48 protein-coding genes and 2 pseudogenes (1 of these 50 cut by a window edge) are annotated in these 57,322 nt (G+C 75.2%); 17 read left to right on the top strand and 33 right to left on the bottom strand.

Annotated elements, in window-relative coordinates; translation table 11 throughout:
* A protein-coding gene (locus tag AB0L74_RS27500) for a flavoprotein (RefSeq protein ID WP_365657840.1) crosses the window boundary here: on the top strand, window positions 1-10 show its 3' end. Its footprint begins 536 nt before the window's first position; 10 of the gene's 546 nt are visible here — the last part of the coding sequence; the start codon falls outside the window, past its left edge; the stop codon is at window positions 8-10.
* Window positions 11-83: 73 nt separating this feature from the next.
* Here AB0L74_RS27500 and AB0L74_RS27495 read toward each other — a convergent pair whose 3' ends face one another.
* Window positions 84-725 carry an HAD family hydrolase gene (locus AB0L74_RS27495; RefSeq protein ID WP_365657836.1) on the bottom strand — a complete coding sequence of 214 codons (642 nt, stop codon included), beginning with the start codon at window positions 723-725 and terminating at the stop codon, window positions 84-86.
* 369 nt (window positions 726-1,094) lie between these two features.
* Here AB0L74_RS27495 and ettA point away from each other — a divergent pair, with 369 nt between their 5' ends.
* The 3 genes from ettA to AB0L74_RS27480 are packed head-to-tail and all read left to right on the top strand — an operon-like array spanning window position 1,095 to window position 3,852.
* Window positions 1,095-2,759 carry an energy-dependent translational throttle protein EttA gene (gene ettA, locus AB0L74_RS27490; protein ID WP_365657833.1) on the top strand — a complete coding sequence of 555 codons (1,665 nt, stop codon included), beginning with the start codon at window positions 1,095-1,097 and terminating at the stop codon, window positions 2,757-2,759.
* A gap of 2 nt (window positions 2,760-2,761) precedes the next feature.
* Window positions 2,762-3,175: a thioesterase family protein gene (locus tag AB0L74_RS27485; protein WP_365657830.1), complete on the top strand. Its 414-nt coding sequence runs from the start codon at window positions 2,762-2,764 to the stop codon at window positions 3,173-3,175.
* The gene (locus AB0L74_RS27480; protein WP_365657827.1) at window positions 3,172-3,852 is read left to right on the top strand and encodes a hypothetical protein; all 681 of its coding nucleotides are present in this window, start codon (window positions 3,172-3,174) and stop codon (window positions 3,850-3,852) included. Before AB0L74_RS27485 ends, AB0L74_RS27480 begins: the two co-directional genes overlap by 4 nt.
* Before the next feature lie 73 nt (window positions 3,853-3,925).
* Here AB0L74_RS27480 and AB0L74_RS27475 read toward each other — a convergent pair whose 3' ends face one another.
* A complete protein-coding gene (locus tag AB0L74_RS27475) occupies window positions 3,926-4,339 on the bottom strand; it encodes a globin (protein WP_365657824.1) in 414 nt (137 codons plus the stop codon).
* A 70-nt stretch (window positions 4,340-4,409) separates the two neighbouring features.
* Between AB0L74_RS27475 and AB0L74_RS27470 the strand changes: the two genes are divergently transcribed.
* Entirely contained in the window at window positions 4,410-5,429 is a 1,020-nt protein-coding gene (locus AB0L74_RS27470) for a methyltransferase domain-containing protein (RefSeq protein WP_365657822.1), read from the top strand.
* A 37-nt stretch (window positions 5,430-5,466) separates the two neighbouring features.
* Here AB0L74_RS27470 and AB0L74_RS27465 read toward each other — a convergent pair whose 3' ends face one another.
* The 8 genes from AB0L74_RS27465 to AB0L74_RS27430 form a co-directional block, all read right to left on the bottom strand.
* Window positions 5,467-6,966: an FHA domain-containing protein gene (locus AB0L74_RS27465; protein WP_365657818.1), complete on the bottom strand. Its 1,500-nt coding sequence runs from the start codon at window positions 6,964-6,966 to the stop codon at window positions 5,467-5,469.
* Between the two features lie 53 nt (window positions 6,967-7,019).
* On the bottom strand, window positions 7,020-8,399 hold the full coding sequence (locus tag AB0L74_RS27460) for a VWA domain-containing protein (RefSeq protein WP_365657815.1): 1,380 nt from the start codon (window positions 8,397-8,399) through the stop codon (window positions 7,020-7,022).
* 113 nt (window positions 8,400-8,512) lie between these two features.
* Window positions 8,513-10,000: a PP2C family serine/threonine-protein phosphatase gene (locus tag AB0L74_RS27455; protein ID WP_365657812.1), complete on the bottom strand. Its 1,488-nt coding sequence runs from the start codon at window positions 9,998-10,000 to the stop codon at window positions 8,513-8,515.
* Between the two features lie 3 nt (window positions 10,001-10,003).
* Window positions 10,004-12,721 carry a tetratricopeptide repeat protein gene (locus tag AB0L74_RS27450; RefSeq protein ID WP_365657809.1) on the bottom strand — a complete coding sequence of 906 codons (2,718 nt, stop codon included), beginning with the start codon at window positions 12,719-12,721 and terminating at the stop codon, window positions 10,004-10,006.
* A gap of 22 nt (window positions 12,722-12,743) precedes the next feature.
* Window positions 12,744-14,078, bottom strand: coding sequence for a hypothetical protein (locus AB0L74_RS27445; RefSeq protein ID WP_365657806.1), 1,335 nt, complete (start codon window positions 14,076-14,078; stop codon window positions 12,744-12,746).
* Between the two features lie 52 nt (window positions 14,079-14,130).
* The gene (locus tag AB0L74_RS27440; protein ID WP_365657803.1) at window positions 14,131-15,174 is read right to left on the bottom strand and encodes a glutamate ABC transporter substrate-binding protein; all 1,044 of its coding nucleotides are present in this window, start codon (window positions 15,172-15,174) and stop codon (window positions 14,131-14,133) included.
* Window positions 15,175-15,242: 68 nt separating this feature from the next.
* A complete protein-coding gene (locus AB0L74_RS27435) occupies window positions 15,243-16,598 on the bottom strand; it encodes a hypothetical protein (RefSeq protein WP_365657800.1) in 1,356 nt (451 codons plus the stop codon).
* Window positions 16,599-16,851: 253 nt separating this feature from the next.
* Complete coding sequence (locus AB0L74_RS27430) at window positions 16,852-17,946, bottom strand: mechanosensitive ion channel family protein (protein WP_365657797.1); 1,095 nt, start codon at window positions 17,944-17,946, stop codon at window positions 16,852-16,854.
* 298 nt (window positions 17,947-18,244) lie between these two features.
* Between AB0L74_RS27430 and AB0L74_RS27425 the strand changes: the two genes are divergently transcribed.
* Window positions 18,245-18,781, top strand: coding sequence for an HNH endonuclease (locus AB0L74_RS27425; RefSeq protein ID WP_217127748.1), 537 nt, complete (start codon window positions 18,245-18,247; stop codon window positions 18,779-18,781).
* A 68-nt stretch (window positions 18,782-18,849) separates the two neighbouring features.
* Here the strand turns inward: AB0L74_RS27425 and AB0L74_RS27420 are convergent, their stop codons facing one another.
* From AB0L74_RS27420 to AB0L74_RS27390, 7 genes are all read right to left on the bottom strand, one after another.
* Window positions 18,850-19,434 (bottom strand): Uma2 family endonuclease, encoded by a 585-nt coding sequence (locus AB0L74_RS27420; protein WP_365657793.1) that lies wholly within the window; start codon window positions 19,432-19,434, stop codon window positions 18,850-18,852.
* Between the two features lie 100 nt (window positions 19,435-19,534).
* A complete protein-coding gene (locus tag AB0L74_RS27415; protein WP_365657790.1) occupies window positions 19,535-20,140 on the bottom strand; it encodes a hypothetical protein in 606 nt (201 codons plus the stop codon).
* The gene (locus AB0L74_RS27410) at window positions 20,137-21,480 is read right to left on the bottom strand and encodes a hypothetical protein (RefSeq protein WP_365657787.1); all 1,344 of its coding nucleotides are present in this window, start codon (window positions 21,478-21,480) and stop codon (window positions 20,137-20,139) included. Before AB0L74_RS27410 ends, AB0L74_RS27415 begins: the two co-directional genes overlap by 4 nt.
* Entirely contained in the window at window positions 21,477-22,298 is an 822-nt protein-coding gene (locus AB0L74_RS27405) for an ABC transporter ATP-binding protein (protein WP_365657785.1), read from the bottom strand. Before AB0L74_RS27405 ends, AB0L74_RS27410 begins: the two co-directional genes overlap by 4 nt.
* Window positions 22,295-23,182 (bottom strand): zf-HC2 domain-containing protein, encoded by an 888-nt coding sequence (locus AB0L74_RS27400; protein WP_365657782.1) that lies wholly within the window; start codon window positions 23,180-23,182, stop codon window positions 22,295-22,297. Before AB0L74_RS27400 ends, AB0L74_RS27405 begins: the two co-directional genes overlap by 4 nt.
* Complete coding sequence (locus AB0L74_RS27395) at window positions 23,179-23,793, bottom strand: RNA polymerase sigma factor (RefSeq protein ID WP_365657779.1); 615 nt, start codon at window positions 23,791-23,793, stop codon at window positions 23,179-23,181. Before AB0L74_RS27395 ends, AB0L74_RS27400 begins: the two co-directional genes overlap by 4 nt.
* A gap of 82 nt (window positions 23,794-23,875) precedes the next feature.
* A complete protein-coding gene (locus AB0L74_RS27390; RefSeq protein WP_365657776.1) occupies window positions 23,876-26,788 on the bottom strand; it encodes a beta-N-acetylglucosaminidase domain-containing protein in 2,913 nt (970 codons plus the stop codon).
* Window positions 26,789-27,107: 319 nt separating this feature from the next.
* Here AB0L74_RS27390 and AB0L74_RS27385 point away from each other — a divergent pair, with 319 nt between their 5' ends.
* The 3 genes from AB0L74_RS27385 (at window position 27,108) to AB0L74_RS27375 (ending at window position 29,957) form a co-directional block, all read left to right on the top strand.
* A complete protein-coding gene (locus AB0L74_RS27385) occupies window positions 27,108-27,392 on the top strand; it encodes a hypothetical protein (RefSeq protein WP_365657773.1) in 285 nt (94 codons plus the stop codon).
* A complete protein-coding gene (gene malQ / locus AB0L74_RS27380; RefSeq protein ID WP_365657770.1) occupies window positions 27,393-29,507 on the top strand; it encodes a 4-alpha-glucanotransferase in 2,115 nt (704 codons plus the stop codon).
* Between the two features lie 174 nt (window positions 29,508-29,681).
* The gene (locus AB0L74_RS27375) at window positions 29,682-29,957 is read left to right on the top strand and encodes a hypothetical protein (RefSeq protein WP_365657767.1); all 276 of its coding nucleotides are present in this window, start codon (window positions 29,682-29,684) and stop codon (window positions 29,955-29,957) included.
* A 156-nt stretch (window positions 29,958-30,113) separates the two neighbouring features.
* On the opposite strand, the gene AB0L74_RS27370 is transcribed toward AB0L74_RS27375, so the two are convergent.
* Window positions 30,114-30,692 (bottom strand): TetR family transcriptional regulator, encoded by a 579-nt coding sequence (locus AB0L74_RS27370; RefSeq protein WP_365657764.1) that lies wholly within the window; start codon window positions 30,690-30,692, stop codon window positions 30,114-30,116.
* A gap of 143 nt (window positions 30,693-30,835) precedes the next feature.
* Between AB0L74_RS27370 and AB0L74_RS27365 the strand changes: the two genes are divergently transcribed.
* The gene (locus AB0L74_RS27365) at window positions 30,836-32,281 is read left to right on the top strand and encodes an FAD-dependent monooxygenase (protein ID WP_365657761.1); all 1,446 of its coding nucleotides are present in this window, start codon (window positions 30,836-30,838) and stop codon (window positions 32,279-32,281) included.
* 10 nt (window positions 32,282-32,291) lie between these two features.
* Here the strand turns inward: AB0L74_RS27365 and AB0L74_RS27360 are convergent, their stop codons facing one another.
* Window positions 32,292-32,804, bottom strand: coding sequence for a MarR family transcriptional regulator (locus AB0L74_RS27360; RefSeq protein ID WP_365657758.1), 513 nt, complete (start codon window positions 32,802-32,804; stop codon window positions 32,292-32,294).
* 138 nt (window positions 32,805-32,942) lie between these two features.
* Here AB0L74_RS27360 and AB0L74_RS27355 point away from each other — a divergent pair, with 138 nt between their 5' ends.
* From AB0L74_RS27355 to AB0L74_RS27345, 3 genes are read left to right on the top strand one after another with little or no spacing between them, the layout of a single operon-like run.
* A complete protein-coding gene (locus AB0L74_RS27355; RefSeq protein ID WP_365657756.1) occupies window positions 32,943-33,902 on the top strand; it encodes an EamA family transporter in 960 nt (319 codons plus the stop codon).
* 37 nt (window positions 33,903-33,939) lie between these two features.
* Entirely contained in the window at window positions 33,940-34,887 is a 948-nt protein-coding gene (locus AB0L74_RS27350) for a DMT family transporter (RefSeq protein ID WP_365657753.1), read from the top strand.
* Window positions 34,888-34,915: 28 nt separating this feature from the next.
* Window positions 34,916-35,848, top strand: coding sequence for a LysR family transcriptional regulator (locus AB0L74_RS27345; RefSeq protein WP_365657749.1), 933 nt, complete (start codon window positions 34,916-34,918; stop codon window positions 35,846-35,848).
* Here the strand turns inward: AB0L74_RS27345 and AB0L74_RS27340 are convergent.
* On the bottom strand, window positions 35,824-36,150 hold the full coding sequence (locus AB0L74_RS27340; RefSeq protein ID WP_365657745.1) for a putative quinol monooxygenase: 327 nt from the start codon (window positions 36,148-36,150) through the stop codon (window positions 35,824-35,826). The two genes, AB0L74_RS27345 and AB0L74_RS27340, sit on opposite strands and share 25 nt — an antisense overlap.
* Window positions 36,151-36,213: 63 nt before the next feature.
* Between AB0L74_RS27340 and AB0L74_RS27335 the strand changes: the two genes are divergently transcribed.
* Window positions 36,214-36,585, top strand: coding sequence for a MerR family transcriptional regulator (locus AB0L74_RS27335; protein ID WP_365657742.1), 372 nt, complete (start codon window positions 36,214-36,216; stop codon window positions 36,583-36,585).
* 82 nt (window positions 36,586-36,667) lie between these two features.
* Here AB0L74_RS27335 and pepN read toward each other — a convergent pair whose 3' ends face one another.
* On the bottom strand, window positions 36,668-39,253 hold the full coding sequence (gene pepN / locus AB0L74_RS27330) for an aminopeptidase N (RefSeq protein ID WP_365657739.1): 2,586 nt from the start codon (window positions 39,251-39,253) through the stop codon (window positions 36,668-36,670).
* Window positions 39,254-39,355: 102 nt separating this feature from the next.
* Window positions 39,356-40,558, bottom strand: coding sequence for a transposase (locus AB0L74_RS27325; protein WP_365657736.1), 1,203 nt, complete (start codon window positions 40,556-40,558; stop codon window positions 39,356-39,358).
* Between the two features lie 232 nt (window positions 40,559-40,790).
* Between AB0L74_RS27325 and AB0L74_RS27320 the strand changes: the two genes are divergently transcribed.
* Window positions 40,791-41,417: a TetR/AcrR family transcriptional regulator gene (locus AB0L74_RS27320; RefSeq protein WP_365657733.1), complete on the top strand. Its 627-nt coding sequence runs from the start codon at window positions 40,791-40,793 to the stop codon at window positions 41,415-41,417.
* 151 nt (window positions 41,418-41,568) lie between these two features.
* Here AB0L74_RS27320 and AB0L74_RS27315 read toward each other — a convergent pair whose 3' ends face one another.
* The 11 genes and pseudogenes from AB0L74_RS27315 to AB0L74_RS27265 all read right to left on the bottom strand — a co-directional run bounded on the left by AB0L74_RS27315 (window position 41,569) and on the right by AB0L74_RS27265 (window position 55,704).
* Window positions 41,569-42,960: an MFS transporter gene (locus AB0L74_RS27315; RefSeq protein ID WP_365657730.1), complete on the bottom strand. Its 1,392-nt coding sequence runs from the start codon at window positions 42,958-42,960 to the stop codon at window positions 41,569-41,571.
* Between the two features lie 105 nt (window positions 42,961-43,065).
* On the bottom strand, window positions 43,066-44,412 hold the full coding sequence (locus tag AB0L74_RS27310; RefSeq protein ID WP_365657877.1) for a dihydrolipoamide acetyltransferase family protein: 1,347 nt from the start codon (window positions 44,410-44,412) through the stop codon (window positions 43,066-43,068).
* Between the two features lie 6 nt (window positions 44,413-44,418).
* A complete protein-coding gene (locus AB0L74_RS27305) occupies window positions 44,419-45,411 on the bottom strand; it encodes an alpha-ketoacid dehydrogenase subunit beta (protein WP_365657727.1) in 993 nt (330 codons plus the stop codon).
* Between the two features lie 3 nt (window positions 45,412-45,414).
* Window positions 45,415-46,617: a pyruvate dehydrogenase (acetyl-transferring) E1 component subunit alpha gene (pdhA, locus tag AB0L74_RS27300; RefSeq protein ID WP_365657724.1), complete on the bottom strand. Its 1,203-nt coding sequence runs from the start codon at window positions 46,615-46,617 to the stop codon at window positions 45,415-45,417.
* Window positions 46,602-47,681, bottom strand: a pseudogene (locus AB0L74_RS27295) (serine hydrolase domain-containing protein); the annotation flags it as partial. The pseudogene AB0L74_RS27295 and the gene pdhA, both read right to left, overlap by 16 nt.
* Before the next feature lie 141 nt (window positions 47,682-47,822).
* A complete protein-coding gene (locus AB0L74_RS27290; RefSeq protein WP_365657721.1) occupies window positions 47,823-48,497 on the bottom strand; it encodes an HAD-IA family hydrolase in 675 nt (224 codons plus the stop codon).
* Window positions 48,494-49,363 (bottom strand): TIM barrel protein, encoded by an 870-nt coding sequence (locus tag AB0L74_RS27285; RefSeq protein WP_365657718.1) that lies wholly within the window; start codon window positions 49,361-49,363, stop codon window positions 48,494-48,496. The genes AB0L74_RS27290 and AB0L74_RS27285 overlap by 4 nt, the downstream gene beginning before the upstream one ends.
* A complete protein-coding gene (locus AB0L74_RS27280; RefSeq protein ID WP_365657715.1) occupies window positions 49,360-51,570 on the bottom strand; it encodes an ROK family protein in 2,211 nt (736 codons plus the stop codon). The genes AB0L74_RS27285 and AB0L74_RS27280 overlap by 4 nt, the downstream gene beginning before the upstream one ends.
* Window positions 51,567-52,778, bottom strand: coding sequence for a sedoheptulose 7-phosphate cyclase (locus AB0L74_RS27275; RefSeq protein WP_365657712.1), 1,212 nt, complete (start codon window positions 52,776-52,778; stop codon window positions 51,567-51,569). The genes AB0L74_RS27280 and AB0L74_RS27275 overlap by 4 nt, the downstream gene beginning before the upstream one ends.
* A gap of 282 nt (window positions 52,779-53,060) precedes the next feature.
* On the bottom strand, window positions 53,061-54,011 hold the full coding sequence (locus AB0L74_RS27270) for an aldo/keto reductase (RefSeq protein ID WP_365657709.1): 951 nt from the start codon (window positions 54,009-54,011) through the stop codon (window positions 53,061-53,063).
* 49 nt (window positions 54,012-54,060) lie between these two features.
* Complete coding sequence (locus AB0L74_RS27265; protein WP_365657706.1) at window positions 54,061-55,704, bottom strand: FAD-binding protein; 1,644 nt, start codon at window positions 55,702-55,704, stop codon at window positions 54,061-54,063.
* 410 nt (window positions 55,705-56,114) lie between these two features.
* Between AB0L74_RS27265 and AB0L74_RS27260 the strand changes: the two genes are divergently transcribed.
* Both AB0L74_RS27260 and AB0L74_RS27255 read left to right on the top strand, forming a co-directional pair.
* Complete coding sequence (locus AB0L74_RS27260) at window positions 56,115-57,137, top strand: nitroreductase/quinone reductase family protein (protein WP_365657703.1); 1,023 nt, start codon at window positions 56,115-56,117, stop codon at window positions 57,135-57,137.
* A pseudogene (locus AB0L74_RS27255) lies at window positions 57,134-57,322 on the top strand (AMP-dependent synthetase); the annotation flags it as partial. The gene AB0L74_RS27260 and the pseudogene AB0L74_RS27255, both read left to right, overlap by 4 nt.

The raw sequence follows: 57,322 nt of genomic DNA, 5'->3' as shown, positions 1-57,322 counted from the left end.
CCGCCCGTAGGCGTGATCCGCGTCCCCCGAGCCTGTTGCATGGCAGGGGCCCGCCCGGCCCCGGGTGCCGGTGCCGTTCGTGCTTACGCGGTGAGGATGTCCATGAGCTGGGTGAGACTGTTGATCCGCCAGTCCGCGGCTGCGACCACCTCTGGCGCGTCCGCCCACAGGTGGCCCCACGGCCCGCGGCGCAGATGCGCGGTCCGCAGACCCGCGGCCTTCGCTGGGAACAGGTCGTTGCCGGGGTGGTCGCCGACATACACCGTCTCATCCTGGTCGGCTTGAGCAACCTCGCGTACCCGCTGGAAGAACTCGGGCTGCGGCTTGGCCACGCCCCAGTCCCCGGAAGTCACGATCAGGTCTGCGGGCAGGTCCAGGCCGCGGAGCAGTTCGCCAGCCCGGGAGGTCTGATTCCCGGCGACGATGACGCGGGCACCGAGTTGACGCATGGCGGAAAGCGCCGGGCGGACGTCGTCGTACAGGTCGCCATTGTCGAGGTACTCGCCACGGCCGGCGGCGGCGCGGGCGTGGTACTCGGCGGGGATGTCGATACCGGGGCGGGCCAGGCGTAGGGCGTCGGCGTTGTCGCGGCCTTGCGCGACGACGGCTCCGACGAGGGCGGAGAGGGTGTGGCGGGGGATGTTGAGCCAGTCGGCCCAGGATGCCCAGTAACGGTCGTCTCGGGTGATGGTTTCGCCGACGTCGAGGACAACTGTTTTGATCACGCTGGGAAGGCTAGAGGTCGTGGGCTGACGTTATGAGCCGGTGTCGATCCCGCGGCCTATCGGCGTCCGTAAGCAGGAGGGGGGAGACGTCAGGCGCCCTGTGCACGCGTCGATGTCCACCAGGCCGCGGCAGGACCTCATGCCCGCCGAGTGATCGATCCCGGACCGTCCCCGGGCCGTGCGGGGGCGGCCGAGGCCCGCCGGTGCCGACCGACAGTGACACGACGGTGACGGGAGGGGCTCCGGTGCCATCCGGGAAAGGCCAGGTCAGAGCCCTCGGACGGAACGCGTTTCCTCCCAGGGGTGGCGGTCAGGCAAGATGGGGTGTATCTGCCCACTGCCAGATCTCAAGTTGCCGGACGGTTTCTCTTGGCTGAGTACATCTACACCATGCGCAAGGCGCGCAAGGCACACGGCGACAAGGTCATCCTTGACGACGTCTCCCTGAACTTCCTGCCTGGCGCAAAGATCGGTGTTGTCGGCCCGAACGGCGCCGGTAAGTCGACGATCCTGAAGATCATGGCGGGGCTGGAGCAGCCGTCGAACGGCGATGCCTTCCTCGCGCCCGGCTACAGCGCCGGCATCCTGCTTCAGGAGCCCCCGCTGACCGAGGACAAGACGGTCCTGGAGAACGTCCAGGAGGGCGTCGCCGAGATCAAGGGCAAGCTCGACCGGTTCAACGAGATCGCCGAGCTGATGGCCACCGACTACTCCGACGCGCTGCTGGAGGAGATGGGCAAGCTCCAGGAGGAGCTGGACCACGCCGAGGCGTGGGACCTGGACGCCCAGCTGGAGCAGGCCATGGACGCGCTGGGCTGCCCGCCCGGCGACTGGCCCGTCACCAACCTCTCCGGTGGTGAGCGCCGCCGTGTCGCGCTGTGCAAGCTGCTGCTGGAGCAGCCCGACCTGCTGCTGCTCGACGAGCCGACCAACCACCTCGACGCCGAGTCGGTGAACTGGCTGGAGCAGCACCTGGCCAAGTACCCGGGCACCGTCGTGGCCGTCACCCACGACCGGTACTTCCTGGACAACGTCGCCGGGTGGATCTGCGAGGTCGACCGCGGCCGGCTGCACGGCTACGAGGGCAACTACTCGAAGTACCTGGAGACCAAGCAGGCCCGCCTGAAGGTCGAGGGACAGAAGGACGCCAAGCGCCAGAAGCGGCTCAAGGAAGAGCTGGAGTGGGTGCGGTCCAACGCCAAGGGGCGGCAGGCCAAGTCCAAGGCGCGTCTGGCCCGCTACGAGGAGATGGCCGCCGAGGCCGAGAAGATGCGGAAGCTGGACTTCGAGGAGATCCAGATCCCGCCGGGCCCGCGGCTGGGCAACGTGGTCGTCGAGGTCAGCAACCTCAACAAGGCGTTCGGGGAGAAGGTCCTCATCGACGACCTGTCGTTCACGCTCCCGCGCAACGGCATCGTCGGCGTCATCGGTCCCAACGGCGCCGGCAAGACCACCCTGTTCAAGATGATCCAGGGATTCGAGCAGCCCGACTCCGGCTCGATCAAGGTCGGCGACACCGTCAAGATCTCCTACGTCGACCAGAGCCGCGAGAACATCGACGCCAAGAAGACGCTGTGGGAGGTCGTGTCCGACGGGCTCGACTACATCAACGTCGGCCAGGTCGAGATGCCCTCGCGGGCGTACGTCTCCGCGTTCGGCTTCAAGGGACCGGACCAGCAGAAGCCGGCCGGCGTGCTCTCCGGCGGTGAGCGCAACCGGCTGAATCTGGCGCTCACCCTCAAGCAGGGCGGCAACCTGCTGCTCCTCGACGAGCCGACCAACGACCTGGACGTCGAGACGCTCTCCAGCCTGGAGAACGCCCTGCTGGAGTTCCCGGGCTGCGCCGTCGTGGTCTCCCACGACCGGTGGTTCCTCGACCGCGTCGCCACCCACATCCTCGCCTACGAGGGCGAGTCCAAGTGGTTCTGGTTCGAGGGCAACTTCGAGTCCTACGAGAAGAACAAGATCGAGCGGCTCGGTCCGGACGCCGCGCGTCCGCACCGCGCCACCTACAAGAAGCTGACCCGGGGCTGATCTTGCGGCACATCTACCGCTGCCCGCTGCGCTGGGCGGACATGGACGCGTACGGTCACGTCAACAACGTGGTCTTCCTGCGCTACCTGGAGGAAGCCCGGATCGACTTCCTGTTCCGCCCGGACAAGGACTTCCAGCAGGGGTCGGTGGTGGCGCGCCACGAGATCGACTACAAGCGGCAGCTCGTGCACCGGCACGCCCCGGTCGACATCGAGCTGTGGGTCACGGAGGTAAGGGCCGCGTCCTTCACCCTCGCCTACGAGGTGAAGGACGGCGACCAGATCTACGTCCGGGCCTCCACGGTGATCGTGCCGTTCGACTTCGCGGCACAGCGGCCCCGCCGGATCACCGAGGAGGAGCGGGAGTTCCTCCAGGAGTACACGGAGAACGACGAGGCGGAGGCCGTCGCCGCATGACGGTGCTCCACCTCGCGGACGACGGGGAGGCGGCGGACCTCGCGGCCTTCCTCTCCCGGCTGCTCCACTACGACCGGTCCGCCGCCGTCCGGCTCCAGGCGGCCGGAACGGCGCTGGCCGTCTTCGGGCGGCCGGCCTCCTTCGAGGTGCTGGCGGTCCGCGCGGTGCGGCTCGCCAAGCCGTACGAGAACGGGCTCGACGTCACGCTCGACGTGACCGTCTCCGCCGGTGAGCTGCTGGAGTCGGTGGACGAGACGGGCGCCACGGCCGCCGTCCCCGGTGCGGTGACCGGCCCGCCGTGGGCGGGTGTGCTGCCGCCGCGCGGCGGCTGGCGGCCCGAGCCGGGGCTGCCCGCCCTGGACGAGCTGCGCCGGCTCGTCGGCGCCGGTGTCGCGGAGTTCCGCGGCCGCACCCGGGATCTGGCGCCCGAGCGGCGCACGCGGGCCGAGCTCGACCGCGTCGGGCGGGAGATCTGGGACCGCGCGGTCGCGGACACCGGGCTGCCGGTGCGGGCCGTGCACGCGGCGCACGCCCTGGGCTTCCTGCGGCCCTCGGGAAGCGGCCAGGACGCCCCGGGGCTGTTCTCCTCGGGAGCGTGGCTGCGGCTGCGCACCCCCTACGGGTCGGTCGCCGTGCGGCGGGCGGGCCTCGGGCAGCTGGGCCTCAGCGTGCGCTGAGGCCCGGACGGGGCCCGCGCCGGTGACGCGGCACAGCGTCGCCGCGTCACGCCGGTGTGTTCAGCGCCGTGCCTCAGCCGGGCGTGTTCACCATCGACGCCGCGGCGTAGGTGAGATAGCTCCACAGCGTCCGCTCGTGCTCCTCGGACAGGCCGAGCTCGTCGACGGCGGCCCGCATGTGCTTCAGCCAGGCGTCGTGCGCCGCCCGGTCGACGGCGAAGGGGGCGTGGCGCATGCGCAGCCGGGGGTGGCCGCGGTTCTCGCTGTACGTCGTCGGGCCGCCCCAGTACTGGATGAGGAACAGCGTCAGGCGCTCCTCCGCGGGGCCCAGGTCCTCCTCGGGATACATCGGCCGCAGGAGCGGGTCCTCGGCGACTCCCTGGTAGAAGCGGTGGACGAGCTGGCGGAAGGTCTCCTCCCCGCCGACCTGCTCATAGAAGGTCTGCTCCTGAAGCGTGCCGCGCCGAATCTCATTCACGCCGTCCATGGTCTCAGACGCCTGGGCCTAGGACTCAAGGCCCAGGACTCAAGGCCCGCGACCGCCCTACTGTGGAGACATGGGCGGGCACGCTCCCGGCGAGGACGGGCACGGGGACGGCGGCCGGGACCGGGATCCGGGCGGCCTCGCCGCGTCGGCGCGGGCGGCGCTGGTGCGCGAGATCGAGCGGAGCGGGGCCTGGGCCGGCGACCCGGTGTGGCGGGAGGTGTTCGCAGCCGTCCCGCGCCATCTCTTCGTGCCGTACTACTACGTCGGCGCCGTCGGCGGCTACGAGCGCCGGTGGGGCGAGCACCCCGACCCGGCCGCGCGTGAACGCTGGCTGCGCGGCGCCTACGAGGACACCCCGCTCGCCACCCGGCTGCGCGACGGCGAGCTGCTCTCCTCCAGCAGCCAGCCCTCGCTGATGGCTCTGATGCTGGCCGAGCTGAAGGTGCGGGACGGCGACCGGGTGCTGGAGATCGGCGCCGGAACCGGTTACAACGCGGCCCTGCTCGCCCACCGGCTCGGGGACCACGACCTGGTCACCACCGTCGACCTGGACCCGGAGATCACCGAGTCCGCCCGCCGGCACCTGGACGCCGCCGGGTACCACCCGGCCGTCGTCACCGGTGACGGCGCGCGCGGCGTACCCGCACGCGCCCCCTTCGACCGGATCATCGCGACGTGCACGCTGCCGTCCGTCCCGCGTGCCTGGCTCGTCCAGTGCCGCCCCGGCGGCCGGATCCTCACCCCGCTCGCCACCGGCCTGGCCGCGGTCACCGTGCGCGACGCCGCACACGCCGAGGGACGCTTCCTGGACACTCCCGCCTACTTCGTGCCCCTGCGGGGCGGCGCGCCCGTCCCGGACCCTCAGGCACCGGGTGACCTCGGCGGCGTTCCCCGCAGGGCACGGCAGGACGACCTGTTCCGGTTCCTGCTGGCGCTGACCGCGGGCCGGCTCGACCCGCGGGCGGCGTACGCGCTGTGGGAGCGCGAGGGCGCGCCGGGGCGCGAGCGGTACGGCGTCACCGTCCTCGGCGAGCGCACCTGGGCCTGGCTGGACGATCCGCGGGGGCCGCACCGCTGGCCCCTGCCCTGACCCGGCCCGATCCGAACGGACAGAACCCGGTGCGGCACTAGCCGCGGCGGATGGTGATCGTCGTCCAGGCGCCGACGTGCACCCGGTCGCCGTCCCGCAGCGGCACCGGCACGAAGGGCCGGATGGGCTCGTCCGAGCCGTTCACCGTGGTGCCGTTGGTCGAGTTCTGGTCGACGATCGCCCAGCCGCCGTCGGGCTGCTGCACCAGGATCGCGTGCTGGTGCGAGACGCCCGGGTCCTCCGGCGGCACCGACAGGTCGATGTCGGGGGTGTCGCCGGTGGAGTGGCGGCGCCGGCCGATGGTGACCTGGCTGCCGGTGAGCGTGCGCTGCTGCTCGGGCGAGTAGGCGGGCAGGTTCAGGCCGGCGGCCTCGGGGCCCGAGCGCTGCATCATCGCCGTGAAGTACTCGCGGTCCGGACCGATGGTCGCCGTCCAGGTCGCCGGTCGCGCCTGCTGCTGCGGTTGCTGCGGTTGCTGGTGGTGCGGCTGTTGTGGGAAGCCGGGGCCGGGCTGAGGGTAGCCGTAGCCGCCGCCCTGACCGGTGCCGGGCCCCGCGGGGGCGCCCGGGCCGGGGGCCGACGGCGGGGAGATCACCCAGTCGTCGCCACCGCCGCCGAAGGACGGGCCGCCCGGCTGGGGCCGGCCGGTCTCCCGCGGGAACCCGGGCGGGGCGGGAGGCGCGGCCGGACCGGCCGGACCGGCCTGTCCGTGCTGTGCCGGCTGTCCGGACGGACCGGACGGACCGGACGGACCGGACGGACCGGACGGACCGGGTGGCGGGGTCTGGCCGGGGCCGGGCTGCTGGAACGCCTGCGGAGGCCCCCCGGCCGTGCCCGGGCCGGGCTGCTGGAACGCCTGCGGAGCGCCCCCGGCCGTGCCCGGGCCGGGCTGCCGGAACGCCTGCGGAGCGCCCCCGGGCGCACCGGGGCCGGGCGGCGGCGGCACCGGCCGCGCGGGGTCGGCGCCGAAGGCGGGCGGACGGCCCGCGGCGGCACCGGGGCCGTCCGGCGCGGGCGGGGCCGGCGGACCGGACGGCCGCTGCGGGCCGCCGTGGCCCGACGGGCCGTCGCCGAAGGGCGGGCCCGGCGGGATCGGCTCGGCGGGCCGGTTCACCTGAGAGGGCCGGGAGCTCTGGTACTCGAAGGCGTCACCGCCGCCGAACGACGGCCCGGGCGGCTGCGGGAAGCGCGCGGCCGGGCCGGGCGCCGGCGGGCGCGGCGCGGCCGGGACGTAGGAGGTCGCGGTGTTCGTCAGGAAGTTCCACCGGCACTCCTCGCAGAACGGCGCCCCGCCCTCGCGCGGCGTACGGCACTGCGGGCACAGCTCCGGCTGGGCGTTCGGCGCGGCGGCCAGGGGCCCGCGTGCCCCCGGCTGCCCGCCGGTCCGGTCACCCGGGCCGGCGGCGGGCGGCGGGAAGCCGTAGCCGCCGCCCGGCGGCGGCGGGGGCGGCGTAGGTACGGCACCGGCCATGCGGTGACCGCAGACCTCGCACCAGTCGTCGGAACCCGACTGGTGTCCGTTCGGGCAGGTCGGCATGTCGGCGCTTCCCCTTCTCAGACCACTGCTTCTTCTCAGACCACTGCTTCGGGTCACTTCTTCACGCGAACAGTCTTCGTCGACCGGGTTTCGAGGGTCATCTCGTCGGCCTCCGCGACCTTCGCCTTCAGTCGCACAGTACCGGTCGAGGCGTCCACCACGTCCACCACCTTCGCGAGCAGTTTCGCGGTATCGGCGTTCCCCGACGCGCCGGCGAGCTGAACGGCCCGGCCCAGTTTGGCCGTTGCTCCGTCGATGTCTCCGGCTTTGCGCAGATCGAGCCCCTGCCGGATGGCCTGTGCCAGTTCCGCTTGCCCGGTGTAGTGGGCGACCTGGGGGTTGATCGACGTGGAGGCGGCGAGGTCGTCGGTCCACACGGCACGGATGAGGCCCTGGGCGCCCGGAGGGTGAACGGCGCCTGTGCTCCCCGACGCGTCCGGGAGCGAGGCGCCCCCGGGCCGGGGAATCACCAGCGAGACGCGGGCGGCCAGCATCTCCTGGCCGAGGCCGGCGGGCGGCACCTCCACGCGGACGTGGTAGTCGCGGGACTCGTCGCCCCAGGAGCCGGTGGGGTAGTCCCCGGAGCGCGGGCCCGCCTCGGTGCGGCGGCCGGTCAGGTCCTCGACGGCCGGCGCGACCTGTTTGACGAAGGTCACAGTGGTCCCGACCGGGGTCCACAGCCGCAGCGAGACGTCCGCGACCTCCTTGCCCATGGCCTGCTCCATCATCCGCGTGAAGTCGGCGGTGAGCCCGGCCGGGTCGGCGACGATGTCGGCGGTGCCGAGCAGGGCGGAGGCGATCCCTGTGACCTCTTTCACTTCCCAGTCGGTGCCCACGCCGCGGGCGTCGCAGGTGAAGCGGCCGGCGCAGGCGTCCAGCGTCGCCGTCAGCGCCTCGGGCGACTCGTGCTCGTTGCGGCCGTCGGTGAGCAGGATGCCGTGCCGGACGGCGGCGTCCGCCGACGACAGCAGGCGGTCGGCGAGCCGCAGCCAGGTCCCGATCGCCGTGCCGCCGCCCGCGCTCAGCCGGCGCAGCGCCCGCTTGGCCTGCGCGCGGGTGGTGGCGTCGGCGACCGCCAGCCGGCCGCCGCCCGGATACACCTCCGTGGCCACGTGGGTGCCGCCGATCACCGCGAAGCGCACGCCGTCGCGCAGGGTGTCGACGGCGGCGGCCGTCGCGTCGCGCGCGTTGCGCATCTTGTCCGGCGGATAGTCCATCGACCCCGAGCAGTCGACCATCAGCACCACGGCGGCCGACGGGCCGTGCCCGGGTGCGTACAGATGCGGCGCGGTCACCGCGCCGCCGGCCGTGCCGCCCCCGGTCGCGGTCACCGTGACGATGGCGTCGACGGCGCGGCCGCCCTCCGGCAGGTACTCGTTCTGGTAGACGTCCACCGAGAACCGCGGCGCGTTCGGCTTCGAGAAATCGGCCATGCCCGTGTGCGTCCCCCCTCGCGTCCCCCCCCCGGCGCCTCCCACGGCCGTGGGGGTGTGCCGGGGACGGGCCGCCCCCTGCGGCCCGTCAGGCCCCCGTACGTCGCGCGGCCTCAGACCGATCCTGCCCCCTGCGGCGGGGCCGGGAACGGCACGAGGGCCACCGTTACGTTGTCGTGGCCCCCTCCGTCCAGGGCATGGCCGACCAGGACACGGGCGCTGTGCAAGGGGTTCGCGGCCGCGTCCGGGGGCACCACCCGGGCCATCTCCCCGGCCGCCTCGGCGTAGTTCCACAGGCCGTCCGTGCAGACCACGACCACCCCGGGCCGGTCCGGCTTGAAGGTGGCGGTGTGCGGCTCCAGTTCGTAGGCGTCCGCGCCGAGCCAGCCGGTGATCGCGTGGGCGCGCTCGTCGGCGTACGCCTCGGTCTCGCTCATCAGGCCCGCGGCGACCATCTGCGCGGCCCAGGAGTCGTCCTCGGTGAGCCGGGCCGCGGGCGCGCCGCGGTCCTCCGGCACCCAGTACGCGCGGCTGTCGCCGACCCAGCCGACGATCAGCAGACCGGAGGTCACCACCGTGCCGACCAGGGTGCAGGCCGGGGCGTTCTGGTGCGGGGCCTGCTCGCGGGCCGTGGCGGGCTCGTCCGCCAGCGCGTTGACGGCGTGTGAGGCGGCGACGATCGCGTCGTGCATGGCCTGCTGGGGATGCGTGCCCCGGGGGAGGGCGGCCAGCAGCGACTCGCCGGCGGCGCGGGACGCGGCCAGGGAGGCGTCGTCCGGGCGGGTCGCCGAGGACACCCCGTCGCAGACGATCGCCACGGCCGCCGGGGAGCCGTCGGGCAGGAGGGTGTGGCCGAGGGCGAACGCGTCCTCGTTGCGGTGGTGGCGCAGGCCGCGGTCGCTGACCGCGGCGGCCGGGCCCGACTCCTGCTCCACGTGGTCGCGTTCGCGGGGCTGGGCGTGCCCGCAGTTCTCGCAGTAGCCGTCGGCGTCCACCCGTCCGGCGCGGCAGGCCACGCACACCGTGGCGCCCCCCGCCGGTTCCGCCGCCGGGACCTGGGCCGGGATGTCGGCGGGCACCCGCGGGTCGGGCGCCTGCGTCGGCTGGGCGCCGGCCTCCCACGGGTGGCCGGAGGCCGGGGCCGGGACCGGCGCCTGCGGCGCGCCCGCCGGGGGGTACGGGGGCTGCGGCGGCGGGGCCTGGGCGGGCAGCCGCGGGGGCGGCGGCGGTACCTGCGGCGGCGGAGGCACGTGCGGCCCCGGCGATGCCTGCGGGGGCGGCGGCACCTGCGGTGGCCGCGGCGGCTGTACGGGCCGCGGGGGTTCGGCGGCCGGCGGGCCGCCGCCCGGGTCAGCGCCCGTCGGGTCCGCCGGCCGGTGCGCCGGGGCGGGACGGCCGGAGCCGTCCGCCTCGGGCCACTCCACGCCGGCGGCCCGGCCCGCGGCCGAGCCGTTCAGGGCGACCGTCGGGTGGTCCGCCGGCCGCGCCGGTACGGCGGACAGGTCGTATCCGCACGCACCGCAGAAACGGTCACCCGGCTCCAGGGGCTCCGCGCAGCTCGGACACGTCGGCAAAGCGGCCTGCTGAGGCATCTGCGACATCAACTACACCCACGTTCGGGGGCGGTAACGGTTGGCACGTTCCACCAGGTCGATCCTCTCCTCGCCGCCCCGCGCCAGCCGGGCGAGCGTGCGGTACGCCCGCTCCAGGCCGAAACGCAGACCCCGTTCGTCCAGGCCGCTGCCCAGCAGCGTCCGTCCCCCGGCGGCATGGGGGACCCCGCTGCTCGAAGCAGACCGCGAGCCCGGGGCAGGGACGGAACCCTGGCCCCCGGAGAGTACCCAGTCCAGCGCGCAGCCGAGGACTTCGACGGACAGCCGCTCCCGGCGCGCCGGATCCAGACCGTACACGTCCAGTGCCTCCACCTGCCGTGCGGCGGCGGTCAGATCGTCCGGGAACGACGCGTCGGACGCGGTCGCCGCGCGCTGCCGCAGCCTGGCCCGTACGGCCGCCACGCGTGCCGCCGTGTAGTGGATGGAGGACTCCGGGACCGACTCCAGGGTCCGTACGGCGCCGCCGCGGTCGCCCGCCGCCAGCCGGACGCGGGCCAGGCCGAAGGCGGCGCTCACATGGCCGGGGTCGGCCGACCACACCAGGCGGTAGTACTCGGCGGCGTTGTCCGGCTGGCCCAGCACCTCCGCGCACAGGCCGAGCGCCAGCTTGGGCGCGACCTCGCCGGGGAAGGCGTCGTAGACGGCGTCGAACGCCAGCGCCGCGCCCTCGTGGTCGCCGGTCACCAGCGCGGCCACGCCCCGGTACCACACCACCCGCCAGTCGTCGGGCCGTTCGTCCTCCAGCGCGCTCAGAATCCGGAGCGCCCCGGGCGTGTCGCCGGTCTCCAGCCAGGCCCGGATCTGCCGCAGCCGGGTCTCGGCCGAGGGCGCCGGCGCGGCGGCCAGCGCGCCGAGCAGCTCACCCGGCGCGGACGCCGCCAGGCCCGCCAGGAAACCGGCGTTGGGGTCCCCCGGGTCGACCAGGGGGACGGGCAGGGCGAGCGCGGCGGCGGTGACGTCGACGGGCTTCACCAGCCCGGCGGAGCCGCCCGGGGCGCCGCCCGCTCCGGCGCGGCCCGTACGCGGGGCGGGCGGGCCCGCACCCGGACAGGACGACCCGGAGGGGTTGGCAACGGGACCCGGGCCGGGCGGCGAGGCGGGGCCCGTGCTCCCGGGCGGCGGGGAGGCGGCCGCGCCCCCGCGCCGCCACCTCTTCCGCGGGGCCGTACGCGCGCCCAGCCGCGACACCTCCCCGTCCAGCTCGGGGAACAACTCCGTGTCCGTGACCCGGGTCTCGGGGCCGAACAGCGTCGACAGGGCGGGCCGGGCCCGGCCCGTCTGGACCGAGACCACCTCGCGCAGCACCCCCGTCAGCTGCTCCGCCATCTCCTGGGCGGAGGCGAACCGGCGGGCCGGATCGGGGTCGGTGGCGCGCACGAGGAGGCGGTAGAAGGACTCGTACCGGCGGAAGACCTCGATCGAGTCGGGGTCCGGCAGGGAGTCGGCGTAGACGGTGGTGTAGCCCTGGAAGTCGAAGGCGAGGACGGCGAGGGTGCGGCCGACGGTGTACAGGTCGGAGGCGACCGACGGGCCCGCCTCGGCGACCTCCGGGGCCTGGTAGCCCACCGTGCCGTAGATGGCCGACTCCTCGTCGTCCATCCGGCGCACCGCGCCCATGTCGATCAGCTTGAGCTGGTCCTCCGTCTGGATGGCGTTGTCCACCTTGAAGTCGCAGTACAGCAGGTTGCGGCTGTGCAGATGACCGAGTGCCTCCAGGGCCTCGATGCCGTAGGCGCACGCCTGCTCCACCGGCAGCGGATCGCGCCCGCCCTCCGGGGTGCGGCGCGCGTTGGCTATCTCCTTCAGGGACTTGCCGCCGACGTACTCCATGACGATGTAGCCGTCGAGGGAACCGGTGCGCTGGTCGAGGTGCTCGACGAAGTTGTAGATCCGCACGATGTTGGCGTGCTCGATCTCCGCGAGGAAGCGCCGCTCGGAGATGGCGGCGGCCATCGCGTCCTGGTCGCCGGTGTCCAGCAGGCCCTTGAGGACCACCCAGCGGTCGGAGACCGCCCGGTCCACCGCGAGATAGATCCAGCCGAGCCCGCCGTGCGCCAGGCAGCCCACCACCTCGTACTGGCCGTGCACCACGTCCCCGGCCCGCAGCTTGGGGACGAACGAGTAGGGGTGGCCGCACGAGGTGCAGAAGCCCTCCGTGCGTCCGGGCTGCCCGGCGCGGGCGCGGCCCACCGGCGCGCCGCAGTCGGAACGCGAGCAGAACCGCTTCCGCTCGGGCACCTCCGGGCGGTCCAGCACCATCGAGCGCGGGTCGGGCCGTGGGATCGGCGGGACCTCCACGAGCCCGGCGCCCAGGCGCCCGCGCGCCGTGGAACCGGCGGCCGAGCCCGAGCTGCGCACCGTCAGCGAGCGGCTCGTCGGCCTGCCCGACAGGGAGCGCGAGAGCCGGCCCGGCACCGAGCGGCGGGACCGCGACGACGGCGACGAACCCGACGGCGGTGACGACCCCGGCGAGGGTGACGGCGTACGCGCCCCGCCGTTGCCGCCGCCCACCGTGGCTTCCCCCGGCTCCCGGCTTCGCCCGGACAGGGGACCGGACTGGGGATCGGGCAGGGGATCGGGCAGGGATGGTCCCGAGGCGGCCGTGACCGGCGCGAGGCCGCAGGTGTCGCAGTACAGCTCGCCGCCGCCCACGTCCTCGTACGCGCCGTCACAGCCGGGCCGCCGGCACGACCGCCCCGCCTCGCTCATCGCGCCGCCTCCCCCTCGTCGCTCACCCGCCCGGCCCCTCGCCCTCGCGCGGGCCGCCCTGCCCCGGGACGCGCGGGTCCGTGCCGAGCAGCTCCGCCGCCGTCCGCTGGTAGCGCAGCACGGCCTGTTCGGCGGCGCGCAGGTCGCAGGGCGCGCTCCACAGCATGCGCCGCGCCTTCTCGTACCGCTCCACCAGCTCCGGGTCCTCCGCCAGGCCGTGCCGGGCCACCTTCGCCTTGTAGGCGTCGAGACGGCCGCGCAGCTCGGCGCGGATGGCCAGCGGCGCGGTCACCGCGGTCAGCGACTCGCGGGCGCGCAGCAGTTCGTCCTCCGCCTTCTGCTCCAGGGACTCCAGCAGCGGGGACAGGCGGTGCCACTGGGCGTGCCTGCGGTACTCGGCCGCCGCCGCGAGCTGCTCCTGGAGCGCGGTCGGGGGCCCGCTGACGACCGGCACCTCCGTCGCGGCGATCTTCGCGAGGACCTCGCCGCGCGCGGCGCGCGCCTCGGCGAGCGTGCGGTCCGCGCGGCTGAGGAGGTCCCGCAGCTTCACGATCCGCTGCTCCGCGTCCTGGCGCACCGTCAGCACCGCGTCGATCTCGCGGCGTACGTCCTCCAGGGCGCGCGCCTGACGGTCGTACACCGTGGTGTCGGGCCTGCCGCCGCCCGGGGCGGAGCTGCCCTCGGCCGGCCGCCAGAACGCCAGCGGGTCCGAGACCACCTGCTCGCGCAGTCTCGTCAGGGTGCGCGTGATCCGCCCCAGGTCGTCGCCGGCCGGGTGCTCGCCGGGGCGGACGCCCACGGAGTGCGCGAGCCGGCGGGTACGCCCCAGTTCGGCGGCGAGCAGATCGATGCGGGCGGGCAGCGCCGACCAGACCGCGTCCGCGGCGACGACCACGTCCAGCGACGTCGCGTACAGCTCGTTCATCCGGTCCACGAGCGCGGCGAGCGTGAAGCGTTCGCTGAGGCGGCCCGCGCCGCCCTGGGGCGAGGGGGCGCCGGCGGCCGCGACGGCGCCGCCCGCGACCGCGACGCACTCGCCGCGCAGCAGCTCCGTCAGCTCCACCAGGTCCTCGCGGCTGGACCAGCGGCGGCGCGAGCGGATCTCCCGGGCGGCGCGCAGCGCGTCCGTGTACGCGTCGAAGTACGTCCACAGCAGGGTGATCGACGCCTCCGTGGCCTGCCAGCGCTCCGCGGTGACGCCGGTCAGCGCGGCGCCTTCGAGGAGTCGGCGGCCCGCGTGGTCCTGGAGGGCGAGGAGCGAGGTCTCGATCGCCTCGTGCTCCGCGCCGAGCCGCGCCAGCGCACGGTCCACCTCGTCCCGGTCCATCACCGGCCCGGTGGGTCCCGTGTCGCCCATCGATCACCTCTCGCTGCTGTGGGTGCTGCCGTCGGGTCGTGCTCCGGCGCCGTCAGTTCTCGCGCAGATACGCGGGGGCCGGCGGCCTGGACTTCGCCGCGTCGTCGCCCAGTGTCGCCGACAGCCACCTGTCGTAGGACGCCTGCCAGCCGCCGGCCCGGTCCGCGCGGAAGTCCACCAGGATCCGGTTGACCCGGCGTACCAGATCGTCGGCGTCCTTCTTCATCGCCACGCCGTAGTACTCGGTGGTGAACGCCTCCCCCTTCAGCTCCACCGCGGGGTCCTGCGCGGCCTGGCTCGCGGCGAGCGCGGTGTCGGTGACCACCGCGTCCACCTCGCCGAGCTGGAGCCGGACCAGGCAGTCCAACTGGCTCGGGACGGTGGTGGAGAAGTCGGCGGAGGACACCAGCCTGCCGGTGCCGCGGTCCGCCTCCAGGGTGCTGTACGCCGTCGAACCCGCCGCCGTGCAGATCCTCTTGCCGGCCAGTGACGCGTCGTAGCCCGTGATGGTCGAGGACTTCGGGGCCAGCAGCTGCTGGCCGCTGCGGAAGTAGGGCGCGGAGAACGCGACGTCCCGGATGCGGTCGCAGTTGATCGTCATGGTGCGCACGACCATGTCGACCCGGCCGTCCTGGATGGCCGGGATGCGCTGGTCGGTGGGGATCGCCTTGAACTGGACCGCGTCGCGGGCGCCGAGGATGTCCTCGGCGATGCGGCGCACCAGGTCGATGTCGAAGCCCTCCAGCTCGGCGTCGCCGCCGCTGTTGGGGTCGCGGTAGCCCCAGCGGTAGCTGTTCTGGTCGACGCCGACGATCAGTTTGCGCTTCTCTCCCGGGCGTTCCTTGATCGCCTTGATCGTGGGCCCGTCCGCGCGGGACGGCGGCAGCGTCTGCTTCTCCGGCGCCGAGCACTTCTCCGGCGCCCGCGCCTGGCTGCCCGGGGTGACGCCCCGGCCGCCGTGGGCACCGCCGCCGTCGCCGTGCGACCGGGCCGCCGGCAGCAGCAGGGCGAACGCCAGCGCGAGGACGCAGAAGACCGCCATCACACCCACCCCGCCCCAGCCCCTCAGGCTGGCCCGCAGACGGCGCGCGCGCATTCTCACGCCCCCTTCCACCGGTCCTCCTCTCCCGGTACCGCGACGGTTCCCGCTGTGCGCCGGCGCTTTCACCGGTACTCCGACAGCCTGCGGCCGATGCCCAGCACCACGCCGGCCGCGCCCAGGACGCCGAGGACCGCGGCGCCCGCCGGCAGACCGGTCAGCGCGTCCCGGCCCGCCGCGGCCGCCCGCTCGAACTCGTTCTCCTCGTGGTCGAGGGCGGCGGCGAGATGGGCGTCGACGTCGTCGAAGCACTCGCCGGTGGCGCCCTTGCCGCCGATCACCTTCTCCAGCGCCTGCTGGTAGTTGCCGTTCTTGTCCTGGGCGCGGGCCGCGGTGTGGCGCTTACGCCACTGCGCCGCGTTGGCGGCGGCCGCCGCGACCGGCCGCCGGCCCGCCCGGTCGTCGGCCAGGCGGGCGGCGTCGGCCAGCCGGGCGGCGAGGACCCCCATCTCCCGCCGGTAGTCCAGGTCGTAGGCGTCGTAGGTGGCGCCGCCCGCCTTGCGGGTCTCCGCGCCGCGCGCGACCAGGGTCAGGTTCTCGTTGCCCCGGGCCTTGAGGGAGGCCACGCGGGCGTCGTGCAGCACGTCCAGGGAGCGCACACCGTGGTCGCGGGAGTCGCCGAGACGGGCGCGGGCGACGCCGTGGCCGACGGCCAGCCACAGCAGGACGGCGGTGGTGGCGGCGGTCGCGGCGACCAGGCCGTGGTTGAAGACGCGGTGGGTGCGCAGGTAGGTGCGGCGCTGGACCCAGGCCAGCGCGGCCAGGGCGAGGACGCCGAGGGCGATCGCGGCCCACGGGTGGGGCGTGGCCTCGGCGTAGTCGCCGCGCAGGCGCCGGTTCTCGCTCTCGTACAGGTCCTGCGCGGCCGGGAGCATCTCGTCCTGCATCGTGTCGTTGGCGTGGCGCAGATAGGCGCCGCCGACCGGGAAGCCCTGGCGGTTGTAGGTGCGGGCGCGCTCGATCAGGCCCTTGTACTCCGGCAGGAGGCGGTTGAGCTCGGTGATGGTCGCGGCGGCGGGGGAGCCGGGTTCCGAACCGGCGGCGGCCGTCACGAGCTTGGCGGCGGCGGTGCGGATGTCCTCCTCGTAGCGCTCGCGGGCCGCCTTCGTCTCCTGGCCGCCGGCGAGGAACCCGCTGGAGGCCGCGGTGTTGGCGTCGGCCAGGGAGCGGTAGATGCCGGCGGCGTCCGAGCTGAGGGGCTGGCTGCCGGTCAGCACGTCGCCGGCGGCGGCGGCGCGCTCGGCGCTCTGCCAGGCGGTGACGGCGCCGAAGGCGACGACGAGCAGGGCGACGACGGCGCCGATGAGGCGCAGGCGGCCGGGCTCGGTGGTGGCGGCGGCGCGCAGGCGGTCGACGCCCTCGGCGAAGGCGGTGCGGCGGGGATCCGGCGGCGGGGGCGGGGTGGGTGGCACGCCGCTCATCGCCGTGTGCGTCACTGCCGACCTCCCCCCTGGCCATCCGTCGCCGCAAGTATCGCTGGCGGGACCGGGATCCGCACCGGCCTTCGCGGGATCTTGCCGGAACTTGCCGGATCTTGGACCGGTCGCGGAGTTCCGCACCAGGTCCGTCCACGAACACGCCCGGATGAGGGGGGCCGGTTCCCGGGCGCGGTGCCCGCGGCGCACGCGCCCGCGCGGGTTCGCGGGCCCGTGCGCGCGGGGCGGGCGGCCGGGGCTACTTCGCCGTGTTCGGCGGCGACAGGGGGGATGCCGCCTGGGACTGCGGGGACGTCGTGCTGGCGTAGGCGGAGGGGGCCGCGACCCCCGCCGCCGGGTCGGCGGCCTGGGCCTCCTCGGCGGGGGCCGTGGCGCCGCCGACGATCGGGATGTCGGCCGCGTCGAAGGCGCGCTTGATGCGCCAGCGCAGTTCCCGCTCGATGGTCAGGGACTTGCCCGGCATCGTCTTGGCGGAGACGCGGACCACCATGGAGTCGAGCAGGACGCTGTCCAGTCCGAGGACCTCGATCGGGCCCCACAGCAGCTCGTTCCAGGGCTCCTCCCGGCTCATGCGCTCGGCGACGCCGCCGATGGTGGCCTTGACCCTGTCCAGGTCCTCCCCGGAGCGGACGGTGACGTCCACCCCGGCCGTCGACCAGCCCTGGGAGAGGTTGCCTATGCGCTTGACCTCGCCGTTGCGGACGTACCAGATCTCGCCGTTCTCGCCGCGCAGCTTGGTCACGCGCAGCCCGACCTCGATGACCTCGCCGGAGGCCACCCCCGCGTCGATGGTGTCGCCGACGCCGTACTGGTCCTCCAGGATCATGAAGACGCCGGAGAGGAAGTCGGTGACCAGGTTGCGGGCGCCGAAGCCGATCGCGACGCCCGCGACACCGGCGGAGGCCAGCAGCGGTGCCAGGTTGATCTGGAACGTGGCCAGCACCATCAGGGCCGCGGTGCCCAGGATGACGAAGCTCGCCACCGAGCGCAGCACCGAGCCGATGGCCTGCGAGCGCTGGCGGCGGCGCTCGGCGTTGACCAGCAGCCCGCCCAGCGCGGTGCCGTCCACCGCCTGGACCGTGCGGTTCATCCGGTCTATCAGCTTGGTGATCGCCCGCCGCACCACCGCGCGGAGCACCGCGGCGATCACGACGATCAGCAGGACCCGCAGACCGATCGCGAGCCACGTCGACCAGTTCTCCTCCACCCAGCTCGCGGCGTTCGTCGCGCTCTCCTGGGCGTCCTGGAGGGTGGGGACCGTCGGGGGCCTCGTGTCGGACGGCGACGGCGACGGCGGGGGGCCGGCGGCCATCAGGACGGCGGACAGGGACACGGCGGATACCTCCAGGTGCAGCGGTCTGCCGGAAGCCGAGAGATCACGAAAAGGTCACCGGGCGGGCAGAAACACCACACTAACGGGGCATCGCGCCCGGTTCGGCCGGTCCGGAGCAGGAGAGACACTGCTCACCCGCGCTTGAACGGGGCGGGGCGCGGGGGATGAATCAGGTGTGGTCGAAAACACTCTCAGCCCGTTACGGGGACATGGTGGCGCGTTCACCAGGCATGAGGGGAGACTGACTACGGATCGTCCCGGCGCGAGCCACGCGCCGCCGGCGTACAAGGAGGCATCCGTGCCGCATGTCCTGGTCCTCAACGCGTCGTACGAGCCGCTCGGCGTCGTACCGCTCCGCCGCGCGCTCGTCCTCGTCCTCGAGAACAAGGCCGTCTGCCTCGAGGAGACCGGCGCCCATCTGCACAGCGCGACCGTCACAGTCCCCGCGCCCAGCGTGGTCCGGCTCAAGCGTTTCGTGCGGGTTCCCTACCGGGGGCCCGTTCCTCTGACGAGGAGGGCGCTCTTCGCCCGCGACGGAGGCCGGTGCATGTACTGCGGTGGCGTCGCAACCAGCGTCGACCACGTCATCCCGCGCAGCCGCGGGGGCAAGCACGTCTGGGACAACGTGGTGGCGTCCTGCCGCCGCTGCAACCACGTGAAGGCCGACCGGCACCTGTTCGAGCTGGGCTGGCGGCTGCGCCACAAACCGGCCCCGCCCACCGGTCTGGCCTGGCGCATCATCGGCACGGGCCACCGGGACCCGCGCTGGCTGCCCTACCTCCAGCCGTACGGCGCGGACGACGCCCTGGCCCGGATCGACGGCATCTCGGCCTGACGGTCCGGGCCTTCGTACGCCCGGGCGGGAACGGGGGAACCGGGTCCGGTGTCAGCGGATCCGGTCCTTCAGCGGACCCAGTTCTTCAGCGGTTCGGTGTCGAGGGTGATGCCGACCGGGTCGGGCAGGGCGACCTCCTTGCCGAAGGGCAGCGTCTGCACGGTCTCGTAGCGGACGCCGTCCGGGCGGCTGTGCACCTTGACCTCGCGGGTGTCGCGGTCGATCAGGAGGTAGACCGGGATGCCGGTCTCCGCGTAGGCCCGGGGTTTGTCGACGCGGTCGCGCCGGTCGGTGTCGGAGTCGTAGGAGGTGACCTCGACGACCATGAGGACGGGGGTGGGGTCGGCCCATTCCCCGGCTCCGGCGAAGGCGTGGCTGGGGACGAGGGAGCCGTCGGGGCGGGCGCGTCCCTCCCGGTAGGTCTCGACGATCAGTCCCTGGTGGGAGTCGAGCCATAGCTCGGGACGCTGCTGCATGCAGACACGGGTGAGCCACTCGATGATGCTGCTGTGATCGCCGTCGGGCACGGCCTTCCCCCCCAGATGTCCGTTGATGAACTCCAGCCGGGCGCCTTCTATGGTCCGGGCGGCGTGCCGGGCGAGTTCCTCGAACTCGGTGACGAGCATCTGGGGCCGGTCGGTGGTCACCGTCACAGGGTCCTCCTGCTCTTGCGGGGGTCCACGGACCTCAGCGTAGGGGAAGGCCGCGGCGCGCGGGGAGCGCGCTCCCCGGCCGTCGGGCGGTAACGGCCGGTCAGTCCCCTGCCCCCTCCGGCCGCGCGCCCCGTACGGCGTACAGCGCGCCGCCCGCCAGGAACGCCGCCAGGGCCGTGGCCCAGGCCCACGGGCTGCCGGCCGGCTGCACCGGCCACGCCCACACCGGGGCCAGGGCGCCGCGCGCGTTCGCGGAGCCCAGATACACGGCGCTGACGTACCCGAACACCGGCAGCCAGCTCAGCCGGGCGCCGGCCAGGGCGGCAGCGGCGGCGGTCAGACCCGTGCAGCCCAGGGTGTTGCGGATCATGGCGGACGGGCCGAACGGGGACGGGTTCCCGAGCACGGCGAGGGGCAGCAGCAGCGCGGCGCACGCGGTGAGCGCCAGCAGATGGGCCAGGCGCCGCCGCCACCAGGGGCGGACGGCGGTGCGGTCCAGTTCGCCGGAGGCGCTGTACAGGCTCGCGCCGATCACGGCCGCCGCGCTCAGCGGGGCCAGCGCGACGACGGGGACCTGCCGGCTGGGGTCCAGGTAGGCGTCCAGGCCGTACGCCCCCCACACGGCGAGGGCGGCGGTCGCGGCGAGCGCGGCCACGGCGCGCGGCAGCGCGCGCGAGCGGGCGTACAGGACGAGTCCGCCGGTCACAGCGCAGGCACCCCCTTCGGGTCGCAGTCGCCGCGGGTGGCGAAGTACGCCGACAGCCACGCCCGGCGCTCCTGCTCGCCCATCGAGGCCAGCCGGGCGCGCGCCCGGGTGAGGGGCGCCAGCTCGCCGCGCGCGGCCCGCTGCTCGTCGAAGTACCGCTCCAGCGGACTGGGCGCCAGGTAGTGCTCCACGGCGTCGTCGGCCCGGACCACCCGCGGGGCCGGGTTCTCGCACTCCGCGCGGCCCTGGAGCATGATCCCGGCCGCCCACGCGAACTCCCCGGGATCGGTCAGCCGGCCCCGTACGACCGACCAGCCGATCGGCGTGGTCATCGGCAGCTCGACCTCGTCCGGACCCGGCCGGCCCGGCAGGTCCTCGAAACGGACAGGCACGTTCCGCACGCCGTCCAGGCGGTCCGTCAGCCCGGACAGGGCGTCCCTGACCTGGGGGAGCAGCTTCTGGTAGCGGGCGTTCACACAGATGTGCGGGGTGGTGGAGGTGTCGCAGACCTGGCGGTGCGCGAGCGGGTTGGCGCGGCGCAGCCCGTCGCCGGCCTGCACGAGCAGCGCGCCCGCGACGGCCGCGGCGGCCAGCGGCACCAGGGCCGCCGTGCGGCGGCGGGCGGTGTACGCGAGGACCGCGCCCGCCGCCAGGCCGCCCGTCCACACCGCCGTCACCACCGGCTGCCACGCCACCGGGACGTCGGTGGGCGAACTGTCGCCGAGCGGGGACAGGTACCGGACGGCCCCCACGTCGCCGTACCCGAGGACGCCGAGGCCCACGTAGGCCGCCGCGGCCAGCAGCGGCGCCGTCAGCCGCCAGGCGACCACCCGGCCGGCGACCTGGCCCGCCAGGGACGCGGACGCCAGGGCGGCGGCGTCGGCCAGCGGGGTGGCCAGGTACGGACGGTCGCCCGTGGCGCAGTACCAGGTGGCGCACAGGGCGAGCACGGCGGCGGCCGCGTACCCGGCGGCCACCCACAGCGCGAGCGGCAGGGCCGAGGCGAGGAACCCGGCCGTCCGGCCGCGCGAGGCCGTCGCCAGCAGCTCCTCGGTACGGCGCCTGCGCTCCCGGCCGCCCTGCCAGCAGCCCGCCGCCAGGGCCAGCGGGACGCCGAGCAGTACGGCCGCCGCGTGCACCCGGTCGCGGGTCTCCGCCCAACCGCCCTGCCACTGCTCGGACGTGGCCGCCAGCCCCGTCGCCAGCGTCAGCAGCACGGCCGCGCCGGCCCAGGGGGCGAAGCCGCGCACGGCCTCCGCCCGCAGCGGATGGCGGGCGCGGCCCGGGCGGGGAGCGGCGTCCCCCGTCGCGCGGGGCCGGGGCGTGGTGGCGAGGTTCACCGGACCGCCCCCTCGGCCGCCGGGCGCCCGGCCTCCGGCGCGGCGGCGCGGCGGTGGGCGCGCAGCGCCGCCGTGTAGCCGCGCTCGATCGGGTGGTCGCCGGGGCCGCCCGCCGACTCGCCGAGCGCGGCGAGCGCGGCCGGGGTCCCGCGGTAGGCGACCCGGCCCGCGTCGACGAGGGTGACGTCCGTGCAGGCCGCCGCCACGTCCTCCACCAGGTGGGTGGAGACGATGACGGTCGAGGAGGCGCCCAGTTCGCGCAGCAGCTCGCGGAACTCCACGCGCTGTTCCGGGTCCAGGCCGGCGGTCGGCTCGTCGAGGAGCAGCACCTCGGGGTCGTTGACGACGGCCTGTGCGATGCCGACGCGGCGGACCATGCCGCCGGACAGCGCGCGCACCTTCGTATCGATGCGGTCGGCGAGCCCCACCCGGGCCACGGCCCGTTCGACGGCGGCGGGGGCGGCGTCGGCGGGCATCTCCTTCAGCCACGCCACGTACGCGACGAACTCCCGCACGGTGAAGCCCGGGTAGTAGCCGAACTCCTGCGGCAGATAGCCCAGGCGGCGGCGGACCGCGCCGCGCCGCCGGTGGTCGAGGGCGTCGTGGCCGAGGATCTCGACCCGGCCGCCGGCCGGTTCGGCGACCGTGGCCAGCACACGGATCAGGGAGGTCTTGCCCGCGCCGTTGGGGCCGAGCAGGCCGTGCACGCCGGGGCCGAAGTCGAGGTCGACCGCGTCCAGGGCGAGGGTCCTGCGGTGCCGGACGCGCAGACCGGCGACCCGGATCACGGGGTGGGCGGGGGGCGAGGCGGTGGTCAACGCTTCTCCAGGAGGGGGTGGGCGGTACGGCGGACGGCCAGGACGGCGGCGCACACGACGGCCGCCGCCGCCCAGCCGCCCTGGGCGGGCGCGCCGTCGAGGCAGGCGGAGAGCCGTTCGGCCAGCAGGGCGGTGAGCCGCCCGCCCGGCGCGGCGAGCACCGGGCCGAGGACGGCGCAGAGCCAGCCGCCGCCGGTGACGGCCGTGGCGGCGCGCACACCGGTCCAGCCGGCCAGGGCCAGGCAGGCCAGCGTCAGCGCCAGTCCCGGCAGCAGCCAGGCGGCGGCGCCCGGGGCGCCCGAGGACGGCAGCACCGCACCGGCCAGGGTGAGCAGCGGCAGACTCACCGCCAGCACGGCGGCCGTCCGCGTCAGCACCAGCCGCGGTCCGGCCGACGGGGTGGCCGCCACGATCTCGTGCAGCGGATCGGCGTGCGGCCCGTAGGACAGGGCGACCCCGGCGACCGGTACGACCGGGGCGAGGGCGAGCAGCCAGGGCCGCGCGCCCGGGAAGCCGCCCCCGTACGCCAGGGCGACGGCCCCGGCGGCCACCAGCAGCACGGCCGGCAGCCAGGCGCCCCGCACGGCCGGACCGGCCGCCCACAGCACCCGCGTGACCCGCGCCGCGGCGCCGCCCCGCCGGGAGGCCCGGGGACGCGCCGCCCGCCGGGCGGCCGCCGCCGGCGCGGGCGCCGCGTCCAGCACCCGCTCCCGCACCTCCGCAAGGACCGCCCCCGCCGCCGTCGCGCGCACCGCCCGGGAGACCCGGGCCGCGCAGGCCGCGCAGGACTCCAGATGCGTCTCCAGGGCCCAGGCGTCCGGCTCCGGCAGGGAGCCGTCGGCGTACCCGGTGAGGTGACGGTCGGACGCGTGCCAGCCGGTCATGCCGGGCCTCCCAACGGCGAGGGACTCACATGGGCCAGGGCCGCGCGCAGCTCGGCGCGGGCGCGCAGGGCGCGGGACTTGACGGTGCCCTCGGGGATGCCGAGGAGCCGCGCGGCCTCCCGGGTGGTGAGCCCGTCGACGACCGTGGCGCGCAGCACCTCGCGCAGCTCGGGCGAGATCCGGTCCAGGGCGGTGCCGACGTCGCCGTACTCCAGCCCGGCCAGCACCCGGTCCTCGGCGGACGGCGCGGACATCGCCGCCCGGCCGTCGCCGCCCGCGTCGTCCAGCGGCGCCGTGCGCAGCCGCGCGGCCCGTTCCTGGGCCCGCCGGGCGTCGACCAGGCGGCGCGCGGCGATCGTCCACAGCCAGCCGCCGGCCTCCTCGCCGCGGTGCGCGCCGGCCGACCGCCACACCGTGACGAAGGTGTCCTGGAGGACCTCGCGCACGGTCTCCGGGTCGGCGCAGCGCCGCGTCAGCCGGACGTGCAGCCAGCCGGCGTGCCGGTCGTACAGGGCGGCCATCGCCGCCGGGTCGCCGCCCGCGACGGCGCGCAGCAGCGCCGCGTCGCGGGCGTGGGCGTCGTCGGGGACGCCCTGCCGCTGGCCCCTCATGGGGCGGAACCGTCTCACACCCCGTCTATCGACGGGGCGGGCGCGGCCGGTTCACGGGTCCGCTCACGTCAGAGCTCACGGCTCACGGCGCGACGGCGTAGGCCTCCACCGACCACAGCGAGTACCCGTACCGCGTGGCCCGCTTCTCGCCCTGGACGCGCACGAACCGCACGTCCCGCTCGTCCATGCGGACGGTCTCCCGCCCGCCGCGCCCCTCGCGCACCACCGCCGCCGTGCGCCAGCGGCGGCCGTCCGACGAGACCTGGACGCGGTACGCCGACGCGTACGCGTCCTGCCAGCGCAGCACGGTCTTCCCCAGGCGGACCGGGCGGTCCAGCTCCACCTGCCACCAGGCGCCGTCGTCCGCCGGGGACGACCAGCGGGTGCCCGGGTCGCCGTCGGCGGCCGCCGACGCCGGGAAGTCGGGTGTCTCGTCGCCCGAGGAAGCGGCCCGGCCGGTGCGGGCCAGGTCGGGTCCGGCGGTGCGCGGGAAGGCGCGGACGGTCAGGGTGCGGCCGGTCTTCCCGAACGTGAACCGGACGGGGTAGGACCCGGCCGGCGTCCCCGGCGCGACGCTCACCTCGACCGGGATCTCGGCCCGCCGGCCGCGCGGGAGCACCCGCGGGGCCCGCGGCACGCGGACCCGGACGCCCTCGGGGGCCTCGGCGGTGAGCGTGCCCCGCACGTCGGACGGCCGCAGCGCCCCCAGCCGGACCGTCAGCCGCTCGGTCCCCCCGATCTCGGCGTCCGTCTCCTCCCGGTCCAGCTCCAGGGACGCCTCGGCCACGTCGCCGAACCACGGGACGACGTGGCGCACCCGGGACGGGTCCGCACCGGTGACGCGGACGGCGTCGACCCGGGTGGCCCGGGTCGGCCGGGCGTCGCCGCCGGCGGTCCCGGGCGGTACGAGCTCGGTGGCGCCGCTCTCGTCCAGCGGGCCCAGGCTCCGCCAGCCCCGGCCGGGGACGTGCGCCTCCACGCGGCCCCTGGTGCCGGGGTCGGCGAGCACCGTCACGGCGGCCAGGGGACGGGCGCGGGGGAAGCGGACCGCGCGGCCGTCCGCCGCCTCGTCCGCGCGGGCGGCGGACGGCCGGTCCAGGCCCGCCCACGCCCGGTACGCCTGCCGCGCCCGCCGCGGGAACACGTCCAGCACGCCCTCGCCGACCGTCACCCGCGCCGCCCGGAGCCGCTCGTCCAGGCCCTCCAGGCGGCGGTACGCCGTCCAGGCCGCCGCCTGGTCGCCCGCGTCCTGCGCGCGCAGCAGGTCCAGCGCCGTCACCCCGGCCTCGCCGTAGCGGGCCAGCTGCCGGGACCAGGGGGCGACCTCGGTGCCGAGCCCGCCGTGCCCGAGCCGCCGGGGCACCTCGCGCAGCAGCGCGAACTCCTCGCGCAGACGCCCGGCGGCCCGGCCGTCCGGCGCGGCGCCGGCGCGGGCCCGCCAAAAGGCGTCGATCAGCGGGCGCAGATACGCCGACTCCTCGGTGCCGAGGACGGAGGACGCGTCGTTGCCCGCGAGCGCCGCGAGGGCCCGCTCGCGGGCCTCGTCCCCGCCCGCCAGGTCGTCGATCGCGGCCCGCCAGGACTCCCCGGGGCGGTAGGCGCGCGGGTTCCAGGCGTAGTCGGCGGAGGTGAACAGGGGGATCCGCGACGCCTCCGCCTGCTCCATCGCGTTGGCGAGCAGGGCGGCCGAGCCGGTGGCGACGGCCGGTTCGCGGCCCTGGTAGGGGCCGAGGAAGACCCGTCCGGGCGCGTAGTCGTTGACGGGGTAGTTGTCCATCGTGACCAGCGGATGCCGGAACGCGTCGCGCGTCCGGGCCAGTTCGCGCCCGGTGATGGTCCGGGGCACCACGCCGACGCCGGTCCACGCCACCTGTACGTCCCGGTCCAGGGCCGACGCCAGGGCCCGGCGGTAGGCGGTGGCGCCCTCCTGGTAGTACTCGGTCGGCATCACCGACGGCGCGGCGGCCCCGGGGTGGCGCTCCGCCAGGTGCCGCGCCACCGCGTTCGCCACGTGCGCCTGGGCGCGCGCCGCCGCCTTCGGTCCGGAGCCGAACCGCTCCCTATCCGCCGCGCAGTGCCACTCGCTGTAGCTGACGTCCTGGAACTGGAGCTGGAAGGCGCGGAAGCCCAGCGCCCACATCGCGTCCAGCTTGCGCGTCAGCGCCCGCGTGTCCTCCTCCGACGCGAAGCACATCGCCTGACCCGGCGCCACCGCCCAGGCGAGCGTGACGTGGTCGCGCCGGGCCCGCTCGGCCAGCTGCCGGAACTCCGCGCGCTGCGCGGCCGGGTAGGGCTCGCGCCAGCGGGCCTGCCGGTAGAGGTCGTCGCCGGGGGCGTACAGGTAGCGGTTCTGCTTGGTGCGGCCCATGAAGTCCAGCTGCGCGAGCCGCTGGGCGTGGCTCCACGGGGCTCCGTAGAAGCCCTCGGTGACGCCCCGTACGGCGGTGCCGGGCCAGTCGCGGATGTCGACGGCCGCCAGGGTGCCGTCCTCGCGTACGAGCTGGCGCAGCGTCTGCACGGCGTGGAACAGGCCGTCCTGACCGGTGCCGGTGAGCGTCACGGCGTCGCCGCCGACGGTCAGGCGGTAACCGCCCGAGGGCAGGCCGTGCCGGGCGCCGCCGCCGGCCGGCTCGGTCCGCGCCCGCACCACCAGCGCCCCCGCGGGCGGGGTCTCGCCGGCGGGCGGCGAGACGATCGTGCGCGCGCCGGCGCGGCGCAGCAGCGCGCGCAGCGCGGCGACGGCGTACGGGTCGGCCGCCGCGTCGGCGATCAGGGCGACGTCGCCGGTGACGGGGACGGGCGCGCCGTTCGCCCGCAGGGACTGCGGACGCGGCCAGACCGCCACGCCGTCCGGCTCGGGCGCGTCGGGCGTGCCGGGTGATGTGGCCGCCGTGCCGGGGGAGGGCGGGGCCGCCGCGGCGGGCGCGGCCCCCAGGGTTCCGGCGAGGACGGCGAACGCGAGGACGGCCGCCCTCTTTCCGCGCCGTGGCTGCACGGGCCCCCTCCTGGTCGTTCGTGGTCCGCTCCCGCTGGGGACGCGCACCGGTGCGCGCGTACGGGTCACCGGGAGATCGAGCCCACCATCCCCGCGGTGAACGTGTCAACGACGGTGGCCGCAGTGACTGAATTGCCGGGAAACATCGCCGGGAACTCTCGTGACTCCGGGAGCGGAGGGGCGGGGAGGGGGCCCGGATGTGACCAGGAGCACGTTGTCCGTCTGGGGGCGTCTGGCCGCGCGCCCGCTGGGTAGGGCTGCCGTAAACCCGCCAGGACACGCCAGGACCCGCCCGGCCGTGCTCGACAAGGAGGCCCCCGTGGCTGAACCCGCACACCTCAGGCTCCCGTCCCCGTCCAAACCCGTGGCCAAGCCGCCCGCCGACCCCGGCGTCCCCCACCTGTGCGTCTTCGGCGCGGAGGGCGGCTGCGCCGAGACCCCGCTGACCAGCGAACCGCCGCTGCCCGACGCCGAACCCCTCACCAGCGAGCCGCCCCTCGCCGACACCATGCCGCTGACCAGCGAGTCCTCGCCCGAACTCACGGCCGTCGTGCCGGAGCAGGGCGCCCCGTCGTTCGCCGTCCCGGAACCCGCGGGGCGCTAGATGACCGCTCCCCGGCCGGTCGATCCCCCCACCGAGGACCTGTCGCGGCTCGCCCGCCTGCACGGCGTCGCCACCTCCTACAGCCCCGCCCCGGGCCGTACCGTCACCGCCTCTGCCACCGCCCTCACCCTCGCCCTGGCCGCCCTCGGCGTCGACGCGGGCACGCCCGGGGCGGTACGCGCCGCGCTCGCCGCCCGCGAACGGCGGCTGCGCGAGGAACTGCTGCCGCCCACGGTGGTGTGGTGGAGCGGCGAGCCCCGGCCGGCCGCGCTGGCCGCCCTGCCCGACGGCACCCGGCTGCGCGTCACCACCGAACAGGGCGAGTCCCGCGCCGATCCCGCGCACCTCCCGCCCGGCGTCCACCGGCTGACCGCCACCGCCCCCGACGGGCGCGGCGCCGGCACCCATCTCATCGTCGCCCCGGCCCGGCTGCCCACGCCCGAACGCCGTGCGTACGGACTGCTCGTCCAGCTCTACTCCCTGCTGTCCCGCCGCTCCTGGGGCATGGGCGACCTCGGCGACCTCGGCGAGCTGGCCTCCTGGGCCGGGCGCGCCCTCGGTGCCGGGTTCGTCCAGGTCAACCCGCTGCACGCGGCCGTGCCCGGCCAGCCCACCGATCCCTCCCCCTACCGGCCCTCCTCCCGCCGCTTCCCCGACCCGGTCCATCTGCGGATCGAGGACATCCCCGAGTTCGCCGAGGTCGCCGGCCGTGCGGAGGCGAGGAGCCTGCTGGAGCGGGCCGGGCGGCTGCGGGAAGCGGTGCTGGACAAGGGCGCCCTGATCGACCGGGACGCGGTGTGGGAGCTCAAGCGGCGGGCGCTGGAACTCGTCGCCGAGGTGCCGCTCGGGCCGGGGCGGCGCGCGGCCTACCGCGACTTCCTCGCCGAGCAGGGCCGGGCGCTGGAGGACCAGGCCACCTGGTGCGCCCTGGCCGAGGCGCACGGCTCCGACTGGCACCGCTGGCCGGCCGCTCTGCGCGACCCCCGTTCGGAGGAAACCGCCCGCGCCCGCGCCGAGCTGACGGACCGTGTCGACTTCCACCGCCGGCTGGCCTGGCTCACCGACACCCAGCTCGCCGCCGCCCAGCGCGCCGCGCGGGAGGCGGGCATGCCGGTCGGCGTCGTGCACGACCTGGCGGTGGGCGTGCACCCCGGCGGCGCCGACGCCTGGGCCCAGAAGGACCACTTCGCCCACGGGATGTCGGTGGGCGCCCCGCCCGACGCCTTCAACGCCCGCGGCCAGGACTGGGGGCTGCCGCCCTGGCGCCCGGACCGGCTGGCCGCCTCCGGGTACGCGCCGTTCCGGCAGTTGCTGCGGGCGCTGTTCCGGTACGCCGGAGCGCTGCGCATCGACCACGTCATGGGCCTGTTCCGGCTGTGGTGGGTGCCGCGGGGCCACCCGCCGACGCAGGGCGCCTACGTCCGCTACGACGCCGAGGCCATGCTCGCCGTCCTGGTGCTGGAGGCCGCGCGCGCCGGGGCCCTCGTGATCGGCGAGGACCTGGGGACGGTGGAGCCGGGTGTGCGCGAGGCGCTGCGCGAGCGCGGGGTCCTCGGCACGTCGGTGCTGTGGTTCGAGCGGGACTGGGCGGGCGACGGCCGCCCCCTGCCCCCGGACCGCTGGCGCCCCGACTGCCTGGCCACCGCCACCACCCACGATCTGCCGCCCACCGCCGCCCGGCTCACCGGCGAGCACGTCGAACTCCGCGACCGGCTCGGCCTGCTGGCGGGCCCGCCGGAGCGGGAACGGGCGGAGGCCGCCGCGGACACGGGGGAGTGGCGGGCGCTGCTGGCCCGGCTCGGCCTGCTGCGCGGCACGGACGGCGGCACCGGCGCCTCCTCCGAGGAGGCCGAGATCCAGGCCGTCCACCGCTTCCTGGTGCGCACCCCCGCCCGGCTGGTCGGCGTCTGGCTCCCGGACGGGGTCGGCGACCGGCGCCCGCAGAACCTCCCCGGGACCTCGGACGAGTACCCGAACTGGCGGCTGCCGGTGGCCGATGCCGGGGGGCGCCCCGTGACGCTGGAGGAACTGGCCGCGTCACCGAGGCTGCGGGCGCTGGCCGACGTCCTGCGGGAGGGCGCCGACGACGCTCCCGCCGGACCGTCCGGTGGCTGAGCGCGGGGCCGTGCGGGCCCGGACGGGGCGGTTCCGGTCCCGGAAGGGGCGGTGCCGGTCCCTGGCTTGGGGCGGTTCCGGTCCGGGCGGGCCGGGGCGGAACCGGCACCGGCGCGGGGCCCGTACGGCACCCCGGGCGCGCGCCTCCCCGAGCCGTTCGCTAACTTGGGCACCGTGGACAAGAAGAACGCCCTGCGCGCCGGCACCCTGGCCGCCGGTACGACGCTGATGATGCTGCTCATGTCGTCCCCCGCGCTCGCGCTGACCCGCGACGACGGTGACGACCCCGGCACGGGCCTGAGCGTCATCGAGACGCTGGGCCTGTTCGTCTTCGCCCCGATCGTGCTCTTCCTGGTCATCGCCGGCCTGACGATGGTGCTGGACCGGTCGCAGGAGAAGCACCGGGTCACCACCCGCAACGTCAGGACCAAGGCCGACGCCAAGGCCTGACACGGTCCGAGCGGGACCTTCCGCCGGCCCCGCCGCCGCACGCTTCACCGAGGGCACCGGCCCCGCCGCACGCACGCGCCCGCGCCGCGCGTGGGCGAGGCCGGTGCCCTCGGCGTGTCCGCGCACCGGGCCCCGCCGCCCGCGAGGGGTCCCGGTTCAGGGGGCCGGGGCGGTCAAGTAGCGCTGGATGGTGGGCGCCAGCCACGCCACGACCTCCTCCTGGGCCAGCGCGACCGCCTGCGGGAGCCGCAGCACATAGCGGGTGAGCGCCAGCCCGAGCAACTGGCTGGCGACCAGCGCCGCGCGCGCCGGTGCCTGCTCGGGGTCCGGGCACACCCGGGAGGCGGCCGGCAGCAACTGGTCCCGGAAGATGCCGTGCAGGCGCTCGGCCCCGGCCTGGTTGGTGGCGCCGACCCGGAGCACGGCCGTGAGCACCTCGTTCCGCTCCCACAGGGCCAGGAAGTGCGTCACGAGGGCGTGGCCGACCTCGTGCCGGGGCAGGGCCGCCGGGTCGGGCAGCTTCAGGTCGACGGCGACGGCCGCCGCGAAGAGACCTTCCTTGCTGCCGTAGTAGCGCATGACCATCGACGGGTCGATCCGCGCGTCCTTGGCGATGGCGCGGATGGTGGCCCGCTCGTAGCCGTCGGCGGCGAAGCGCTCGCGGGCGGCGTCGAGGATGGCGGCGCGGGTGGTGCCGGAGCGGCGGACGGGCGCCGAGGGCTGCGTGTCGGGCATGACGACCAGCGTAGGCCAGCCGCGCCGAGGTCGGCCAACACCTGTTGGCCAACAAGCGTTGACCCTGCCTGCCGCCCCGGCATACCCTTGTCAACGAGCGTTGGCCAACAACTGTTGACACCCAGGGTTCCAGGGAGGCCACCATGAACGGCACCACCCGCCCCGTCCTCGTCGTCGGCTCCGGCCCCACCGGGCTGCTCCTGGCCGGCGACCTCGCCGCCGCCGGCGTTCCCGTCACCGTCCTCGAAAAGCGCCCCCGCGAGATCAGCAATCTCTCCCGCGCCTTCGTCCTGCACGCCCGCAGCCTGGAACAGCTCGACGCCCGCGGCCTGGCCGACGGCCTGGAGGCGGTGGGCCGCCCCCTGGACCGGTTCCGTCTCTTCGGCCGGCTCACCCTCGACCTGGCCGGCCTTCCCTCCCGCTTCAACCACATCCTGGTCATCCCGCAGTACGAGGTGGAACGGGCCCTGGTGCGGCGCGCCGAGGAGGCGGGCGCCCGGTTCCGTTACGAGACCGAGGTGACCGGCCTGGTCCAGGACGCCGACGGGGTGACCGTCGAGGTCCGCGCGGACGGCGGGCGGCGTGCCGAGCGGCTGCGGGCGGCCTACGCCGTCGGCGCCGACGGGACGCGCAGCACCGTGCGCGAGGCGCTCGGCGTGCCGTTTCCCGGCCGGTCGGTCATCCGCTCCGCCCTCCTGGCGGACGTACGCCTCGCCGAGGAGCCCGGATCGCTGCTCACCGCCGACGCCGTGCGCGACGCGTTCGCCTTCCTCGCGCCCTTCGGCGACGGCTACCACCGGGTGGTCTGCTGGCGCCGCGGCCGGGACGCCGCCGACGGCGGGCCGCCCGACCTGGCGGAGGTCAAGGAGATCACCCGGCTGGCCCTCGGCCGTGACTTCGGCATGCACGACGCCCGCTGGATGTCCCGCTTCCACAGCGACGAACGCCAGGCGCCGGTCTACCGCGTGGGCCGGGTCTTCCTCGCCGGGGACGCGGCACACGTCCACACCCCGGCCGGGGGGCAGGGCATGAACACCGGCCTCCAGGACGCGGCCAACCTGAGCTGGAAGCTGGCGGCCGTCGTCCGGGGCCACGCGCCCGAGGCGCTGCTCGACACCTACCAGGCCGAGCGCCACCCGGTCGGCAGGTCGGTGCTGCGCAGCAGCGGCGGCATCGTCCGCCTCGCCATGGCCCGGTACCCCTGGGCGCCGGCGGCGCGCGGGGCGCTCACCACCGTCCTGCGTCACGCCGGCCCGGTCCGCCGCGCGGTGACCGGCCGGGTCACCGGCGTCGGTTACGCCTACCGGGCACCCCGCGGAGCCCACCGCCTGACCGGCACACGCGCCCCGGACATCGCCCTGGCCGGCGGCGGCCGGCTCTACGAGGCCCTGCGGGGCGGCCGGTTCGTGCTGATCGCCCCGCGGGCGTACGAGGCACGGGACGGGCGCGAGGGGCGGCTGGCCGTGGCGCGCTGGGCGAGCGGCCGCCGTACGGCCGTGCTGGTGCGGCCCGACGGATACGTGGCCTGGGCGGCGGAGGCCGCCGACGCCGGGTCGGTCGAGGCGGCGATCGCCGCCCACGTGGGCTGAGCGGCCGGGCCTACCGTTCCGTCGCGGCCAGCAGTTCGCGCAGCAGGGCGGCCAGGTGCCCGGCCTTCTCCTCGTCGAGGGCGGCGGACAGGGCCTCCGTCTGGACGGCGAGCCCCGCGGCGACCGCCTCGTCGGTCAGCTCCAGCCCCCGGTCGGTGAGCGTGACCTGGAGCCCGCGCCGGTCGTGCGGGTCGGGGGAGCGCCGCAGCAGCCCCGCCCGCTCCAGCTTGTCCAGGCGCCCGGTCATGCCGCCGGTGGTGAGCATCAGCGTCGCCGACAGCTGCCGGGGCGAGAGCGTGTACGGCGCACCCGAGCGGCGCAGCGTCGCCAGGACGTCGAACTCCCCGCGCGAGATCCCGAAGCGGGCGTAGGCCCTCTCCATCCGGTCGCCCATCGCGCGGGAGAGCCGGTGGATGCGGCCGAAGACCTCCATGGCGGCGGTGTCCAGATCGGGGCGCACGGCCGCCCACTGGCCGATGATCGCGTCGACCGGATCCGTGCGCTGCTCGGGGCGTTCACTCATGGCACGAGTATCGGCCGCGCTCCGGTCGCCCGCAAGAAAGTAGCTTGACGATAACTAGCTTGAAGCTAAGCTACTTACCACCGACCTGTCCGGGTCGGGCACGGACCTCCGCCGCTTCGGATCCCGAGGGGTGCCCCCATGGCCGCCGACCGCGCCGCCCTCATCGCCCTGACCGCTCTCGCCCCGGTCTCCTGGGGCACCACCTACGCCGTCACCACCGAGTTCCTCCCGCCCGACCGCCCCCTGTTCACCGGCCTGGCGCGGGCCCTGCCCGCCGGTCTGCTGCTGCTCGCCCTGACCCGGGTGCTGCCGCGCGGCGCCTGGTGGGGCAAGGCGGCCGTGCTCGGCGCGCTCAACATCGGCGCCTTCTTCCCGCTGCTGTTCCTGTCCGCCTACCGGCTGCCGGGCGGGACGGCCGCCGTCGTCGGCTCGGCCGGCCCGCTGTTCGTCGTCGCGCTCTCCGCCCTCCTGCTGGGCCGGCGGCCCACCGCCCGGTCCGTGGCCGCCGGGGCCGCCGCCGCGTTCGGCGTCGGTCTCGTCGTTCTCAAGGGGGCCGGAGCCCTGGACGCGCTCGGCGTGCTGGCGGCCCTCGGCTCCACCGTCTCGATGTCCGCCGGCACCGTCCTGACCAAGCGCTGGGGCCTGCCGGACGGCGCCGGCCCGCTCGCCCTCACCGGCTGGCAGCTCACGGCCGGCGGCCTGCTCATCGCCCCGGTCGCCCTCCTCGCCGAGGGCGCGCCGCCCGCCCTGGACGGCCCGGCGATCGGCGGCTACCTCTACCTCGCCCTGGCCGGCACCGCGGTCTCCTACTGGCTCTGGTTCCGCGGCATCGGCCGGCTCGGCGCCACCCGGGTCACCTTCCTCGGCCCGCTCTCGCCGCTCACGGCGGCCGTGGTCGGCTGGGCCGCCCTCGGCCAGGCGCTGACGCCGGTGCAGCTGGCGGGCATGGCGCTGGCGTTCGGGGCGACGGTGGCCGGGCAGCGGGCGCCGCGCGCCCCGGCGCGGCCGGCCCCCGCGGCCGCCGGACCGTTCAGTTCCGCTGAAAGGAACGGTCGGAAAGTTTCGATGGACGTGATGGATCCGGCGCTGCGACGGTAGGCCCACCGCGATCGAACCGACCGGCGAAAGGACCTCCGTGGCCGTCGTCCTGCCCAGGACCACCCCCTCCGCCCCTTCCGGAACCGCCCCTTCCGGCGCGCCGGAGTCCTCCCCGGCCCCGGGAGCGGCCGCCGCCCTTCTCGGCACCGCCCTCGCCGCCCTCGCCACGGTCGTCTGGTCCGGCTCGTTCGTCACCTCCCGCGCCCTGCACGACAGCGTCCCGCCCGTGCAGCAGGCGTTCTGGCGCTGGCTGGTGGCGCTCGCGGTGGTCGCCCCGTTCGGCGCCCGGCGGGCATGGCGGCAGCGCCGGCTGATCCGGCGCCACCTCGGCTTCGTCGCCCTGGCCGCCCTGCTGGGCGTCACCGTCTACAACACCCTCGTCAACCAGGCCGGACTCACCACCCCCGCCGCCAACATGGGGATGATCATGGCGGCCTCGCCGGTGCTGATGGCCGTCTTCGAACGGGCGGGCGGCGTCCGGCTCGGCGGCCGCCGGGTCGCCGGGCTGCTCCTCGCCTGCGCCGGAGTCCTGCTGCTGATCGGCCGGGACGGCGCCCGCTTCGCGGCCGGTGACCTGTGGATGATCGCCGCCGCCTGCTGCTTCGGCTCGTACAGCGCCCTGCTCCGCCGCAAGCCGGCTGAACTGGGCGGCGCCGCCTTCCTCTTCACCACCTTCCTGATCGGCACCGCCCTGCTGCTGCCCGCGCAGGGCGTGAGCCTCGCCCTCCAGGGCGGCTTCACCCCGGCGGCCGGCACGGTCCTGCCCCTGCTCTACGTCGGGATCGCCTCCTCGGCGGTCGCCTTCTTCGCCTGGAACCGGGCGGTCGCCCTGGTCGGCCCGAGCCGCGCGGGCGTCGTCTACTACCTCCAGCCGGTGTGCGTGGCCCTGCTGTCCTGGGCGCTGCTGGCCGAGCCCGCCGGCTGGGCACAGGCCGGGTGCATGGCGCTCATCCTGGGCGGGGTCGTCCTCGGGGCGCGCCGCTGACGAGGGGCGGCGGCATAGGTTGTCCGCCATGACCGAGTGGGACGTCCGCAAGCTGCACATCCTGCGCACCCTGCGCGAACGCGAGACCGTCACCGCGACGGCCGAGGCGCTGCGGATGACGCCCTCGGCGGTGTCCCAGCAGCTGACGAACCTCGCCCGGCAGCTCGGGGTGCCCCTGCTCCAGGCGCGGGGGCGGCGGGTGCGGCTGACGGACGCGGCCCGGCTGGTGCTGCGGCACGCCGAGGCGGTGTTCGAGCAACTGGAGCGCGCCGAGGCGGAGCTGGCGGCCTACGTCCAGGGGGACGTGGGCGAGGTGCGGGTCGGGGCCTTCTCCACCGCCGTACCCGCCCTCGTCGTGCCGGCCGTGACCGCCCTGCGGGCGACGCACCCCGGCGTCGAGGTGCGGGTGCGGGAGGCGGAGGCGCAGGAGGCGTACGAGCTGCTGGCCGCCGGGGAGGTGGACCTCGCCCTGTCCCTGGCGGCGCAGGCGCCCAGCGCCGCCGACCCGCGCTTCACCGCGGTGCCGCTGCTCGCCGACCCGCTGGACGTCGCCCTGCCCCACGGCCATCCGCTGGCCCGCGCGGAGGGGCTGCGGCTGGCCGACCTCGCCGCCGAACCGTGGATCTTCGGCGGCAGCGGGCCCTGGTCCGACATCACGCGGGGGGCCTGCGAGGCGGCCGGTTTCAGCCCCGTCCAGGGTCACTCGGCGGCCGGCTGGACGGCGATCCTGGCCATGGTGGAGGCGGGCATGGGCGTGGCGCTGGTGCCGCGGATGGCGGCCGAGCGGCGGGACGGCGTGGTGATGCGGGAGCCGGTCGCGGACCGCCCGGTCCGGCATGTGGTCGCCGCGGTCCGCAAGGGGGCCGGGGAAGGCGCGGCGGTGGGGAGGGTGGTGGCGGCGCTGCGGGCGGTCGCGGCCGCCGCCCGCGGCGGTCCTCAGGACCCGTCGGCGGCGGGGTAGGGGCTCAGCATGGTGTCGAAGTAGCCCTCGGGAGCGCCGTCGAGGTAATCCGGCAGATGGTCCAGGAAGGCCCGCAGGTGCGGGAGGGCGTTGTGCCGGTCCAGGTCCTCCTGGGAGCGCCAGACCTCGTAGAGGAAGAACCGGCCGTCCTCGTGCTCGTGCAGGTGGTACTGGAGGTTGCCCTCCTCCTGCCGGGTGGGTTCCACGAAGGAGGTGAGGATCCGCCTGACCTCGTCGGCGCGTTCGGGCCGGGGGCGCAGGAAGGCGTAGAGGGAGAGGGGCGTTCGCGGTGTCGTCGTCATGCTCCGACGCTAAAATCTCTCACCGATGTGAGGTTCAAGCCCGTCGCGCGTGAGGTGAGTCACATGAGGATCGGCGAGCTGGCGCGGGCGACGGGCGTGAGCGTCCGGCTGCTGCGCTACTACGAGGAGCAGGGCCTGCTCACCTCGCGGCGGGCGGGCGGCGGCCACCGGCACTACACGCCCGACGCCGTCGCCACGGTCGCCCGGATCCGCGCCCTGCTGGCCGCGGGGCTCCCGACGAAGGTCATCCGCGACGTCCTGCCGTGCGCCCTCGGAGACGGCCCGGAAGTCGACGCGTGCGTCCAGGACCTGCTGCGGCGCCAGCTGGCGGACCTGGACACCCGCATCGCCGAGCTCCAGGCGGCCCGGGCCTCGCTCGGCGGCCTCCTGGACGCCTCCGAGCGGGCGTCCGCGGCGGTGCCCGCGCCGGCCTGACGCCCCGCCGGCGCGTCCCTCCGGCGCCCCGGAAGGCGAGCGGGGCGCCCGGTGCGGCACCGGACGCCCTCGCACCAGCCGGTTACGCGCCAGCCGCCGCCGCGTCCGCCGCCTGCGCCCTCAGGGCGCGCTCCACGCCCGCGCGGGACTCGGAGACGAGCCGCCGCAGGGCCGCGTTCGGCTCGGCCGCGACGAGCCAGGCGTCCGTCCGGTCCAGCGTGTCCCGCGTGACCTGCACCGCCGGGTACAGGCCGACCGCGATCTGCTGGGCCATCTCGTGCGAACGGGACTCCCAGACGCCCTTGAGCGCCTCGAAGTACCGCTCCGTGTACGGCGCCAGCAGCTCGCGCTGGTCGGTCTGGACGAAGCCGGAGATGACCGCCTCCTGCACGGCGTTGGGCAGCTTGTCGGACTCCACGACCGACGCCCACGCCTCCGCCTTGGCCTCCGGGGTCGGGCGGGCCGCCCGGGCGGTGGCCGCGTGGCGCTCACCGGCGGCGGTCCTGTCCCGCTCGTACTCGGCGGCGATCTCCTCCTCGCCGAACCGGCCCACCGCGGCGAGCCGCTGCACGAACGCCCAGCGCAGCTCGGTGTCGACGGCCAGGCCCTCGACCGACCGCGACCCGTCCAGCAGGCCCTCCAGCAGATCGAGCTGCTCCGGGGTGCGGGCCGTCGCCGCGAACGCCCGCGCCCAGGCGAGCTGGTGGTCGCCGCCCGGGGCGGCGGACTTCAGGTGGGCGAGCGTGGCCTCGGTCCAGCGGCCGAGCAGCGTCTCGCGGGCGGCCGGGTCGGCGTAGAGGTCGATCGCCAGCTTCACCTGGCGGTGCAGCGACTGCACCACGCCGATGTCGGACTCCTTGCCGATGCCGGACAGGACCAGGGAGAGGTAGTCGCGGGTGGCGAGTTCCCCGTCCCGGGTCATGTCCCAGGCGGACGCCCAGCACAGGGCGCGCGGCAGCGACTCCGTGAAGTCGCCGAGGTGCTCGGTGACGACGGCCAGCGACCGCTCGTCCAGGCGGACCTTGGCGTAGGACAGGTCGTCGTCGTTGAGCAGCACCACCGCCGGACGGGGCTTGCCGGTGAGCTGCGGTACGGCCGTCAGCTCGCCGTCCACGTCCAGCTCGACGCGCTCGACCCGCACCAGCCTGCCCTCGCCGTCCAGGTCGTAGAAGCCGACCGCGATCCGGTGCGGGCGCAGCGTCGGCTCGCCCTTGGCGCCGGCGGGCAGCGCCGGGGCCTCCTGGCGGATCGCGAACGAGGTGATGGTCCCCGTCCCGTCCGCGCCGTCCGTCTCGATCTCGGGACGCAGGACGTTGATCCCGGCCGTCTCCAGCCACGCCTTCGACCAGGTCTTCAGATCGCGCCCGGAGGTCTCCTCCAGGGCGCCCAGCAGGTCGGACAGGCGCGTGTTGCCGAACGCGTGCCGCTTGAAGTACGCCTGCACGCCCCGGAAGAACGCGTCCTCGCCGACGTAGGCGACGAGCTGCTTGAGCACCGAGGCGCCCTTGGCGTACGTGATGCCGTCGAAGTTGACCAGCACGTCGTCCAGGTCGCGGATGTCCGCCATGATCGGGTGCGTGGACGGGAGCTGGTCCTGCCGGTACGCCCAGGTCTTCATGGAGTTGGCGAACGTGGTCCACGAGTGCGGCCAGCGCGAGCCGGGCGCGGCGGCCTGGCAGGCGATGGAGGTGTAGGTGGCGAACGACTCGTTCAGCCACAGGTCGTTCCACCACTCCATGGTGACCAGGTCGCCGAACCACATGTGGGCCAGCTCGTGCAGGATCGTCTCCGCCCGCACCTCGTACGCCGCGTCCGTCACCTTGGAACGGAAGACGTACTGGTCGCGGATGGTCACCGCGCCCGCGTTCTCCATCGCGCCCGCGTTGAACTCCGGCACGAACAGCTGGTCGTACTTCTCGAACGGGTAGGCGTAGTCGAACTTCTCCTGGAACCAGTCGAAGCCCTGCCGGGTCACCTCGAAGATCGCGTCGGAGTCGAGGTGCTCGGCGAGCGAGGGGCGGCAGTAGATGCCGAGCGGGACGGACCGGCCGTCCTTCTCGTACACGCTGTGCACCGAGTGGTACGGGCCGACGATCAGGGCCGTGATGTACGTCGAGATCCGCGGCGTCGGCGCGAAGGACCAGACGTTGTCCACGGGCTCGGGCGTGGGCGAGTTGGAGATGACCGTCCAGCCCTCGGGCGCCCTCACGGTGAACCGGAAGGTCGCCTTCAGGTCCGGCTGCTCGAAGCTGGCGAAGACCCGGCGGGCGTCCGGCACCTCGAACTGGGTGTACAGGTACGCCTGGCTGTCGACCGGGTCGACGAACTTGTGCAGGCCCTCACCGGTGTTCGTGTACGCGCAGTCGGCCACCACCCGCAGGACGTTGCGGCCCTGGAGCAGGCCGGGCAGGGCGATCCGGGAGTCCCGGAAGACCTCGGCGGGGTCCAGCGAGTCCCCGTTGAGGGTCACCTCCCGCACGGACGGCGCCACCAGGTCGATGAACGACTCCGCGCCCTTCTCCGCGACGTCGAAGCGCACGGTGGTCACGGACGGGAAGGTGTCGCCCTCCTGCGCGCCGGAGAGATCGAGCTCGATCTCGTACGAGTCAACGGTGAGCAGCTTCGCCCGCTGCTGCGCCTCTTCGCGAGTCAGGTTTGTGCCAGGCACGCGGTCATCTCCTCGTTATGGGTGGGTCTGCCTCATCCTTCCACGGGAGAGCCGCTCGGGCGATGACGGCGCCCTCGCCCGAGCCGGGCACGGAGCCAGGAGTCAGGCCGCCTCCCCCCACTGGACGGGGGACACGGCCGGGGCGCCCGACAGCAGGGCGTAGGCGTACGCCGCCGAGACGAGGGTCATGTGGCGGTGCCAGCCGGGGAAGGACCGGCCCTCGAAGTCGAGCAGGCCGTACTGCTCGCCCAGGGTGGTCACCGTGGCGAGGCTGCCGGAGTGCAGGCCGGTGAGGCCCAGCAGTTCGCTCATCCGGCGGTCGGTGAGATTGGTGAGCCAGATCCGGCCGAGGCGCTGCCGGGCGGTGTCCCAGGTGGCGAAGACCCGGCCCGGGAAGGAGGCTCTGCCGCCCCCGGGGCGCGGGCCGGGTATCTCCGCCGGACTGGAGGCGACCTGGAGGCGGCGGGGCCGTCCGTCCGGACCGGGCATCATGGCCACGTCCGGGTGCCGGGCGGCGCCCTGGAGCAGGAGCTGACGGGCCGAGACGGGCGCCGCGGACTCGCGGACGGGCCGTGCGGCGCGCAGCGCGGGCGTCAGGGGCAGCTGTCCGTCGACGGCCAGGACGAAGCCGTGACCGCGGCCGGCCAGCCGCTCGACCAGGGGTCGCACGTCCGTCACCGTGGTCAGGTCGGCGACCACGGGCGCGGGGACCACGCCGGGCCGGGCGGCCAGCGTCTCGACCAGGTCCAGCGCCTGCGACCACAGCGGTTGCGGACGCGCCTGCTCGGGGACGCGCGCCCGGCGCCGGACCTCCTCGTCGCTCGCCCACCGCTCGGGCAGGTGCAGCCGCCAGTCGACGGGGACGTGCCCGTCGCCGCCCGCGAGGAAGACCGCCACGCCGAGCTGGCAGTTGACGGTGCGGCCCTGTTCGCGGACGAAGCGGCGGTGCACGCCGACGGAGTGGTCGCCGCGCTTGGGCAGGATCGCCGGGGCCAGCGTCCAGGCGTGCGTGTGCATCCGCTGGTCCGCCCAGCGCAGCAGCTCCGCCCGGGGTGCCTCCCAGCCCCAGGGGCTGGCGTTGACGAACTGCTGGAGCGACTGCGATGCCGTCGTGGGCGACGACGTCACCGTCTCGGCCATGCGCCGCGGCGACTTCTTGCCCGGCGTGGCGAGCAGGCCGCGCAGGTACAGGTGCCCCCACCGCTGCTGGTCGATCCGCGGCAGATGCCCGAACAGGTGCCGGCTGAACGCGGCGAGCGCCGTCTGGCCCCCCTGCCCGCTCCCTGCATCTCGAATCGCTGACACTCCATCCCCCTTCGTGCGGTGCGATCCCGGCGAACGAGAAAAGCATAAAGAACGTTTGCTTTGTTTCGCGCCTACTCTCGACGACTTTGGCGAGTTGAGGCCTCATCACCGCTCCCGCCAGGGGAACGTCAGACTCGGATGCCCGTCGCCGCCGGGACGCGGCCCCGGCACCCGCGGGGCCGAGCGCCCGGGACGGCCGGGTCGAGGCGAATGAGGAAGAGAGTCAGTTTTCATGCAGCAGAGAGCCGCTCGGACCCAGGAGGCGCTGATCCACGCGGCGGCGGAGGAGTTCGACCGCCGCGGGTACGAGGGCGCCTCCCTCTCCCGGATCAGCAAGGGCGCGCAGGCTTCGATGGGTGCGCTGACCTTCCACTTCCACACCAAGGGAGAACTGGCCCGCGCCGTGCGCGCGGAGGGCCGCAAGGCACTCGCCCCGGTGGTGCGGGGATTCACGGACGGTACCGGCGCGCCCCTGGAGGCGCTGGCCGGGCTGACCGCCGCCCTGGTGCGGCTGCTGGAGCGCGACGTCGTCGTCCGGGCCGCGGTGCGCCTGGAGCGCGACGGCCCGCGGGAGACGGAGGAGCGGGAACTGGCCGGGGAGTGGGTGCCCGCGCTGCGGATGCTGCTGGAACGGGCGGCCGAGGCCGGGCAGTTGCGGCCGGAGGCGCCGCCGGTCACCGTGGCCGCCCTGCTCGCCTGGCTGGTGGAGGGCAGCTGGGCGGAGATCGGGCGGCTCGGCGCCCGGCTCCCCGGAGCGACGGGGCGGCCCGCGCCGGAGGACGTCTGGGACCTCGTGCTGTACGGCGTGAGCGGGACCGGACGGCCGGGGCACGCCGGCGCCGACGAGGCGCGGCGCTGACGGAACCGGGCAGGGGCCCCGGGTTCGCCCGGGGCCCCTGCCCATGCGCGCTCGCGCCGGGCCGCGCCCCGGCCGTGCGCCGTCCGGGCACCGCTCGGGTGCCCTTCGTGCGCCGTTCGTGCCGGGCGGCGCGGCCGTCAGCCCCGCGCCGTCAGCCCCGCGCCGACGGCACCGGCGTCCGCGCGGTGAGGGCGTCCGCGGCGGGACGCCCGGACCGGGCCGCCAGCTCCCGCTGCACCTCGGCCAGCGAGCGGTTCTTGGTCTCGGGCACCGTCCGCAGGACGAAGACCACGGCGGCGGTCGACACCGCGGCGAAGAACCAGAAGACCCAGCTCTCCCCGACGAGGTCCGCGGCCGGCAGGAACATCTGCCCCACGACGAAGTTGGCGGCCCAGTTGACCAGCGCGCACACCGCCCCGCCGCGCGCCCGGCTCTCCGGCGGGAACAGCTCCGCCGCCAGGATCCAGAAGACGGGGCCGAGCCCGATGGCGAAGGAGGCCACGTACGTCACCATGAACACCAGCGCCGTCACGTTGGCCGCCGGACTCGCCGGCAGCCCGAGCGCCACCCCGAGGGCGACGAGCGAGAGCGCCATGCCGGCCAGCGAGGACAGCAGCAGCGGACGCCGCCCGGCCCGGTCGATCAGCGGGACGGCCGCGACCGTCATCACCACGTTGACGGCGCCGATCACCACCGAGTAGGTGATCGAGTTGGCGGCGGGCAGACCCGCCCGCGACATGATGCTGGGGGCGTAGTAGATGATGCTGTTGATGCCGCCGAACTGCTGTGCCGCGGCCAGCGTCACCCCGATCACCAGAGCGGGCCGCGCCGCCGGGGACAGCAGCGCGGCGGACGCCCGGCGCGGGGCGGGCCCCTCGCCGGGGGCCCGGGGGGCACGCGGGGCACACGCGGCGGCGCGGGTGCGCAGCCATTCGGGGCTCTCCGGGATCGCCAGGGTGCCCACCAGCATCGCCACGGAGGGGATGAGCCCGACGGCGAACATGGCCCGCCAGTCGGCGCTGTCGGCGTAGGCCAGGTTGATCAGGTAGGACACCAGGATGCCCACCGTCAGCAGGATCTGGTTGGCGGTCACCAGCCGTCCGCGCAGCCGCGGCGGGGCGATCTCGGCCAGGTACAGCGGTACGACGGTGGACGCGCTGCCCACCGCGAGCCCGAGCACCGCGCGGGCCACGACCAGGGCCGCGAAGCCGTCGGCCAGGACGGCGGCGAGCAGCCCCGCGGTGAAGGTCAGCGCGATCGCGACGAGCACCTTCTTGCGGCCGAACCGGTCCGCGGGGCGCCCGCTGCCCAGCGCGCCGACGGCCGCGCCGAGCAGCAGCGCCGAGATCACGGCGCCCTCCTCGAACGAGTTCAGGCCGAAGTCGGTCCGGATGAACAGCAGCGCCCCCGAGATCACCCCGGTGTCGAAGCCGAACAGCAGCCCGCCGAGCGCGACCACCGCCGTGCACAGCCCGAGCCGGGCGGGCGGCGGAGCGGAGCCCGGCGACAGCGGCGCGTCTGGCGGGCGGGGAGCGTCGAACATCGTCGTCCTCTTTCGGTCGGGTTTCGGTCGGGCCCCGCCAACCGGGATGTCCGCGGGGCGGGCCGAGGGCCGCGGGCGGCCGGGCACGGCCGGCCGCGGGGCCCGTCAGGCCCGGGTGATGAGCAGGTCCGGGTCGTGCAGGAGGGCCGCGGTGTCCGCCAGGACACGGGAGCCGAGATCGCCGTCGACCAGGCGGTGGTCGAAGGAGAGGGCCAGCGTGGTGACCTGGCGCGGGACGACCCGGCCGCGGTGCACCCAGGGGCGCGGCGCGATGGTGCCGAGGGCGAGGATGGCCGACTCGCCCGGGTTGAGGATCGGCGTGCCGGTGTCGACGCCGAACACGCCGATGTTGGTGAGCGTCACGGTGCCGCCGCGCAGGGCGGCGGGCGGGGTGCGGCCCTCGCGGGCGGTGGCCACCAGCTCGTCCAGGGCGGTGGCGAGGTCGGGCAGCGTGCGGTGGCCGGCGTCCTCGATGACCGGCACCAGCAGCCCGCGCGGCGTGGCCGCCGCGATGCCCAGGTTGATCCCGCGCTTGCGCACGATCTCCTGGCGCTCCTCGTCCCACGAGGCGTTGATCTCCGGATGGCGCCGCACCGCCAGCGAGAACGCCCGTGCGGCCAGCAGCAGGGGGCCGACCCGCCGTCCCGCCATGTCCGGGTGCCGTTTGAGCCGGTCGATCAGCTTCATGGTCCGGGTGACGTCGACGGTGACGAACTCCGTCACATGCGGCGCGGTGAAGGCGCTGGCCACCATGGCGCGCGCGGTGGCGCGGCGCACGCCGGTGACCGGGATCCGGGTCTCGTCGGCCTCGTCCGCGTCCGCCCGCACGGGAGCGGGCACGGGCGCGGGCGCGGGCGGCGGCGGCGGGGAGACGGCCGCCCGCTCCCCGGCGGGGGCCACGGCCTCGACGTCGGCGCGGGTGATGTCCCCGCGCGGTCCGGTCGGCACCACCGACGCCAGGTCCACGCCCAGCTCCTTGGCCAGCTTGCGCACCGGCGGCTTGGCCAGCGGCAGGGCGGGGGCGGCCGGGGCGGCCGGTGCGGTACCGGCCCGGCGCCGGGCCCGCCGGGCGGGCGCCGCCGGAGCGGCGCCGTAGCCGACCAGCACGGGGGTGCGGCCCCGCGGGCCGTCGGCGTGCGCGGGGGGCTCGGCGCCGGTGGGGGGCCCGGTGTCCGCCGCGCCCTGCGGGCGGGTGTCCACGGTGATGATGGGCGTGCCGACGGCGACCGTGGCCCCTTCCGGGAAGCACAGCTCGCGCACCACGCCCGCGAACGGCACCGGCAGTTCGACGCTGGCCTTGGCCGTCTCCACCTCGCACACGGCCTGGCCGTCGCCGACCGTGTCACCGGGCGCGACCAGCCAGCGGATGATCTCCGCGTCCCGCAGTCCCTCGCCCACGTCGGGCAGCCGGAACTCCCGGTAGCGCTGAAGGGTGTCCGTCATCGTCAGCAGAGCTCCTCAGTGGGCCAGCGCGCGGTCGACGGCGTCGAGTACGCGGTCGATCCCGGGGAGGTACTCCTCCTCCAGCCGGGAGGGCGGATAGGGCGTGTGGTAGGCGCCGACCCGCAGGACCGGCGCCGACAGGTGGTAGAAGCAGCGCTCGGTGACGTGGGCCGCGATCTCCGCGCCCGCCCCGAAGAAGACCGGCGCCTCGTGCGCGACCACGAGCCGCCCGGTCCGGCGCACCGAGCGCTCCACGGTGCCGAAGTCGACCGGCGAGATCGACCGCAGGTCGACGACCTCCAGGTCGTGCCCCTCCTCCGCGGCCACCTCGGCCGCGTCCAGGCAGGTGCGCACCATCGGCCCGTAGGCGGCGAGGGTCAGGTCGCGGCCCGGCCGCACCACGCGGGCGGTGTGCGCGGGCGGCTGCCGCTCGCCGGCGGCGGGATCGAGGTCGACCTCGCCCTTGTCGTAGTAGCGCCGCTTCGGCTCGAAGAAGATCACCGGATCGTCGCAGCGCACGGCCTCCCGGAGCATCCAGTAGGCGTCGGAGGGGGTCGACGGTGACATCACGCGGACGCCCGCCACGTGCGCGAACAGCGCCTCGGGGGACTCCGAGTGGTGTTCCACGGCACCGATCCCGCCGCCGTAGGGGATGCGGATGACGACGGGGAGGCGCACCCGGCCGCCGGAGCGGGCGTGCATCTTCGCGAGCTGGGTGACGATCTGGTCGTAGGCGGGGAAGACGAAGCCGTCGAACTGGATCTCCACGATCGGCCGGTAGCCGCGCAGCGCCAGGCCGATCGCCGTGCCGACGATGCCGGACTCGGCCAGCGGCGTGTCCATCACGCGGGCCTCGCCGAAGTCCTTCTGGAGTCCGTCGGTCACCCGGAACACCCCGCCGAGCCGGCCGACGTCCTCGCCCATGACGAGCGTCTTGGGGTCGGACGCCAGCACCGACCGCAGCGCCTCGTTGAGGGCCGCCACCAGGGTCATACGGGTCGCCGCCATGGCTCAGCCCTCCTCGGCGAAGGCCGCCTGGTAGGCCGCGAACGCGGCGCGTTCGCGGTCCACCCCCGGGTGGGCCTCCGCGTAGACGTGGTCGAACATCTCCTCGGGGGCGGGGGAGGCCATGGCGCGCACGCCCTCCCGGACGCGGGCGGCCAGCGCCTCGCCGGCCTCCGCCACCTCGGCGAAGAAGGCGTCGCCGGCGACGCCCTCGCGGCGCAGCAGGCGCTCCAGCCGCAGCAGCGGGTCCTTGGCCCGCCAGCTCTCCACCTCGGCCGCGTCCCGGTACCGGGACGGGTCGTCGGAGGTGGTGTGGGCGCCCATCCGGTAGGTGAACGCCTCGATCAGGAACGGCCCGCGGCCCGAACGCGCGTGGTCCAGCGCGGCCCGGGTCACCGCCCGCACGGCGAGCACGTCGTTGCCGTCCACGCGCACCCCGGGGAAGCCGAAGCCCTGGGCCCGCTGGTGCAGCGGGACGCGGGTCTGGCGCTCGTTGGGCTCGGAGATCGCCCACTGGTTGTTCTGGCAGAAGAACACGATCGGGGCGTCCCACACGGCGGCGAAGTTGAACGCCTCCGAGACATCGCCCTGGCTGGTGGCGCCGTCGCCGAAGTAGACGATGACCGCCGCCTCCGCGCCGTCCTTGGCCACTCCGCAGGCGTAGCCGGTGGCATGCAGCGTCTGCGAGCCGATGACCAGCGTGTACAGGTGGAAGTCGTGGGCGTCCGGGTCCCAGGCGCCGTTGTCGACGCCGCGGAACAGCCGCATCAGGGCCAGCGGATCGACCCCGCGGCCCAGCGCGACGGCGTGTTCGCGGTAGCTCGGGAAGACCCGGTCGCCGTCGCGCAGCGCCCGTACCGAGCCGACCTGGGCCGCCTCCTGGCCGAGCAGGGAGGGCCACAGGCCCAGTTCGCCCTGGCGTTGCAGGGTGACCCCCTCGGCGTCGACGCGGCGCGCGACGGCCATGTCCCGGTACAGCGCCCGCAGTTCCTGCGGCCCGGGGTCCGACGGGTAGTCGGGGTGCGGCACGCGCTCGCCGCCGGGCGTGAGCAGCCGTATGCCGTCGCCGCTCACCGGGTGCCGCCGATGTTCAGACCGGCCATCGCGCCGGCCACCGCCTTCACCAGCGAGGAGGCGCGCTTGTCGTCGGGACCGAGCGCGATCAGCCGGTTCATGACGTAGCTGACGCCGGCCGCCGCGCGCGGCCACGCCTGGTTGGCGGAGCCGCCGGCGCCGTCGTGGCCGAAGGAGTCGCCGTCGACGGTCGGGCGCGGGTTGGTGCGCAGCCGGTAGCCGCCGCCCCCGTACACCATGGGGACGTCGATGAGCTGGTCGGTCTTGCTGACCCGGGGCGCGCGGGCCTCGTCGAGCAGCGGGCGCGACAGCAGCACGTGCGGTTCGCCGGCCGGCCGGGCGGCGTCGGCGGCGAGGATGCCGTACAGCTTGGCGAAGCCGCGGGCCGAGCCGTAGACGTTGGCGGCGGGGATGAGGGCGAAGCGGCGGCTGGGGCGGTTCCAGATCTCCTCGTCGTCGGGGAAGGGGACCGGGTTCTGCCAGATGCGCTGGGTCAGCGGGTCGTCGCTGGTGAAGTAGCCCGCGAACTGGGCGCGGAAGCCGGTGCCGTACTCCGTGCGGGCGACCCGGTGCTCCTGCTCGGGGGAGAGGCCGAAGGAGACGTCGACGCCGAGCGGACCGGCCACCTCCTCGGCGAAGAAGCGGTCCAGGCGGCGTCCGTCGACGCGGCGGATCACCTCCGCGATGATCCACCCGGTCGCCCAGGGCCCGTACAGGATGCCCTCCGCCCGCGGATCGGCCTCCGGCTCCTGGTCGGCGAGGAGCTTGGCCATCGCCTCGGGGTCGCTGAGGTCGTCCTGGCTGAGCGGCGCGGCGACGGCGGGCATGCGGGCGGTGAAGGTCAGCACCTCCCGCACGGTGATCGCGCCCTTGCCCTTGGCCGCGAACTCCGGCCAGTAGCGGGCGACCGGCGCGTCCAGTTCCACCTCCCCGCGGTCGACGAGCAGCAGCAGGGCGGTGGCGAGGACGCCCTTGCTGCCGGAGAAGATGAGCTGGACCGTGTCACCGGTCCAGGCCCGGCCGGTGGTGGGGTCGGCCAGACCGCCCCACAGGTCCACGACCAGTTCCCCGCCCAGGGTCACCGCGAGTGCGGCGCCCTGCTCGTCCCGCTCGGCGAAGTTGCGCGCGAACTCCTCGCGCACGGCCTCGAACCCCGGTGCCACATGGCCGGAGACGACGACGTCCTGTGCTGTGCTCATGGTGGTGCACTCCGATCGTTGAGGGTGGATGGAGGGGCGGACTGAGGGGTGGATCTCGGGGTGGATCGAGGGGCGGACTGAGGGATGGATCTCGGGGTGGATCGAGGGGTGGATGAGGGGTGGATGAGGAGGCGGGGGCGGTCAGGCCGGTATCGGCGCGGGCAGCCGCACGGGCAGCGTCAGGCGCAGGGCGCCGCCGGTGCCGACGCAGGCGACGCCCCGGTAGTCCGCGATGCGCGGGCGGCCCACGGCCGCGCCGCCCCCGTGCGGGCCGACCACCACGGTCCAGCCGCCCGCGGCGCGGCCCGCGCGCAGGCCCAGTTCCGCGTCCTCGAACACGACCGTCGCCCTGGGGTCGGCGCCGAGCCGGGCGGCCGCGCGCAGATAGCCCTCCGGGTCGGGCTTGCCGCGCCGGACATCGTCGGCGCTGACGACGACCTCCGGCAGCGGCAGCCCGGCCGCGGCCATGCGCCGCTCGGCCAGCTCCCGCCCCGCCGAGGTGACCAGCGCCCAGCGGTCCCGGGGCAGTTGCGCCAGCAGCTCGGCGGCGCCCGGGAGGGCGACGGTGCCCCGGGTGTCGGCGAGGTCCTGGGCGACCAGCCAGGCGGTCTCCGCCGCCACGTCCGTGCCGGGCGGGGCGTGCTCGGCGACCGTCTCGGCGGTCCGCTGTCCGTGGGCGCCGGCCAGGACGGCGGCCGGGTCGAGCCCGTGCCGCGCGGAGAAGCGCCGCCAGGTGCGCTCCACCGCCGCCGACGAGTCGACGAGGGTGCCGTCCATGTCGAACAGCAGCGCCTGCGCCGTCACTACGATGGTCATCTCCCTGCCGTTCCCTTCGTTCCTGTCGTGGTGGGGGCGGCCGCCCGGTCCGGGCCCAGCCGGGCGGCGAGGGCGCGCAGCCGCCCGAGGTCCGCGTCGAGCCGCGCGGCGTCGCCCGAGCGGTGGTCGTTCTCCAGCACCAGCGCCCGCATGGCCGGGCCGTGCGCGGCCACCGCGTCGAGCGTGGCGGCGACCGCGCCGTCCCCGTCGCCGAGCAGCGGCGCCGCGTCCGTGCCGGCCAGTCCGTCCTTGACGTGCACCTGGTCGGCCAGATGTGCTCCGGCCGCGGCCACCAGCGCCGTGGGGTCCACACCCGCGGCATGGGGGTTGTAGGTGTCCAGCAGCAGCCGGAAGGCGGGCGAGCCCACCTCGGCCACCAGCCGCAGGGCCTTGTCGGGCGCGAGGGTGTTCTCGCTGGCCAGGTGGAGCCCGCGGTCCGCCGCACCGGCGGCGGCGGCGCGCAGCACCCGGGCGGTGCGGCGCAGCGCGGCCTCGCCGTCGATCGCGCTGCGCCGGAAGCTGGGGACGAAGACCAGCGGCGCCCCCAGCTCGGTGGCCGCGTCCAGCACCCGCCCTACGACGTCCCGCACCCGGCCGGCGGCGAGGGTGCCCTCGGGCGCGGTGAGCCCGATGTCGTTGAGCACGTTGCCGGTGACCGCGAGCGGCGCCACTCCCGCCGCGCGGGCGGTGCGGGCCAGCCGGGCCAGCCGCCCCGGCGCGTCCAGCCACGGTCCCCGGCCGGGCCCGCCCAGGTCGAACTGGAGCCCCCGCACCCCGTGCCGGCGGGCGAGTCCGACCGCCGCCGCGCCCCGGACGGGCAGCCGCCAGTCGGCCAGCGCCGCCGGCGGCCCGCCCGCGGCGGTCACGAGGGCTCCTGCGGCCGTACGGCCAGCTTGACGAGGCGGCGGCCGGAGACGATCCGGTCCCGGGGCTCCGCGAGCCGGTTCAGCACCGGTACCGCGCCGGCCAGGCTGACCACGTGCGTCACCAGGTCCCGGTACCGGTCGGGTGCCCGGCACAGTTCGGCCGCGGCCTCCAGCAGATGCTCGCCGGCCACGCCCCGGTGGCCCAGGACCCGTACCTTGTCCCCGCTCGCCGTGCCCAGCCGGCCGACGTGCGGCGGCTGCGGCTGCCCCGCCTGGTTGGCGGCCCGCAGCGCGGCGAGGTCCACGCCGGGCAGCCGGGTGGTGGTGGGCGGCCGGGTCAGCCCGCCCACCAGGTCCACGACGGTGTCCACGCCCCGCGCCGCGTCGAGCGCCAGCTCCAGGCAGGGCAGGGTGGCCGGGGCCGGGGTGGCGATCAGCACGGCCAGCGGATCGTCGCCGAGGACCTCCGCGAGCCGCCGCGCGGTCAGGCCGCTTCGGCCCAGCCGCACGTCCGCGCTGTGCCGGGCCCGCCGGCTCCACTCCAGGCCCTCTTGGGTGTGATGGACGTGCACCGTGCGGATCCCGGGCCCGTACCAGCGCCGCGCGGTGCGCACGGCCAGGTGGCCGACGGTGCCGTCGCCGAAGACCAGGAGGGTCCCGGGGCGGTGCTCGGCCAGGGCGAGGGAGGCGTAGCGGACCACGGCGAGCGGCTCGATCAGCGCGCCGAGCACCCCCGGGGGGACGTCCGGCAGCGGCAGGACCAGCCCGCCGTCCACCGCCGTGGCGGGCAGCAGGGCGCGCTCCTGGAGCAGCCCGTCCGTGGTGTTGTGCCCCAGCAGGAAGGACGGGTCGGTGGGGTGGGTGGGGTTGACGACGACCTCGGTGCCCGGGACGAGCCGCGGGTCGCGGACGCCGGGGCCGGCGGCCACGATCCGGGCGACGCCCTCGTGGCCGAGGACCGGGGCGGCGTCGTGCCGCAGCCCCCGCAGCATCTGCAGGTCGGTGCCGCACACGCCCGCCACCACCGGGGCGACGAGCAACTCGCCCGGCCCGGGCCACGGGGTGGGCCGCGGGGAGAGGTGCAGCAGCCCCGAGGCGTCGCGGACGATCGCGTGGTGGCGCCGTACGCGGGGGGCCGCGAGGGCGCCGTCCCGGCGGGGCGCCCCGGAACCGGGGTTCCGGGCCCGCAGGGCCGCGATGCCCGCGCCGATCAGCCCGTTGGCCTCGCCCGGCGCGCACACGGTGATGCGTCCGGTCAGCCAGCCGGGGGCGCGGTCGCCGGTCAGGTAGAGGCCCTGGCGGCGCAGGTGCCGGTGCAGGGACGCCTCGTAGTGCCGGCCGAGGCCGGTCGCCACGCCGCCGGTGAGGCCGAGTTCGTCCAGCTCCGGGTCGAGGCACACCGCGGTGCGCAGGACGTCGGCGACGGGTGCCGTCGCCGCGTCCAGCAGTTCGGCCGCCAGCGGGTCGCCGGCGTCGAGCGCGGCGGCCAGCGCCGTCTCGAACCCGGTGCCCGACGCCATGCGCCGGCCCAGCTCGGAAGCGGCCCAGCGGTCGGCGGCGCGTTCCCGCAGCACGTCGGCCATCCGGCGCAGCCCGGGCCCGGAGGCGTACGCCGCCACATGGCCCGCCGTTCCGCAATCGCATGTCAGTTCGATGGGATGTCCGGCGAGTTCCGCCACCGCGGGCAGATGCCCGACCTCGCCCTGGAGTCCGCAGACGTCCGTGGCGATGGTGCCGGTGCGCTGGTCGACGGTGCGGCAGGCGATGCCCGAGCTGACCGTCATCAGCAGCACCTTGCGCAGGGCGGCGCGGTGCGGCGCGGAGACGAAGTGCAGCAGCGCGGCGGTCACGTCGTTGACCACGTGCCACTCCACCTCCGGCCGCCGTTCGCGCAGGGCGGCCGGGAGGTCGAGGGGGGCCGTGTCGGCCCCGAACAGCGGGGCCGAGCCGTAGACCGTGCCGGTGCGCTGGTCGAGCGCCGCCCCGAAGGACACGCCTGCCACCGTGGACGGCCCGGGGGGCACGGCGTCGCAGATCGCGGTCAGCAGCCGCGCCTTCAGCTCCTCGACGGAGGCCCCCGGGTGGCGCAGCAGGCTGGGGGAGGGCGTGTCGACGACCTCGCCCAGTCCCTCCCGCGGTGACCACGGCGCGTGCCGCACATGGGTCCCGCCCACGTCGAGGACGGTGATCGGGCCCTCGGTACTCACTGGCCCGGCCCGTCCGTCCGGTCCGTGTAGGCGCGCACGTACTCCAGGGCGCGGGCGAGCTCCGCCGCCGTGACGTCGTTGACGAACACGCAGGAACCGATGCCGTCGGTCAGCGGCAGCCGCTGGAGGCCGTCACGGTGCTTGACGGCGTCGGCCAGCCCGACCTGGAGGAGCTCCGCGGTGAACACGGGGTGCGTCAGGGGCAGTCCGGCGGCGGCGATCAGCGCGAGCGCCCGGTGGGCCTCGCTCTCCGAGAGGTACTGGCGGCCGGCGGCGAGGGCGACGCACACCGCCATGTCGACGGCCACCGCCTCGCCGTGCAGCAGGGGCGGGTCGGCGCGCAGCTCCAGCGAGGGGCTGAAGGTGTGGCCGTAGTCGACCGACCGCTCCAGCACGCTCTCCCACAGGTTGGGCTCCAGCTCGTCGAGCATGCCCGCGATCGCCCTGGAGACCACCTCGCGCATGTCCGCGCCGCAGTCCGCCAGCGTGTCGCTGGAGATGTCCGCGACGGTCTGCTCCAGCAGCCGGAACAGGTCCGCGTCCTTAATCAGCGCCATCTTGATGATCTCGGCCAGCCCGTTGGCGATGTGCCGGGCCGGCACGGTCCGCAGGAACTCCGGGTCGATCAGCGTGACCTCGGGGGCGAAGTAGGTGCCCAGCCGGTTCTTGTGGGTGCCGTGGTTCACCCCGGTCTTCACGCCGACGCCCGCGTCGACCTGGCCGACCAGGGTGGTGGGGACCCGGACGTAGGGGGCGCCGCGGCGGTAGAGGCTGGCCGCCATGCCGACCACGTCCATGAGGACGCCGCCGCCCACGACGACCACGCGCTCGGTGCGGCGCAGGATGCCCATCTCGGTCATGGCCCGGGTCACTTCCACGACCTGCTCCAGGGCCTTGGTCTCCTCGTCACCCGGCATCACCAGCCAGGTGACATCGGCCTGCCACGCGGTGAAGTAGTCGCGCAGCGCCGTGCCGTAGAGCTCGTCGACGACTCGGTCGACCACCACCAGGGCGCGGGTGCCGCTGCGGCCGTCGGCGCCGACGGCCTTGGCGAGGGCTGGGTTGGCCGGGCTGAGCAGACCCCGGGTCAGGGACACTTCGTAGCCGACGGGCTGCTGCGCCTGGACGTACCAGGTCAGGCCCGGGGCGCGGGGTATGTCGAAGGCGGTCGTCAGACGCGACGGCCGGGTCGTCATGGTCTCGCTCATCGCGGATATCTCCCTCTGCGGGGTCGGCATGGGTGAGGCGTCATGAGGGGTTGGTGACCCGACCCGCCGCCGGGGACGGCGGTGGCGTCGGGCGGGGCCGTCGGGCGTGGGGGAGGACGGCGCCGGGTTGTGCGGAGTCCGTCGGGCGTGGGGGAGGACGGCGCGGGGTCGTGCGGGGCGTGCCCCGCCGGTGCCGGACCGGGGATGGCCCGGTCCGGCACCGGCGGGGAGGGCTCCGGCGGGGATCACCCGCCGAAGTCGGTGCGCGATCGCAGGCCCGGATCAGGCCTCGGGGGCGCCCATCGGCTCGGGCAGCGCGTCCAGCTCGGCCACGTCCTGGGCGGTGAGCTCCAGGTCGGCGCCGCCGGCGTTCTGCTCCAGGTACCGGGCGGTCTTGGTGCCGGGGATCGGCACGACGTACTCGCCCTTGCCGATCAGCCAGGCCAGGGCCACCTGCGCGGTGGTGGCACCGTGCCGGGCGGCCACGGCCGCCACCGCGTCGACGATCGCCTTGTTGTGCGCGAACGCCTCCTCGGTGAAGCGCGGCTGGGTGCTGCGCCAGTCGTCCTTGGGCAGGTCGGACGGCTTGCTGAAGGCCCCGGTGAGCAGGCCGCGGCCCAGCGGCGAGAACGGCAGGAAGGCGATGCCCTGCTCGACGGTGTACGGCAGGACGTCCGCGAAGGCGTCGCGGGTGAACAGCGAGGCCTCGGACTCGACGGCCGCGACCTCGTGCACCGCCTGCGCGGCGCGCACCTGCTCCAGGGTGACCGCCGACAGACCGAGGGCGCGGATCTTTCCGGCCTCGACCTGCTCGGCCAGGGCGCCCCAGCTCTCCTCCAGCGGGACGTTCGGGTCCACCCGGTGCAGGAAGTACAGGTCGATGTGGTCCACGCCGAGCCGCTGGAGGCTCGCGTCCACGGCGGCCGACAGGTGCTCGGGGCGGCCGTCGAGGCCGAGCCCGTCCTCGCCCACCACCAAGCCGCCCTTCGTGGAGAGCACGACCTCGTCACGGCGGCCCTTGAGGGCGCGGCCGACGAGCGTCTCGTTGGTGAAGGGGCCGTAGACGTCGGCGGTGTCGATCAGGTTCACCCCGAGGTCCAGGGCGCGGTGGATCACCTGCACCGAGGCGTCGTCGTCCCAGCCGTGCGGGTCGTAGCCGAAGGACATGCCCATGGTGCCGAGGCCGACCCGGCCGACTACGGGACCGTTCTTGCCGAGGGTGGTGGTGCGCATCGGGATCACTCCAGTCTCTTCTCAGGGGGGTGGGTACGGGCGCGGTGCGTCAGGGAAGGCGCACCGACTGCTTGTGCCGGAACACGTCACGGGGGTCCCAGGCGCGCTTGACCTGCTGAAGGCGCGGATAGTTCTGCTTCCAGTACAGGTCGTGCCAGGGCACCGCGGACTTGTTGAACGCCGGGTCGGACAGGTCGCCGTCGGGGTAGTTGATGTAGCAGCCGTCGGTGACGTCGTTGGGGACGGGCACGCCTCCGGTGTCGCCGTAGACGGCGGCGAAGGCGTTGCGGACCCAGCCGATGTTCTTCGCGTCGTCCGCCGGCGTGTACCAGCGGCTCTCGAAGTTCACCTTCATGATCGCGTCGCGCTGGGCGACCGCCGTCGCGGTGGACGACACGCTCGCGATCCGGCCGCCGGAGGCGGACAGCACGATGCCCGTCAGGGCGCTGGGCTGGTCCTGGCTGGTCAGGTGGGTGTACATGGCGTCGATCTGACGCTGCGGGGTGCGCTTGCGCAGGTGCGCCGACTTGTGGCACCCGCGCGTCGTGGGGTCGAGCTGCGTCGGGGAGATAGCGCCGATGTAGCGGGTGCCGCGCAGCCACGGCATCAGACGGGTCGTGGTGTACTGCGAGTCGGTCACGCCGTCGCGCCGCACGGTCGCCGAGTGCAGCCCGAGCGCCTGGTCCAGGCCGGCCAGGAAGCCGGACAGCACGCTCGCCGCGTCCGGCAGCGAGGCGTCGAGCTGGACGACGGCGCCCAGCGAGCCGCTGTCGCGGTGGTTGAGCATCAGCCACGAGTAGAGCGACCCCGCCGTGGTGCCCGCCGTGTTGTTCCGCTCGAACCAGGTGCCCCAGTAGTCGACCAGCGCGCTGAAGCCCGCCGCGGTGACCTTCTCCCAGGGCCAGTTCGCCAGGGTGAGGAAGATCTTCGAGGGAGCCTTCGGGAGCAGGCCGGACGGGTCGCCGCTCGCGCCGGGGGTGCGGAACCAATAGGCGGTGACGACGCCGAAGCTGCCGCCGCCTCCGCCGGTGTGCGCCCAGAACAGGTCGCGCAGCGCCGCGTCGGACGAGTCGCGCGCCGCCACCACGCTGCGCGCCTTGCCGGCCGCGTCCACCACGACGACCTCGACGGCGTGCAGGTGGTCCACGGTCAGCCCGTACTGGCGGGAGAGGTTGCCGTACCCGCCGCCGAGGACGTGCCCGCCGACGCCGACGGTGTGGCAGATCCCGGCCGGGATGGTGACTCCCCAGCCCTCGTACAGGGCCTCGTAGACGTCCAGCAGGGTGGCGCCGCCCTCGACCTTGAACGCGTTCATGGCGGTGTCGAACGAGACCGCGTTCATGAGGGACATGTTGATGTTGACCTTGACGTCCGCGTTGAACACGAAGTCCTCGAAGCAGTGGCCGCCGCCGCAGACGGACAGCCGCTTGCCGCGGGTGACCGCGTCCTGCACCGCGGCGACCACCTGGGCGGTGGTCCGGGGCAGCACGACCTGGTCGGGACTGGCCGTCCAGCGCAGGTTGTTGCCCGATATGAGGTCCGGGTAGCGGGGGTCGGAAGGGGTCACCGAGACGCTCGCCGCCGTGTCGGCCGCCGCACTCGCCGTCCGGGCCGTGCCGCCGAGAGCCCGGGCCGCCGGTGCCGTCACCAGCCCCGACCCGGCCGCCACCGCGAGCCCGGAACCCAGGCCCACGAACCGACGTCTTCTCAATTCACCCATCATGACCCCCGCTTTCTGTGACGCACGCACGCGGTTCAGGGAAACACGCCCGCTCCGGCCGAACAGGGCCTTCGCCGTTATGCGCTGTCATGCCCGCACAACGGGCGGGAAGAATGCGACGCATTCGGCGTACTGGAGCACAGTGACGTTCTGGCAGAAGCCGATCGGCGGTTTTCCGTCCGCCGCCGTCGACGGGTCCCATCTCAGCAGGACGTCACCGCCGGGCGCCAACCCGCGGCGCCCACTTCGGCATGTCGGCCGACTTCGTGAACTCCGCCTTGTCCGGCCGCGCCGCGCGGCGGAAAGTCCTCGCGGGACCCGGGCGCACCGCCCGGGACACACGCGTCCGCCCCCGGCGGACCAGATCCGAACGGAGTGGAGTCTTGAGCACACTTCCCGGAGCCCGGGCCGTCCACCACATCGCCTACACGGTGCCCGATCTGGAGCAGGCGGTCAGCTTCTTCGTCGACGTCCTCGGAGCCGAACTCGCCTACCGCCTCGGGCCGGTGGAGGACCCCGAGGGTGACTGGATGACCCGGAAACTCGGCGTCCACCCCCGTGCCAGCGCGCACATCGCCATGCTGCGCCTGGGGCCGGTGACCAACCTGGAGCTGTTCGAGTACACCGCTCCCGACCAGGACCGCGGCCGGCCCCGCAACAGCGACTGGGGAGGGCATCACTTCGCGCTGTACGTCGACGACGTGGACAAGGCGGCCGATTATCTGCGCGAAGTCCCCGGAGTGACGATTCTGGGTGAGCCGGAAACGATTACCGAAGGGCCCATCGCCGGTGACCGGTGGGTGTATTTCACCACCCCCTGGGGCCTGCACATGGAACTGATCAACATGCCCGAGGGAATGCCGTACGAGGAGACCACCAGCACCCGCCTTTACCACCCGGTGGAACGCTGGGGCGACCACCGGGCGAATCCGGAAAGCACGCCGGAAAGTACTCCGGAAAGCGCTCCGGGAACCGTCCCCGAGACCGTGAACAGCAATCCCTTCAACCGTCGCGTCATCGAGGAATTCCGGGCGAACGGCGGCCGGGTGGCCGACTTCGGAGACGTACCGCTCCTGCTGCTCACCACCACCGGCCGACGCAGCGGCCGAACCCGTACCACTCCGCTGGTCCACCTCGCGTACGACGGCCGCCACATCGTCTTCGCCGCCAACGGCGGGGCCGACGACCACCCCGCCTGGTACCGCAATCTGATGGCCTCGGGCACCGCGACGGTGGAGCTGCCGGGGCGGCGGTTCACCGCGCGGCCGGTTCCCGTGCCGGCCTCCGAGCACGAGGAGCTGTGGCGCCGGCAGGCCGCGCAGGACCCCAACTTCTCCCAGTTCCGCGACCGTACGCACCGCGACATCCCGGTCGTCGAGCTGGTCCCCGTGGAGGTGGCACCGTGACGAACCGTGCGGCCACCGAAGAGTTCCGCGGGGCGCGGGACTTCCTGCTGGAGCACCGCGAGGACTACGCGACCGCTTATGAGGGTTTCACCTGGCCCCGGCCGGAGCGTTTCAACTGGGCGCTGGACTGGTTCGACGTGATCGCGGACGGCAACGACCGCACCGCGCTGCACCTGGTGGAGGAG

The sequence above is a fragment of the Streptomyces sp. NPDC052020 genome, from assembly GCF_040680575.1.
Classification (GTDB): domain Bacteria; phylum Actinomycetota; class Actinomycetes; order Streptomycetales; family Streptomycetaceae; genus Streptomyces.
This window is presented reverse-complemented; position numbering and strand designations above follow the sequence as displayed.

Coding starts and splice junctions, on each gene's coding strand:
- AB0L74_RS27455 (WP_365657812.1), bottom strand. CDS start 10,000: ATGTCGCAGATGCCTCAGCAGGCCGCTTTGCCGACGTGTCCGAGCTGC.
- AB0L74_RS27435 (WP_365657800.1), bottom strand. CDS start 16,598: ATGAGCGGCGTGCCACCCACCCCGCCCCCGCCGCCGGATCCCCGCCGC.
- AB0L74_RS27465 (WP_365657818.1), bottom strand. CDS start 6,966: ATGCCGACCTGCCCGAACGGACACCAGTCGGGTTCCGACGACTGGTGC.
- AB0L74_RS27305 (WP_365657727.1), bottom strand. CDS start 45,411: ATGGCGGCGACCCGTATGACCCTGGTGGCGGCCCTCAACGAGGCGCTG.
- AB0L74_RS27395 (WP_365657779.1), bottom strand. CDS start 23,793: ATGAGGGGCCAGCGGCAGGGCGTCCCCGACGACGCCCACGCCCGCGAC.
- malQ (WP_365657770.1), top strand. CDS start 27,393: ATGACCGCTCCCCGGCCGGTCGATCCCCCCACCGAGGACCTGTCGCGG.
- AB0L74_RS27400 (WP_365657782.1), bottom strand. CDS start 23,182: ATGACCGGCTGGCACGCGTCCGACCGTCACCTCACCGGGTACGCCGAC.
- AB0L74_RS27320 (WP_365657733.1), top strand. CDS start 40,791: ATGCAGCAGAGAGCCGCTCGGACCCAGGAGGCGCTGATCCACGCGGCG.
- AB0L74_RS27315 (WP_365657730.1), bottom strand. CDS start 42,960: ATGTTCGACGCTCCCCGCCCGCCAGACGCGCCGCTGTCGCCGGGCTCC.
- AB0L74_RS27440 (WP_365657803.1), bottom strand. CDS start 15,174: ATGCGCGCGCGCCGTCTGCGGGCCAGCCTGAGGGGCTGGGGCGGGGTG.
- AB0L74_RS27365 (WP_365657761.1), top strand. CDS start 30,836: ATGAACGGCACCACCCGCCCCGTCCTCGTCGTCGGCTCCGGCCCCACC.
- AB0L74_RS27340 (WP_365657745.1), bottom strand. CDS start 36,150: ATGACGACGACACCGCGAACGCCCCTCTCCCTCTACGCCTTCCTGCGC.
- AB0L74_RS27345 (WP_365657749.1), top strand. CDS start 34,916: ATGACCGAGTGGGACGTCCGCAAGCTGCACATCCTGCGCACCCTGCGC.
- AB0L74_RS27470 (WP_365657822.1), top strand. CDS start 4,410: ATGGGCGGGCACGCTCCCGGCGAGGACGGGCACGGGGACGGCGGCCGG.
- AB0L74_RS27355 (WP_365657756.1), top strand. CDS start 32,943: ATGGCCGCCGACCGCGCCGCCCTCATCGCCCTGACCGCTCTCGCCCCG.
- AB0L74_RS27445 (WP_365657806.1), bottom strand. CDS start 14,078: ATGGGCGACACGGGACCCACCGGGCCGGTGATGGACCGGGACGAGGTG.
- AB0L74_RS27370 (WP_365657764.1), bottom strand. CDS start 30,692: ATGCCCGACACGCAGCCCTCGGCGCCCGTCCGCCGCTCCGGCACCACC.
- AB0L74_RS27480 (WP_365657827.1), top strand. CDS start 3,172: ATGACGGTGCTCCACCTCGCGGACGACGGGGAGGCGGCGGACCTCGCG.
- AB0L74_RS27460 (WP_365657815.1), bottom strand. CDS start 8,399: ATGGCCGATTTCTCGAAGCCGAACGCGCCGCGGTTCTCGGTGGACGTC.
- AB0L74_RS27275 (WP_365657712.1), bottom strand. CDS start 52,778: ATGAGCGAGACCATGACGACCCGGCCGTCGCGTCTGACGACCGCCTTC.
- AB0L74_RS27360 (WP_365657758.1), bottom strand. CDS start 32,804: ATGAGTGAACGCCCCGAGCAGCGCACGGATCCGGTCGACGCGATCATC.
- AB0L74_RS27290 (WP_365657721.1), bottom strand. CDS start 48,497: ATGACCATCGTAGTGACGGCGCAGGCGCTGCTGTTCGACATGGACGGC.
- AB0L74_RS27475 (WP_365657824.1), bottom strand. CDS start 4,339: ATGGACGGCGTGAATGAGATTCGGCGCGGCACGCTTCAGGAGCAGACC.
- AB0L74_RS27270 (WP_365657709.1), bottom strand. CDS start 54,011: ATGCGCACCACCACCCTCGGCAAGAACGGTCCCGTAGTCGGCCGGGTC.
- AB0L74_RS27450 (WP_365657809.1), bottom strand. CDS start 12,721: ATGAGCGAGGCGGGGCGGTCGTGCCGGCGGCCCGGCTGTGACGGCGCG.
- AB0L74_RS27335 (WP_365657742.1), top strand. CDS start 36,214: ATGAGGATCGGCGAGCTGGCGCGGGCGACGGGCGTGAGCGTCCGGCTG.